This is a genomic window from Salegentibacter sp. BLCTC, assembly GCF_015143665.1.
GTDB lineage: Bacteria > Bacteroidota > Bacteroidia > Flavobacteriales > Flavobacteriaceae > Salegentibacter > Salegentibacter maritimus.
Genome location: NZ_WYEW01000003.1, coordinates 633184 through 690854, shown reverse-complemented (window position 1 = coordinate 690854; position 57671 = coordinate 633184). Strand labels below are relative to the sequence as shown.

The following is a 57671-nucleotide window of genomic DNA, read 5'->3' as shown; positions in this document are numbered from 1 at the left end:
GGGAAATTTTAGAAAGATAGATTAAAATGTATTCTATACTTCTAAAAGTGAATTAATTATAGAGGCTGGCCAAAAATAAATAATGGCCAGCCTTATCTTTTTAATTAAAACTAAAACTAGTTTAAGGCAAAGGAATTGCCAACAACGGAATCCTAAGATCGTCTATAAGGTCTTTCTTCTTATTGGCTGTAAATAATGAGTAAAGCAAGTTCCTCTTTTTATGACCAGCCAAAACCAGGTCTATATTACGCTCTGCAACAATCTTCTTTATAGATTTTACTACCTCCCCCTGAATCAAGAAACCTTCTATATCTATACTATATTTTTCTTTTACCTTTTCAACCCAACTTTCAATCTGTAATTGGGAGTCTTTACGCTCTTTTGCCATTTTCTCGTAAACATATTGCGGCCCCGCTTCCCTAGCTAAAAAATCATCAGGTTCTCCCTCCATTACATGGATAATCCAAATTTTTGCGTCTGTGAGTTTTGCGATTTTTATAGCATGTCCAATTAATTGTTCCGCGTCTTTACGTCGGTCTATAGCCACAAGTAAGTTCTTCATAAGATTGAGGTTTTTATAAAATTACACAAAAGCTAAGCATTTATCAATCAAAGGCTCACTTTTGTTATTCATTAATTTTTAATAAATAAATTTGTATTATTCTATTTAATTTGAAAAATCGAAAATAAAAATTCCTAAACTTAACAGCCTATACTTTTAAAGAATTCTTAGCTTTTTTTCAATTTAAAATAACAATATCATTCTTTTAATCCTCCAGAAACCCCAAAAGGCAATTATTTAAATACAATTTAAAGCTTAAAAGCAAATAAAAACGAGATAGTAAATAAACAAATAAGCGCCTGTTTTATAAGCATAAAAGCAGCTTTAGGCACTAAATGTTTACTTGTGCAATTTGCCATTTTGCAATATCTTTAGACACAATTTTAAAAAAATAAAATCTAACATGAAAAGATCTATTACGTTTGTTTTATTCTTTGTTTTTCAGGGACTATTCGCTCAGCAAAGTGGGCTTAGTCCAGAAGATGTAGCAAACATCAGTCAAATTTCAAATGCAGTAATTTCTGCCGACGGAGAACATATAGCCTACCAACTTTTGGTGCCGGCAAATCCAAAAAAAGAAAATGTACCTGCATCTACCCAACTATACGTTTATAATACGGAAACCAAAACAACTACACCATTTATAACCGAATATAGCGTTTCTAATCTACAATGGAGACCGGGACATAATAGTATTAGTTTTACCACTAAAAAAGAAAACGATAAGGCTACGGCCTTATATGAAATTAGCCTTCAGGGAGGTGAAGCGCAAAAAGTTTATGAATTTGAAGGAAATATTTCTTCTTATAGCTGGCAGGCCAACGGAAATAAGCTTGCTTTCGTATCTGCAGTTAAAAAAGACGAGGACAATATGCTTCCCTATCAACCCGAGATCTACGAAACCAATTTAAAGCAGGCATCTGGATATATTGTAGATCTTACTAATAAGAATGCTAACAAGTTAGAAGTAGAAGGCCATGTAACTTCGGTACAATGGAGCCCGGAAGCTTCTAATCTTATGGTAACCGCTGCACCTTCTTCTTTGGTTGACGATTTTTATACAAGCCAGAAGATTTATTTTGTAGACGCCAATACTTTAAAAGTTACTGCCCAGGTTGAGCATAAAGGTAAACTAGGAGCCATAGATTGGAGTCCCAATGGTAAAAGAATAGCTTTTATTGCCGGTGAAGATAAGCACGATCCTATTGATGGTCGTATTTTTATAGCTGAGACCTCAGGTGGTACTCCGCAGATGCTTCAGGAAGATTTTGCGGGGCAATTTCACTCGCTTAGCTGGAAAGATAATAAAAACCTTACTTTACTTGGAAGTGAAGGAGTTTATAGTAGCTTATTCAACCTGAATATCAATGATAAAATTAGCAAGGTTTTCACATCTCAAAACCTAAATATCACCGGGTTTTCTGCGGCTACAAATAAGCATATAGCTTTTACTGCAAATGCAGCCGAACATCCGAGAGAGCTTTTTGTTTTAAATACCAAAAACTCGTCAATTAATAAAATTACAGACTCTAATCCCTGGTTAAAAGACAGGAAGTTAGGAAAACAAGAAGTGATTACTTACAAGGCTAAAGATGGTCTTGAATTACAGGGAATTTTAATTCATCCTTTAGAAAAATCGGGAAAGACTCCCCTTATTACTGTAGTACACGGAGGTCCTGAAGCTCATTATGACAATGGTTGGCTTACAGCATACAGTATGCCCGGACAGGTGGGTGCGGCAAATGGATATGCAGTTTTCTATCCTAACTACCGAGGAAGTACAGGTAGAGGTGCCGAGTTCGCTAAATCCAGTCAGGGTGATCCTGCCGGAAAAGAGTTTGATGATATTATAGACGGTATAGACTATCTTATTGAAAATTATAATATTGATAAAAATAAAGTAGGAGTCACCGGTGGTTCTTATGGAGGTTATGCCACTGCCTGGATGTCTACCCGACATACAAAAAGATTTGCTGCCGGGGTAATGTCGGTAGGTATTAGCAACAATATTTCAAAATGGGGCACCAGTGATATTCCTGAAGAAATGTTTCTTGTACATAGTCGTCAGCGAATTTGGGAGGATTATAAGTTCTACCTTGAACGTAGCCCTATTTTTTATGCAGATCAGGGTGAAACCCCACTTCTTATACTACACGGTAAAGAAGACACTCGTGTAGATCCCGGACAATCTTTTGAGTTGTACCGCCATCTTAAAACCAGAACAGAAACACCTGTTAGACTGGTACTTTACCCCGGCGAAGGCCACGGAAACAGAAAAGCTACCGCCAGGTACGACTTTATGCTTAGAATGATGCGTTGGTTTGACAGCTACCTTAAAGAAGGTGTAAGTGAAATTCCGGCAACACAACTGGAACTTCAAGAAAAATAATACAAACTATTAGGTAACTAAAAGCCGGTTTACACAAAATGTAAACCGGCTTTTTTATTAGCATTCAATTTATAGAGCTATTCTAGAACTTAAATTAACCTACTGGCTGGACTCCGGCGAAAAACTTTTATAAATTTTTACTGCTATATTTATAAGTAGTAGCACTATAAAACCAACAAACAGGCCGGTTAAAAATTCTACAATAATTCCGGGAAAGGGTATATTTTCAATTAAATCGTGATAAAAATGAATATTATGTACAAAAATACCTCCCGAAACTAAAAGTAAGGCTATAGTCCCAATAATAGATAAGCCTTTAATTACCTTGGGCAATGCACTAACCAAAAAGCGTCCAAATTTATCTGAAAAGCTGTTATCTTCCTCATTCAGGTTTATAAGTTTAGTACCAAATTCATCCATTCTTACAATTAAAGCTACAATTCCATAAACACCTACTGTAGCTACAATGGCTATCACACTAACTACCAACACTTTTGTTAATAAGGGTTCATTTCCCACAGCTCCAAGAGCAATGATAATTATCTCTACCGAAAGTATAAAATCGGTTAAAATAGCCGATTTAATTTTATCTTTTTCCTGGCTTAATGCTTCTTCTTTGCTTAGTTTTTCCAGCTTTGGCTTCTCTTTTTTATGAGCATGTGGAAAGAAATATTCGTAAATTTTCTCGGCACCTTCATAAGCCAGGTAAAGACCTCCAATAACCAGTATAATAGTTATAGCTGAAGGTAGAAATGCACTAAGCAAGAAAGCCAGTGGTAAGATAATAAGTTTATTTAAAAAAGAGCCTTTTGTTATAGCCCACAACACAGGTAGTTCTCTAGAAGACACAAAACCTGAAGCTTTTTCGGCATTAACGGCTAAATCATCCCCCAATAAACCAGCTGTTTTTTTTCCTACCACTTTACTCAGCACCGCAACATCGTCCATTAAAGTTGCAATATCATCTAAAAGGGCAAATATTCCTGAAGCCATAGTTTTTTGTTTAAAGGGCCAAGATAAGTGTAATTAACAAACTGAAATTAAAATAATTTCGTAAAATTTTCAGGAAATTAAGACCTATACCATCTGCAACATTTACAAAACTCTAACGTCATTCTATAAACTACTATCCATATTTCTGCTAAAGAACTATTCTATTAAAGCAAAACAAACTTATGCGAAAACTTACTATTTTCTTAGGCCTAATAATAGTTACCACGCTTTCTTATCTCTTCAATTCTTTTGAATTTATTTTAATAGTAGTCATTTTAGTAATTGCTATTTTTTTAATCCTGCTTAGACTTCTTCAGCTTTTTAAAAAGATAAAACCGTACTATTTTAGAAACTCTTTATTGCTTATGCTGATTTGTATTTCTGGAGTGTGCATTTCGCTTATTAGACCTTATGATAAAGCTGTAATTCACCAGGGAAGCCTAAGTGAGAAATTAAAATTTGCTTACGAAAGCGACCAAAAAGATAGAATGCAACTTAGGTCTTTTCTGAGTTATTTTAGCAAGTTAGAACAAAGAGACTTAAAAAGGTTGAACCAGGTAAAAAATATTAGAAAAATAAATACCATAAAAAAGCCACGAGATAAATTCTATGCAGCCTTCATTTATCATCATGGTAAGGATAGTATAGATTATAAAACAGCTTCAAAACTAGCGACAGAAGCTGCCCTCCACAGCTCTCTAAAAAATGATTATAAAGTACAATGGTTAAGAAAAGCTGCCTGTGATCGTTATTTATTAGCTATAGGAAAGCAGGAAAAGTATAATACCCAAAACAATTTCAGCTTTGATATAGAATAAGCCACTTTGTCCTAAAATGAATAAGAAAAAGCAAACATCTTTAATTATTTTTCCCAATCCAAATTACCGGACATACGCCTTTAAATAAACGATTAGGTTTAGTATATTGATATGTATTTAATACTGGAATAAATTTCAGTACGATGGTCTACTATAGTTTTCGCTTAACCACTATAGTTATTTAATATAGAAATAAAATAACCATAAGTAAAAATTATAGTATTTTTAAAATATTAAACATTAAATCTTTTCAATTATGGAGAAAAATCAATCAAAAAATCCTGATAATCATAAAGTTTGGGACGTAAATGAATCCAGTAAATGCCCATTTATGGGAGGGGCAGTAGAAAAAACCGCGGGCATGGGCACTACTAACAGAGATTGGTGGCCAAATGCTTTAAACCTGAATATACTAAGGCAACATTCCAATCTATCCAGTCCTATGGATAAAGATTTTAATTATGCCGAAGCTTTTAAAAGTCTTGATTTGGCAGCAGTTAAAAAAGATCTAACCAATCTTATGACTGACAGCCAGGAATGGTGGCCAGCAGATTATGGCCATTATGGACCGTTCTTTATTCGTATGGCCTGGCATAGTGCTGGTACCTACCGTATTGGCGATGGCCGTGGTGGAGCAAGCTCTGGTTCGCAAAGATTTGCTCCTTTAAATTCCTGGCCAGATAATGCCAACCTGGACAAAGCCAGACTTTTACTATGGCCAATTAAACAAAAATATGGCAATAAAATTTCCTGGGCCGATTTAATGATCCTTGCCGGTAACGTGGCCCTTGAGTCTATGGGACTTAAAACCTTTGGTTTTGCCGGTGGGCGTGAAGATATTTGGGAACCTGAAGAAGATATCTATTGGGGGTCTGAAGGTGAATGGTTGGGAAACAAAGAGCGATACCAGAATGGGGATGACCTGGAGAATCCATTAGGGGCTTCCCACATGGGGCTAATTTACGTAAACCCGGAGGGACCCAACGGAAAGCCAGATCCTATTGGAGCGGCTAAAGATATTAGAGAGACTTTTGGCCGAATGGCGATGAACGATTATGAAACAGTAGCATTAATTGCCGGCGGGCATACCTTTGGAAAAACCCACGGTGCTGCAGATGCCAATGAATATGTGGCTGCTGAACCTGCAGGAGCCGGTATAGAAGAAATGGGACTTGGTTGGAAAAACAGTTTTGGTACCGGAAATGCAGAGAATACAATAACCAGTGGAATTGAAGGGGCCTGGACGCAAACCCCCACAAAATGGAGCAATAGTTTTTTTGATAATCTTTTTAAATACGATTGGGAATGTCACAAAGGACCAGGCGGTGCTTACCAGTGGAAACCAAAAGATGGTGCAGGTGCCGGAACTATTCCAGACGCGCACGATGCCAATAAAAAACACGCACCTTTTATGCTAACCACCGACCTTTCTTTAAAAGAAGATCCCGCATATTTAAAAATATCTAAACATTTTCATGAAAATCCCGATGAATTTGCCGAAGCTTTTTCAAAAGCCTGGTACAAACTTACACATCGTGATATGGGACCAACCTCGCGCTACCTGGGACCGGAAGTACCTACCGAAGAACTTATTTGGCAAGACCCAATACCTGCTGTAGACCATGATTTAATAAACGATAAAGACGTAGATGAGCTTCATAAAATGATTCTAAACTCAGGCTTATCTGTATCTCAATTAGTATCAACTGCCTGGGCTTCTGCTTCAACGTTTCGAGGCTCGGATAAACGTGGCGGTGCTAATGGCGCACGTATTCGCTTAGAACCACAAAGAAATTGGGAAGTCAATAATCCTCCGCAGCTACAAGAGGTATTAACAAAACTTGAAGGTATTCAACAGGAATTCAATAGTGCTCAATCTGGAAATAAAAAAGTTTCCCTTGCCGATCTTATTGTACTTGGAGGCTGTGTTGCGATTAAAAAAGCCGCTAAGGAAGCGGGTCACAATGTAGATGTGCCTTTTATTCCGGGGAGAACTGATGCTACAGCAGAGCAAACCGATATTGAAGCTTTTGAACCTCTGGAGCCAAATGCTGATGGATTCCGTAACTATTTTAAGAAGAAAGATAAAATCTCTACCTCAGCTGAAGAAATGCTGGTGGATAGAGCTCAATTGCTAACTTTAACTGCTCCCGAAATGACAGTTTTAGTAGGTGGCCTACGTTCCTTGAATGCAAACTTTGATCAATCTAAGCATGGTATTTTCACAGAGAGACCGGGACAGCTTACCAACGATTTCTTTAAGAATATCCTTGATATGAAAACCACCTGGAAAGCAACTTCAGATTCTCAAACCGTTTTTGAAGGCCGCGATCGTGCTACTAATAAGGTTAAGTGGACTGGTACCCGTGCCGACCTTATTTTTGGATCAAATTCGGAGCTTAGAGCTTTGGCTGAAGTATACGCAACTATAGATTCAGAAGAGAAATTCATAAAAGACTTTGTAAAAGCCTGGGATAAAGTAATGAACCTGGACAGGTTTGATTTAGAGTAAACTATTAAACTATATGAAAAGGGAGAGGATGTTTGAAGAATTTTGGAAATTAGTATCTCCATATTGAAACTGAAGCTTCAATAAATTAATAAGTATTGAAATGAACTCTGCTTACTCTATATGATAAAAAATATTTCGTCTTTAGTGAGCTGTGAGATTTTCTAATAACATTTTTTTCAAACAACCTCTTTTTTTATACAATACAAGACCTTACGGGTTTTTTAAAATAAGTTTATTTACTAAAAAATAGACTTACTTTTCTATAAATAATTTGGGAAATTATCATTAAATTTTACAAAAAAGCTTAATCTTGCACATTTTTTTCATATATTAAACCACTATAAAACAGATTTGTACCTATGCGAAACAACTCTTATCTGGTTAATGAGCCCGCTCCCAACTCATATTCATTTAAGGATCTAAATTCGGTTTTAGAAAATAAAAAAGAAGAAGAGCTCAAAAAGCCACACGAAAACAATAACAGTAAAAAATCAAACTTGTTTAGCGTTTTGATTTCTTTCTGGAATCTCCTGGTAGCTACACCCAAAAACTTTCCTCAAGCTGCCCATACAGAGATAACTAGCATTCTAAAAACTGAAAAAAATATTGTAGCTGATAAAAAGATAAAACTCGTACTATCAAAAATATTAGACTTGCCCGTAGACTCAGAAAACCTATTAAAAGCTGTAGCAAACTCTAAGAAAATTTTTCATGAAGATTATCCCTTTGATTTTATATTGGAATATGAAAACAAAAGATTGGGGATGATGCTATTAGATGTATGCTATAACGAAAAGAATCAGGAAGAAATAGACTATAATTTTAATCCCGAATTAAAGAGCTTTAAAGGATTATTTTAATTGGTTAACAAAGTACATATAGTGCCTGCTAAGAAAGAAATTGGTTAATTTAGTCCATTCCATCTCAGGTTAATCCTTCAGCTCAATTACCGAATCTATTTTTGTTTAATTCCAACACAAGGCTTCAGACGTTAATTTCAAATAAATTTTTATTTTCTAGCCTACTTTCTCTCAACATTTTTTCGGCTATTGTCGATACATAATTTTTTTTCTGTGGAAAATACTCACACTAAAGTCAAAAACTCTACACAATAATTATCCCTTTCGGCATTAAACACAAAACTTAGTAAATAAAATTATCCGCGTTATGCTTCTAAATTCAGCGGGTTTATTTCGCAATTATTAAGCTAAAATTTCCTGGCATAATATTGACTATATCTTTACATACCGATGTATAAGTATTCTCTTACATATTTCATAAAAAATTGATTTATAGAGGTTAACATCATTTTTAAATGATTAAATCACTTGTTTTATCGGTTTTAATAATTAGTTTCGCGCAAAATTTTTCGCAAAAAAAATATAGTAAAATGTCCCTATCCCTACAAGTTTATGAAATGCTCAATTACCGTACTTTTTGTACCAATTTCTTATTGTGTAAAAATCAAATAGCACAAATCAAATAATCCAAAAATTAAAAACATACACAGTTATTAACATCATGGATGATAATTTTCAGTGCATAGTAGAAAATGATACCATTGTTCTATTAGCCAATTATTCGTCTATTGATAAAGCAATACCTGTGTAAGATTAGAAACTATTAGTAATATTTAAATTATTTATAATGAAAAAACTTTTTTATGTCTTGTTACTTGCCATAGCTGCCTGTTCACCAGATAATGAAACCTTAGAAGAAACTACTACTGCAGAAGACTCTCTGGAGTCTATAGATTTAGAATCGGAACCACCTTTATATCAAGACTCTGGCAATTTAATTTATATAGAAAATTTTGAAAACCCCGATTTAAACAAGAATCCACAATCGGGTGATTTTTACCTTGAACACGCCGAAGACCATAGTTTTCAGCTAGAGGAAAATATTGTAAGAGAAGGTGCTAATTCAGGTAGATTTGAAATCAAAAAAAGTGATACTCAAATTTGGGGTGGTAACCGAACTGAGATGTCCCAGGCACAAAGTACTACACAAAGTGAAGGTTGGTATGGCTTTTCACAGTTTTTCCCAACTAATTATACTTCTGATGCCTCTGGAGAAGTAATTGGACAATGGCATGTACAGGCAGATAAAGGGGAAGCTACCAACAGAAGCCCTTCCAATGCATTAATCGCTTCAGAAGGTAAATTAAAATGGATGTTAAGATGGGATGCCGATCGTATTATGGAAGATGGTTACTCAGACGGACTAATCTATATAGATCTTGGAGCCATACCTAAAGGCAAATGGATTGATTGGGTTGTACACATTAAATATTCACATACCAATACCGGTATATTGGAAGTATGGAAAGATGGCCAGAAAGTAATTGATAGGCAAAACATGCCAAATACTTATAATGATGAAAAATATCCTTATTTTAAATTTGGTGTCTATAAATGGTCTTGGGGAAATCTTTCAACACAAAGAACCATCTACTACGATGAGGTTAAAATAGGTAATAGATATAGTAGTTACGATGAGGTTGCAACTCGTACAATAGACAATGGAATTAACATGATGGTAAACAGTTATACCGTTAATTGTGTGGGAGAAATGGAAGGCACCTGCTTACTTGTTCAGGAAGGTAATATGATTGGTACCGAAAACTGGGAGAATTTTTACTTTGTTGATGGTATTGAAGGTTTTAACTATGAGCCCGGTTTTGTATATGGTCTTAAAGTGAAAAAAACAGAAATAAAAAACCCTCCGGCAGGTGGTTCTTCTATTAGATACGAGCTAGTGGAAATCGTTTCTAAAGAAGCAAAATAGGTATTTCTAAATAACACATTTGGTAACTAAGAACCGGTACTGTTCACGTGCCGGTTCCTACCAATTTAAATTCCCACATAAGCTTTCTAAATAGCAAACCAACAATAACATAAGTTTAGTTATTTCTTCCCTAAATTTTACTCGCTTCAACGAATCACAAAGCACTGACTATCAGTTAATTCATTTATTTTTTAGTATCTTACTTATAGATTTGAAATTATATAATTGATTATAGACAGCTTTAGCCTCAAAGCTCAAAATTTTCTATAACTGATTAAAAACCGGTAATGTAGATGCAGTCAGAATAGGCTAATACCTATTTCATAGCAGAAAAACTCTATTTATTATACGCTTCTCATTAGAAAAATGTTAGCAAGCCAACGAGCGGTATTAAATGATTTCATTTCGATTTTGAGATAAGTCTGTGTGTATTATCACGATTATCGAGTACTATCTATGTTGTCATGAAATACATTTGCTATTTATTACTTTTTTCGGCCTTTATTTTTTTACAGGGATGTCAGTTTAGCATTGGTAAAAAGCAAACACTTAGCTTTTTCCCTCCCCTACCTATAGATCAAATTTCCTCAAATTTAATTTTAGAGGAAAGTTTTGAAAATATTGCCCTGGAAACAAATCCACAGGCGGGAAATTTTTACCTGGAATATGCCAAAAACCATAGTTTTCAGCTTGAAAAAGATATTGTAAGGAAAGGTGCTACTGCCGGTAGATTTGAAATCAGAAAAAATGATCCTCAAATTTGGGGTGGTCATAGATCAGAAATGTCCCAGGCTCAAAGTACAACAAAGAAAGAGGGCTGGTATGGTTTTTCACAATTTTTCCCAACTAGCTATACTACTGATGCTACCGGGGAAATTATTGCACAATGGCATGTTCAAGCCGATGAAGGAGAAGCTACCAACAGAAGCCCTTCCAATGCATTAATCGCTTCCGAAGGTAAATTAAAATGGATGTTAAGATGGGATACCGATCGTATTATGGAGAATGGACATTCAGACGGACTTATCTATATAGATCTGGGAACTATACCTAAAGATAAATGGGTTGATTGGGTAGTGCATATTAAATACTCCCATACCAATACCGGAGTATTGGAGGTGTGGAAAGATGGTAAAAAAGTAATTGATAGACAAAATATGCCGAATACTTATAACGATGAAAAATACCCTTATTTTAAATTTGGTATTTATAAATGGGAATGGACACCAACCTCTTCCCAAAAGGTAATCTATTATGATGAGGTGCGTATAGGAAATGAAAATAGCAGCTACGATGAAGTAAAGCCAGGTGCCAATTAATTGGCAAGGGTTATGCCCTTGTTCTACTAACTTTCTTATCTAAAAACTTACTTTCTGGCTGTCAAAATGATGAATTGTAGCTACCGTATTTTCAATATTTGTTTTGGAAGATGCTCCAAAAAGAATGGCCTCAATATTAGGTAATTTACAAACATACTCTATGGCTTCTTTGGGTGGGATTGCCCCACCACCTAAGACTTGCATGGCAATGGCCCTAAATTTTCGAGTTTTAAGTGTTTCTTCGTATAAACCTTTTCCTCCACTCATTCTAAAATTAAGCTTATTTATGGAAAAACAAATAATAGGATTTGCTATTCCGGCGGTTTCAAGCATAGTTAACAACCTGGGCATATTCATAGTGATAAATCCGGGCTCTGCATCGTATTTATTTTTTATATAATCGTAAAAACCTTTCAACACCTCAACCATTCCCAACCCTAAGAGTAGATCGGTGATTACGTTTTGCAGAAAAATAACCGGGGTATTAATTCCTTTAAACATTTTCATTTCAGCATCGATAAGCAGTTCCATAATCTTTAGAAAATCTTTTGAGACAAATGCCATTCCTCCTTTAAATAGGGTACCAAAGAAATTTCCGGGAACATATTGCTTAATAGTTCCCTGAATCCCCAATTCGGTTACGGCATTGGCATATTTATGGGCATAAGGCATACAAGGATAAATTTTAAAGTTTTCATATTTCCCGGGATTAGCCCTAATTATATCACAAATATTGGCTATTCTATCATGAGTTGTACACATAAAGGTATTGAGACCCGATGCCCTGGCAGCATCTATCATATTTATAATAGCTTCATCGGTTTTAAATTTTATAGATTGCGCCATAGATTTGGCATCAGAAATATGGTTTACCGCAAAAAACTGATTGTCTCCGTATAATATTCTATCCATCCTATTTTAGTTTTGATTCCTTATTATTGAAATAGCCCTATCGGTAAGCCAGGCACTTTGAAAGTTATTTACATTATTAGGAACCGTTCCCTTTACGGCTTTTATAAAATAATCGACCTGTGCTGAATATTCTTCTCCTCTGAGGTAAAAATTTACCGGCTCGGTTAAATCGGTTACATATTTTACATTCCAACCTTTAGAGTAGCCTGTAGGGCATTGATTTTCTTTAAAATAGACTTTTAGTTCGTTGGCATCAGATATTATTTTTCCTTTATTGCCATTTATGGTAATTGAAGTAGACATTTTTCTGTAAGTTTCGTCGCTCCAGTTTACAGAAAGTACTCCGGTGGTTTTATTGGAAAGCTCCAATATAGCATAGACGGCATCCTCTACTTTTTTGGAGTAAACAGATTTTAGAATACTTCCTTTACAGGCTGTTACAGGCGATAGAATATCGTTAATTAGGTCTATTACGTGAGAGGCATAATCCATTAGGCAGCCTCCGCCTTCGGTTGGGTTAGAACGCCAGGTTCCTTCTTTCTTCTTTGTTACCACCGGCCCATAGGCCTCACCCAGAAAATGGTTAATTTCTCCTATGGCACCATTTTCTACCAATTTCTTGACTTCTTTAAAAGTGCCTATAAATTTATTGTGATAACCTACCTGGTTTACTACATTTTTCTTCGATGCCAGGCTAGCTAGCTCCAGTCCTTGTTCCGAACTTAAGCAGAAAGGTTTTTCAACAAAAACATGAATGTTTCTGGCTAAAAGTTCCTTCACAAAGTCAAAATGAAATTTGGTAGGTGTAGCTACAAAAACTGCATCGGGTTTTTCCTCTTCCAGCATTAGTTGATAGTCTGTATAACAGCTGAAGCTACTATATTTCTCCAGTGCACTAAGCACAAGTTTAGAAGTTTCACATACCCCAACCACCTCTACATCTGGATGAGCACCTAAAATTGATAAATGAGAGATGCCCATTTTTCCCGCACCTATTAAGCCGACTTTTATCATAAGGTTCTAATTATTTAAGGTTATAAATCTTTACAAAGAATCGATATATTCTTCTAAATGATCTATTATATTTTGCTTCGTGGAAACGTAGGTTGTTGGCTCAAAAGCATCTACTTTGGGCAGTATGTCCTCCAAAGCCATATCTTCGGTCCAGGGTAAGATATAATTCTGTTTAGCAAACTCTTGTAGTATCTCTTCCTGATGGTTATCTACCACTTCTTTATATTTTGCCAGTCTGGGAATAGCAATTATCTTTTTTTGCAGCTTCATTCCTTTAATTAAAGATCCTGTACCGGCCTGTGTAATTACAAGTCGGGCTTGTTTATAGAGTCCGGTCAACTCATCGGGGGCAATAAAAGGTCGCATGTCTAAATAGTTCGAATCAAACCGGGTATGCCCGCTTTGTACAATTACCTTTTCGTTTATAATGCCATCTCTACAAAGCCTGTCTATTTCAACAAGTGGCCGTTTAAAAGCAGTTGGAAAAGTGCCCAATAGTACAAGTATCATAGTAAAAATGTTAGTCTGAATAATTAATATATCCCTCCAAGATAGATGGCTTTCTTATAAAATTTCTGTACTCCCGGCCATTGAACTATAAATTTATTGGCTATCGGATAAACTATATCTGCCGAAAAAGCCCTTGAATTTATTCTGGCGTAGCTAAGAATCCAGATAATCTTAGCTCCTACCAATTTCCCTAAAAAACACATGGGAATGGCTGTATGACTTCCGGTTGTAATAATAACTTTAGGATAATGCTGCATTAAAATTTTTAGGGAGAGAAAAGTATTTACAATTAAACTAAAAATAAAAGATAGATTTCTTTTCTGCCCTTTAGACCTACCTTTTAAGTATTTAATATTATACTTTTCTTTTAATGGAATTGTAGCCGGAGACTTTTCTGTAACAATTAGGTAATTGTAATTTAGGAACATATCTCTTAACTCTAAAATTTGAGCAAGGTGCCCCCCATCAGAACAAATAAGTATAATTTTTTTCCTTTTATCTCTCATAAGTTCAAATTTTTAATGGAAAAATCGTTTTAAAAAGCCCTGATTTGCCGCAAGCTGATTTATTGAACCAAAAGGCTTTGGTAGACATCATAAATATTAGAACAAACTTTTTCTTGGTTCAAAGCCAACTGTGTTATCTTTTCACTACCATTAGTAAACCTGTCTTTGGGAGCTAATTTTAGTATTTCACATACTTTTTCTGCCAGTAGGCAAGCATCAAAAGAATCTACTACGGCACAGTTTTTTACTCCATTTAATAAATTTGCTACATCCCCTACCCTGGTGGTAACAATGGGTACACCACAAACCATAGCTTCTTTAACAATTTGGGGAGAGCCTTCACTAAAGGAGGTCATTAAGAGACAGTCTAATCGGCTTAAATTTTGAGCCATTTCTATTCTACTGAAATTGGCAAATTCTAAAGTTTCTATTTGAAATCTTTTTTCAAGCAAAATATTGACCACTGCTTTAAACAAAGGGTAATTTTTCACTTCCCTGTTTCTATCTGAAGGGAATCCAATTACTAGTTTTCTGTTCTTTAAGTTATTACGTGCTACTTTAAATATTTCTGTATTTATCCCGCAGGGAATTTTAACCGATTTATTTTGATATTTCCCGAGTTTAGAGGCCATTTTATCATTTAGAATAATAATCTTATCGGCCCTGGCAGCAACCATGTGGCTAATTTTCTGCATTAATCCCTCCTTTTTTTTAAATGAAATTATATCGCTACCATGAAAGGTTACAATTACAGGTACTTTAATTAAAGGATTTAGTAGTAAGAAAATCCCGGCCAGGCCAAAATGTATATGAATAAGATCGAAATTACCTTTAGAAATAACATTCTTAATTTTAAAAATACTGCTTAAATAATTTAAATATTTGTGCCGGGAACGATCAATAACAAATAGTTTATAGTTGATACCATATACTTTATGACAATACTCAACCTGTTCTTTGATGAACACTCCTTCAAAAGGTGTAGCTTCTGAAGGATACATATTGGTTACATATAGAACATTCATAAACTTCTACAGAATGGTATTTTATAATTATTAATCTTTAAAAAACCGCTGCCATACCCCCATCATTCGGCAAATAGCTTCAGCTTCAGATATTCCTTCATAAATGCAGAATCGCGGTAGTTCATAAATTTTCTGAAGCTTTTCTTTAGTAAGGTATTCAGGCTTTGTAGTATACGCTGAAGAAAAATTCAACTTTTTTAAATAATTGATTTCCCTTTCGGAATAATCTCCATTAGGATAGGCGAAAGAAACAACCTGCCTGTTTAACCATTTTTCAATTTGAAACTTAGAATTCTTAATCTCCCTGAAAGACTCCCCATCTTCACAATTTATAAGAATAGGATGGTGAACCGTGTGGGCACCTATATTTATATACCCGGCTTGTGATGCCTTTTTTAGTTGCGATAAATCTAAAGCCTGCCTTTCTAAACTAATTTTCCTTTTTACTTTGGCTACTAATCTTTCTCGTTCCTTATTTGAAACTTGCTTTAACTTTTTGACGGAAGGAAAATCCATTCCTAAATCCTGGGCTTTTGTAATATATGGCCACCAATAATTCCCATGTTCAATAGCATCTGTAGCTACAAAAATTGTAATGGGCACCTGGTGTTTTTGGGCTATTTCAATAACATTTTTTTCATTGCTTAACCAGCCATCATCTACAGTTATAACCACTGCGCCCTTTGGAAAGGGTTTCTTGTTATTTGCAATTGCCACAATATCTTTTTCAGATAGAAAAATAAATTTGTTTTTTTTTAACCATTTAATGCAAAACTCAAAGAGAGAGGCATCTGGTGCATGAAAGTAAATCGAAATTATAAATTCCCCACGAAGCGCCTTGTTTTTAAGCCTTTTTGAAAGCCCAAAAAGAATAAGCAACCTGGAAATAATTGAGGCGTAAAAATTTTTAATATTATTTCTCAAAAGGGCTATAATTATCTATTACTTCCTTCTAAAGGAGGCTAATTAGCAAGCTTTTTTACCAAAGGAATAAAATGATTTTTCACGGCATTCTCCCAGGTATTGTTGGAATATGCCTTTATAATTCTTTCACTACAAAACTCCTTTTTTTTCTCCTGCAGCTTTATAATTCCTTCACAAAACGAATTAGGGTTATCCTTAACAATAACACCAGACCAGGGTCTAATAATTTTCTTATTTTCAAAAGTCGCGGTTGCGATTACGGGCAAACCGGAAATTAAATATTCAAAAGTTTTGGTAGGGGTTTGATATTCGTAATATGGCAATATGGGCACATAAGACACACCTATATTTGCATTCTCAAAATAAGGTTTTAAATCTTTTTGAGGTATATACCCCAGTATACTTATATAAGGTGAAAGCTTGTAAGATTCTACATAAGCCTTTAGTTCTTCTAATTCGTTATTTGGCCCGTCCCCAATAATTTCAAACTTAATACTATCATTCTTATAACCTGTTATCTCCAGGAATTTGTGGAAACCTTTCACGCAGTCTATCATATTTCTATTATCAAAAGTGCCCACGTATATTAATTTTAGGCTATCAAAAGACTTATGATTTGTATTGAAGACTGCCCCACCCAGCGGGAGTATCTCATACTTGTTTCTATTTAAGCGTTTGCCGAGCCCACTATTAATAACTGCTAGATTTTTAAAGAAAGAGGTTTCAAATTTTAGCATAAAGTCATAGACATATCTTTTGCTGGCATTTGGCATCACGCCAAAAGTATCTACATACATTAAAAAGTTAGCTCCCGGATTTAGAAGTTTCACCAAAGAAATTCCTCTTACATAAGTTGTTAGCACAAGGTTATATCCCAGCGAAATCTCTTTATAAAAAGCCTTTAAAAGTTTAAAATTTCTTTTTAACAGGTTGCCCTTTCTGCTTACATATTTCACTTTAACAAGAGATAATTCTATTTTTGGTAATTTGTAATCCCAACCTACATAGGTTATATCAAAATCATGCCTAGCATATTCACAATATTTATAGGTTGTTGTAGAATAACCAAACTGCGCAGACCCCAGTATAAGTATTTTTTTCTTTTCCTTTTTCAAATTAAAAGTGCCTTAGTATTAGCCGAAATTCACCAACCGTATCTATTTCTAACATGTTTAATTCAATGTTCAGGTATCTATATAATTATACAAAAACCTTAAATAAGGAAATCATATCTTATTATTAATCAGAGAAATAATTTGAGATAGCCCCCTTTTTTTTATAAATTTAAATAGCTTACCAAAGCGCCTACTTAAGTGAAAAGAAGTAATTAAATAATAAAACCTATTGCCTTTAGAGTAATCCCCATGAACATAAGCTACCTAATTCTCGCTCACAAAAATCCATCTCAGTTTCATAGAATGGTAAAAAAACTAGATGCAGAAAATGTTTATTTTTTTGTTCATATAGACAAAACTGCAGATGATGTTCCCTTTAAACAGGCATTTATAAATTATAAAAATGTTTTCTTCATTGAAGAAGAAAAGAGAATGATAACGCCCTGGTCCAGTATTGGGATCTGTAAAGTCACACTTCTTCTTCTTAATAAGGTAATTAAAAAATTCACTTCCAATACTTATTGTGTGCTTCTATCTGGGCAGGATTATCCACTTAATAATAATGGACACATCTATAATTTTTATCAATCAAATTATGGAAATAATTACATTGTAGCGGAAGAGATTAAAGATATTTGGCCGGAATGGGCAAATAGATTTGAAAGATATAATTTCCACCTTCCCAATAAACGTTTAAACAGAGGCATCTTTCCTATTTTCGACTCCAGGTTCTTAACACTTCGCAATTTTAAACACATATTTTATCTACTAAGAAACCTTGGTTTTACAACTACAGTTAATACAGTATTTAAGCCTAAAAGAATTCATCCAAATTACCTGGAACCTAAAGGCGGTGACACCTGGTGGGCCCTCCCCGTGGAAACAGCTATTGAAATAATTAATTATTTAAAGAAAAACCCAGACCTTTTAGAGTACCATGCTTATACTCATGTTCCCGATGAAACTTTATTTGCGAGTATTGTGAATAAACTAAAAGAAAAAGAGCAAATAAAAACTACAAATACCTATACTAACTGGCTTAGAAATGATGTTGAATTACCGGTAACTTTTAAAGAAAATGATTTTGAAGAATTAAAACAAGCCAGTAAAAATTATCTATTTGCAAGAAAATTTGATGTTGCACAAGATAGTGCCATTCTCAACAAACTAGATCATTATATTAATCATCAAAAAACTAATATTTCCTCTTAAATGAAACTTTCCATAAGCTTTTCATGTTAATTTAAATTCAAATTTATCATATTTCAAAACACATCTAAAGGCTAGCTTAGAACAGGCTATTGGTTTTATAGACCAGCGATTTTTTAATGATTTTTTAATGAAGAAGGATAAGGTCTTTAAACCAAAACCAGAAGCTTTTTTAGACAAAAAGAAAAATTGCTCGGCCACAATATCATTAAATATCTGAGTATCATATACCATTTTTTGATGGTTTGCAAGTTGTAAGTTTTCTAACCACAAACAACATTCCTGAAAATGAGAAACCTTAGAGAACATTTTTCTTGAACAAATAGCATGATGTAAACGCAATTCATTTTCGGAAGCACGAATATCCAAATTTGCCAAAGCCTTCTTATAAACTGTTTTTAAAATATGAAAAGTTTGTTCTTCTCTATCTTCAAAGGATTTCATAATACTGGTTTCAGAATCGCGATAATGATATAGAACTTCCTGGATATTAGAAAACTTTAAATATTGAGAGCAATTAAAAATAAAATCGTAATCCTCACTTATTTGAAGCCCCTCATCATATTTTAAATTGTACTTTTTTATTTCCGATAACCTAAGCATTGCGGTTGCATTTGGAACACTGGCCGGTTTAAATAGAAGTGATGCTTTTATCTTTTCAGAACTTTTAAAAGCCTTTGTTACATAATACGTTTTAGAGTCTTTAAACCTGGAAAGCCAGGTACCACAGCCGCCAAAATCTAAGTTATTTTGTAGAAAATTCAGTTGTTTTTCAAATCGGATAGGTTCGTTAAGATCATCACTATCTGTCCAGGCAATAAATTCGCCCCTGGCCTCCTGCAAAGCAAGATTTCTACAGTGGGCTACCCCTCTATTTTCTTCAAGATTAATCAATCTAATACGTGCGTCTTTATATAAAGAAACTACGCTATGGGTATCATCTAAAGAGCCATCATTAATTATTAGCAATTCAAAATCCCTGAATGTTTGATTAAGCACACTTTCTATAGCTTCACCAATATACCTTTCGGCATTATAGGTTGGCATTGCTACTGTTAAAACCGGATTTTTCATTTAGAAATCATCATTTCACGATCTATCTCTTTGGCTGGTTCTGGCTCTTGTGTTTTACCGTTTCCCTGCCCTATATAAACGGCCTGGTACATATATAGCACGTAAACCGTAATTATTAAATAGTGATAGTGGTAAGTAGTATACCAGGTTAAACTGGTTAAAAGCATAAACCACAAATAGTATTTTAAGTATTGAAAATTTCCCGGAAGCGGAATTATAAAACTTTTTATAAAAATAAGTAAGTATGCTATAATGGCGAGTACACCAAACATAACATAGACTGCTATAATACCTACATCAGATAAAAAATATTCCTGTGTTACCCCTAAACTATCTACATACAGGCCAAAATTTGAAACTCCAAAATACGGCACCCCATTTCCCAAAATTTGAGTGCTTAAATTCGGAGAGAAATCGGTTAAAAAAAATTCTCCCGCCAAAACACGAATATAATTTGAACCTAAATTAGCATCATTACGGGTAGAGTCTATTAATCCATCAATAATTGGATGGTTTACATATTGTAGAAAAATTATAATGCTAACCAAAGAAGCAAATACCACTAATTTCTTCCAAATTCTAATACTTCTTATTACGTGATATAGATAAATTAAAAGTATTCCCACTATAAATTGCCGTGTTACCTGCATTACCGGGATAACAATTCCGGCAATTGCTAAAAGTAGCCAAAACCACCTGTTTTTATCCTGGGAAGTTAATTTATTAATCGCAATAAAACTGGTTAAAACAAACACACCGCCTCCCGGAAATATAATTCTTGTAATTCCGCGAGAAACTAAAAATTCATCTCCCCACAGCGGTTTTCCAAAATAAACGGTGCCACTGGTTATAAACTCGAATACGTATAAAAGGATGTACAGTGAACCATAAAATACAATTATTTTTTCTAGAATATTTACAGGAAATTGAATATGCCATAAATAAAAAAAAATAAATACAATTAAATATGGTGCTACTGCTATTAGACTATCCAACAAGCTTTGATCCCAATATAAGCCCGCCATTATTATAGAAATAAACATAGCTATAAGCAATAACTGCACAGGAAAAACAAATCCTTTGTTAGTCGGTAATACATAGGGAACAGAAATAAAAACTGTAACTATAAGGGTTAAAAACAATAAATAATTAAGAAGACTATTATCTAAAAACCGTGCATCAAAAAATTTTAATGAAATAATAATCAGCAGAAAAACAAAAGCTATTTCAAAATGTCTTTTCATTTAACAAATAAAGGCTTATAGATTTTAAAAGAATATGGAAGCAATAAGCTTAAAATAGTAAAGCATATTATTAATTTATAGAATAAAGATATCCCTGAAGCTAGATAGTATGATATTACAAATAAGCTTATAGCGAGTAACCAAATTCTAAGGTCGTACTTAATCTTTATATTTAAAGATTTTTTAAATGTGAGCCATACATAAATTAAACAGGCACCGTAAGAAACTACATAGCCATAAGAAATTCCAAGCGCACCATATTTACTACTAAAAAAGAGCACGGGAGTACATACTAGAAAGTAAACAATACTAAATCTTAAAATAAGCTTTTCTTTATTTGCTGCTCCCAGTACTACGCCTACCATACTATCTACCGATGTAAAAAATAAATACCACACCTGCATTTGGCAGACTTTAATTGCGGGTAAGTATCCATCAGGAAATAATAATATCACTATTTCTTTAGAGAAAAGGGTAAATATGAAGCAAATAAGCATAGAGGCAATCATATACACCCCAAAACCAATAGATAAATACTTATAGAATCTAGACCTGTTATTACTCCACATGGCCGATAAATTTGGAAATATAGCACTTAGAGACATTCCCACTACCAGTGATATAGGGCCTAACAATCTTTCAGATAAATTAAAATATCCAATTTCGTTGTTGGTAGAATTTATATCTAAAAAATTGTTGGCAAGACTGGTTAAAGGCAATAGAATAAGAATCATCGCAAAATACGGCCAACTTTCCTTAATTATTTGCTTAGCAGAAACCCTAAAGTTCTGAACCTTGCCTTTAAATAACTTATAATATTTAATAAAAGCTAAGTAAAGAATAGCCTTTACCAGTGTTATTGAAATATAAAGCAAAAAAATAAAGCTAATACTTATGCCTTCGTCGAGAATAAAAAATACAATTACAAACCAAATAAGGCTATAGGTTAGATTAATAACCGCAGAAGGCAGCATTTTTTGATTTCCGTGAAAGATTAATTCAAATAAATTTGCAAAGCAACCAAACAGCGAGAAAACAAAAATTAAAAACAGGTTATTAAACGATAAACTTCCGAAGTAATAATTATAAATGTAGTAAATAAACGATAGAGCCATTATGGCCAGTACCCTTAGAATTGCCCCATTAACCAATAAATCATTAGTATGTGATGAATCTCTGGCAATGGTTCTTATTACAATATTTCTATTTCCTAAATCCCCAATTCTTAATAACAGCATTCCCTGGGCTATAAGAAAAGTAAACAGGCCATAATCATCAGGATTTAAAATACTGGTAATTTTAAGTACCGTAACCAAACTTATAAGTTGAGCTATAATAGTACCTATGGTTAAATAGGAGAAATTTTTAAATACTATATTACCCAGGATTTTTTTTATCATACGAGAAACCAAAATCAAAATTCTGGCTATTATTCTTTATAGTTCTTGTTAATTAGAAGTATCCATAGAATCGTATTGCTTTCGCTATTGTTTAGCATAAGAAGCCATTCTATGTTTTAAATCATAACCATAGCCATAATCGGTTTCAATCATTCCTCTATTTTTTAGACCATTAAAAACTATAGAAACATTTTTAAGGGCCTGTATGCCTGCAGATTCGTCCAGCCTTTTAAGAGATTCTTTTGAAGTATAGCCGTGCCTTATAACCAATAAGGTTTTTTCGCAAAACTCTGCTATAAGGTTTACTTCGGCCAAAATATTTACAGGAGCAGTATCTATAATAACATATTCGAAATCATTAGACAGTGTATCCATTAAAGAAGCCAGGTTTCCGTTTAGGAGAATTTCAGTATAATCATCTGCTTTGGCTCCGGTACCAATTACAAAAAGGTTGGGGTTAACCTTAGAGGGATGAATAATATTTTTATAAGTTTCTTCACCTTTTAAGTAACCAATAATTCCGCTAGAATTAGATACATCAAATAATTCTGATGTATGATGTTTTCTGAAATCCATATCAACAAGCGCTACCCGCCTTCCGGTTTGGGCCAGGCTAAAAGCCAAATTAGAACTCACAAAACTCTTCCCTTCCCCAGAAATTCCAGAGGTTACCAATATTCTCTTATCATGGATATCCTGACGGTATAAGCCCAGCCGCGCACCCAACTGCCTAAACTGTTCTATTAGCACAAACTCCTTTGGTTTTGTAAATTTCTTCGCCTTTGAATTTTTAGCGTAAAACAGTTCTGCAATCACCGGTATTTTGGTGTGATCCTCAATATCTGATCTATACAAAACTTTGCCGCTAAGAATTTCTTTTCCAACCACATACCCACTACCAGCTCCCACAGCAAGAAACATCGCAATTAAATAGGCGAAAAGTGGCTTAGGGCTTACCGGTTTTATAGAAGCCTCAGCTTTATCAATCATCGCACTATTTTCATTTGTTGGCACATTGGCCAGGGCTGCTTCTTCTCTCTTTTGCAGAAGATAAGAGAACAAATTATTCTTAATTGTTTTTCGTCTGTTTATTTCCAAAAGGGTTCTTTCCTTTCCCGGAATATTCCTCAAAGTAGAGTTAAACCTTATATTGTTAGAATTTAAACTACTTAGCCTTGACTCTAAATTCTGTCTTTGACTTTTTACGTTTTCTAATATACTGGGCCTTATTTTAGATATTTGATTAGAAATAGAAATTAAAATCGGATTATTCTCCCCAGTTGTTTTCTTTAATCTTTCATATTCTACTTCAAGGTCATACAGCTTCTCGATAAGCTGCGATAATATGGGATCGCTAATTCCAAGTGTAGAAGGAACCATTCCCCCGGCGCTACCTTTTGAGATTACATAGTTTTCAACATTATTTAAGACCGCCAGCTGAAGCTCGAGTTCAGAAATTTGCTTATCGTTCTCACCAACATCTTCAAGGTATAACCTACCTTGCTCACTCAAATCTATTACCCCCTGGTTCGATTTATATTCCTGTATTTTATACTCAAGCTCGGCTAAATCTTCTTCTACATTTTCTATTCGTTCATCTATAAAAGTCATTGTATTTAACGCAAGTTCATTCTGGTCCTGAACAATCTTTTGATTATACTGCCAAATTAATTGGTTAAGAATATCTTCGGCTTTTTCTGGTACCTGATCCTTTATGCTTAAATTAACTACCGATGAAAGCTTATTGGAAGTACTTATATCTAATTCATCAATTAAACCTGCAGTAATTATTTTAGGATTCAATAAATAAAAAAACAAAGGGTCTTGTGCTGTTTTATTGACGTTTTCATTCCTGGTAAACATAATGCTATGCCCACCAGAAATATTTAACCACGTATTCAAACTATACTCCTTTCCTAAATAATTAACCTTTTCTTTCTTAAAGTTATATTCAAAAAAATGCTTTTCAGGTTCTTTATCTGCAAAACCTATCTTCCCAGGGTTTTCAACAATCACTTTAATTGGGCTGGAAGTGTAAGCCGATTTCGTTTTAATTCCGGCATCTTCATAAATAGGCGCATAAAGCCCCAGGTTTTTCACTACGCCTTTCATTAAATCCCTGGACTTTAAAACTTCAATTTCATTCTCAACAATCTTTTTGGAATCAAAAGGATTTATACTTTCCATTATTTTAGAATCATCTACCCCCTTCTTTTCGTCCTTAATCATAATGGAGGCAGATGCCTCATAAACCGGAGTGGTATATTTTAAATACCCCCAGGCTGCGGCAACACAAACCACAATAAGCACCAGGAATAAAGGCCAAAAAGGAAAAAATGTTTTTATGATGTACCTGAAAAGATTATCCTCTTTTCCGGTTTTAGAATTGTATTTCATGGCTTTGCTATTTAATTATAGGAACCTGTCAAAAGCAATGACAGCGAGGGAGAGGGTACTAATGATAATAGGTAACCATTGATTGATTCTACTTGTAGAAGCGACCTTAGATTTGTTAGCTTCCACATAAATAATATCATTAGATTTAAGGTGATAATATGGCGATGTAAATATTTCTTCCGAAGTTAAGTCAAGCCGGACTAACTTTTTTACATTTCCTTCTTCCCGTATTAGCAAAATATTGTCGCGTTTTGCATAAACGGTAAGATCTCCGGCAAGTCCCAATGCTTCTAGTAAGGTTACTTTTTCGCTAGGAATAGTAACTACCGAAGGATTCTTTACTTCTCCCAATACTGAAACCCGGTAATTTAGGTACCTAACGTCTACTATTGGTTCTAATAAAAGTTTTCGGTCTATTAATTCTTCTGTTATTTCTTCCCGTAATTGCTGTTTTGTTTTTCCTGCTGCTTTTAGGCTACCCAAAATTGGAAACCTAATAAATCCCTCGTGGTCTACCAGGTAACCTGAAGCCTGAGTAGTAGTTCCTGTAGCTGTTGAAGTTTGCGTTACCGAAACATTAGATGCATTAAAAACTTCGGTAGCTTCAGGGTTTAAACTACTAACCGAGATACTAAGCAAATCGTTTTCCTGAATTACAGGTTCCATATTTTCAAATCTAGACCTGAATTCGGTATCGGGAATATCATTAAAATAGGTGGCTTTCTTAACATTCACGCAAGAGCTTAGTGAAATTATGGAGATAAAGATTAATATCTTCAATTGAAAGCTTTTTTTAGGGACAAGCGCTAAGGGTGGAGTTGAATTTTTCATAGGAGGTGACTAATTTTATAAAAAGGATTGCTAACATTTAATAAGCTTTTTCTTCGCCGTAAAAACAATTATAAATAGTTTGGTAAATAATTTTCAGGTCTAATAATGCCGTCCATTTTTCCAGATAAAAAATATCCATTCGGGTTCTATTAATAATATCTGATTTTCTTATAATTTCGCCCCTATATCCCCTTACCTGGGCTAAGCCGGTTATACCGGGTTTTGCAAAATGCCTTACCAGGTATTTATCTACATTATGCTCGTACTCTATGGTATGAAGCTCCATATGGGGCCTGGGACCAACCACACTCATATCGCCAAGAAACACGTTTATAAATTGTGGTAATTCGTCTATGCTGGTCTTTCTCAGAAATTTTCCAATTTTAGTTACTCTTAAATCATTACGTGTACACATTTTACTATTGGCCTCGGTATTTACGGCCATAGACCTAAACTTATAGCACCAAAAAATCTTTTTGTCTTTCCCGTGACGTAATTGCTTAAAGATAACCGGCCCTTTAGACTCAAAAAGGTTTAGTATAAAAAGCAGTGGTATTAACCATGAAAGAATACATATAATTACAAAAGATGAAAAGACTATATCAAAAATGCGCTTACCATATTTTGCATAGTTTTTTTCAAGTGGGGATTTTCTTAAATTAAGAATGGGCAAGTTTTCAAAAATTTCAAATTCCATAGAACTTGAATAAACCCCTTTATTATCTGGAATTAATTTTAATTTAGCTAAGTGATTGTCTGAAAACGCTCTAATTCTAAGCAATTCTTCTTTAGAAAATCGGCTAACTGAACAATAAATCTCATCTACCTCCTGATTTATTATAAAACGAAAACAATCTTCAAAACGACCAAGATAATTACCTACAGCCCGCTTTTCTTTTTTATTGTGGAAATACCCCAGGTATCTATACCCATAATCCGGATCATTAAAAATATTCTCAAGCCGAGTTAGATTCGAGTCATTTCCTAAAATTATCACTTTCAATGAGTTACCACCACCCTGACGATAGAATTTTCTAATCTCAAAAAAGAACCACCTGTAAAACAACAGGAAAAACAACAACGACAATAAAACTAAAATTTGTTTTTTCGGATCAAAGTCAATCTTTAGGAAAGCTAATACACTAAAGTAAGAAAGCACAAAAACAAAAAAGTGCCGTAAAAACTTGTGAAATTTATGTCTAAATTTCTCTTTTCTATCAATGCTGTAAAAATTTAGCCCAACACCTATTAACAGCCAGGAAATATTGATACTTATAGCCAAGGTTTCGGTATAAGTTTCGGGTGTTAGAAAATACAAACTCAGATTGATAATCATTAAATGAATAACAACTGATAATGGAATAATAAAATAAGACCCCTTCACAATTTTAATATTAGATTAATAGTGTAATTGTTTAGATGAAGAACATTTTGTAAAATGCTCAAAATTCATCTATTGCGGGGGGTGGTAAGAGTATTTTAAATCTTCAAAATTTATCATGACTTCGTCACAGTGAGTCCCATTTATAATGATACCGGGGGTTCACTTTAATTCTGAAATAATAAGTTCAATTTTAGATAAAATAGAAAATGGGGACTTCTATATTTTATACGTTAGCATAGCTTTATTGCTATTCTATTGGGATAGTAAATTTTAATTTTTTAAAATTAAGGGTAGCTGGGGGGAAAATAGGAATAGAAGGTGGAGGCATCTTATTCCTACATAAATTTACATATAATTAGCATCCACTTGATGTTTTTTCGATATAATACCTAAAACATTGTTAATCAGCATTATCATTCAAAATAAAAATAAGCACTCCCTAAAAAAGCATACTTAAAAACGAAACGTTTTATTGATAAAAATCAATCTTTATCCAAAAAAAGAAAGCATTTTAATTAAAGAAAAACAAAAGAAAAAAAATTAAAAAACTTGACAATTTTGAAAATTTTAAAGAAAATTCCTACAATTTACTCTAATAAAAACGCCTAATTTAATTCAAACTTCTGTTTAGGACGGCGAAGCAGTTCTTCTAAACCAAGAAGTCGCAGGATAAAAATGCCAATTAGAATGGTTAAAGCAATTTTAAAATAGTTTAGGAGTGTATGCATACCTGAGTTAGATTTGTAGTGAGCCAAAAGTTCTTCTCCTACCTCTGGCTGAATGCGCGCCATATTATGCAAATCTAAATCCAATATTTTAAAATACTCGTTGGTATTCTTTTTAATAAGATAACGCGCCGTATTATAATCGTTCTCCTGTAGATTTTTGAGTATGGTATTTTCCAGTATTAGATATTCCTGGTAATGTTTATTAAACTCTTCAAAATAAATAGCTTCCCTATCTACTAAATAAGTGTTCCCATATTCTTCTAATAGCTGATTAATCCGGGCATTATAAGCTTCAATTTCCTCTAAGTTTAATTTGGCCACAAAATCACCACCATCTTCAATATTTTCAAAAAACATTCTTTTTTCGTGGAGTATCCTGGAAAGTTCATACATTTGGGAGGCAGGTAAAAGCCTATCTTGATAAAGGGAAGAAAAATCCTGGTCTATACTTTTTAAACTCTGTTTTTCTATAAATTCTGTAATTAATAAAAGAGCAAAGAATATACTTAATATTAAAATAAGGCGTTTCCGCTTTTTTGGCTTTATGGAATACAAATCTTTCATTTTAATAAATTAAGCATGTAAATACACCTATCAATTTAATAATTTTAAGCGTTATATTTATAAAAAACACCAACAAAAAAAGCCTTAATTGAAAAATTAACAATTAAGGCTTTTTTTATTTTAAAACATGTTATTTAAAAATAACAACCTCTTCCTCTCCTTCGGCCTGTATTAGATTCGCTGTCGCCAATCTTAAAACTAAGGCTTAATAGAAATTGGTTTACCCTTAAATCATCATATTCGGTCAAATTAATACCATACTGTCCATTATTAAAGTCAAGGCCTTGTGATTCCTGACTTGCCAAAGACCTATCGTATCTCACGCCCAATTCAAACCTTCCTATGCTAGCTTTAATTCCGGCCTGCACAGCAAGAGGGGTGTTTTGCACAATTATAGTTTGGTTCACCGGCTCGGTACCTTCAATGGTGGCATTCATAATGTTTTGATAAGCAGGCCCCGCATAAACATCTATAGGCCCCCAAACATTATATCCAAATAAGAGGGGAATACTTAACTTTTCTACCGCGTATATTGAATTTTGCGCGGGAAATTCGAATTCCATCTCCATAGAATTGAATATCACCTCAGGACGCACAAAAAACTTCCCAAAATTCAATTCAAAAAATACCCCTGCATGGAAACCAACTTTGGGTTGCCCTTCAACAACTCCATCAAAAAAACCTGCACCTCCCGAGGAACTACCGTCAATTTCGCCGGTCATAGAGTAATTGGCACCTCCTTTTATTCCAAAACTATATTCCTGTGCCTGAGAGACAGAGACACAAAAAATGCTAATAAAAATTAGTACAACATATTTGTTCATAAAAATAGATTTAGTAGGTCTGTTCTTGTGGGTAAATATATCATATTATATAAAATAATTATAGAGTTCCCGGTTTCTTTTTAACGAATAAAAATACAATTGCGTATATCTTTACCCCATAAATCCCTTTTCCGGCTTTGATTAAAGCATTTTTAAATACGTAAAATACCCGCATAAAAAAAACGTCCGCTAAGGGACGTTTTTTTAACTAACTAAATCAACTATTAAAATTACGAAATATCAATCATTCGTTTAGGTTGCACTTTAGCTTCCTCTCGTTTTGGAAGTTCTATCGCCAAAACCCCATCTTCATAAGAAGCTGATATTTTTTCGCTATTCACAGAATCTGGTAAGCCAAATGCTCTTTTAAAAGTACTGTAACTAAACTCCTTTCTGGTGTATCTTCCATTTTTTTCTGAAGTTTCACTTTCTTTTTTCTCTTCAGAAGAAATGGTTAAAACATCATTATCTAATTCAATGTTGAAATCTTCCTTGGTTTTACCAGGTGCGGCAACCTCTACTTTAAAATGGTCGTCGGTTTCCTGAATATTTACAGCAGGAATGCTGGTTCCAATACTGTTCACATTTGTAGTTCCTCCTAACCAATCGGTTTTAAACATATCGTCAAAAACAGATGGCAGCCAGTTGGCCTCATTTCTTTTAATTAAACTCATAGCTTTATAATTTTTGTTAAACTTTATTTTTTTACTTCTTCTGATAATCTAATAGCAAATTAAATTCCAATTCAAATAACATGTCTTTTTGACACTTACACAGTAAAAATAAATGCCATTTTGGCAAAATGAATAAAGAAACCTATCTTCAAGCATATTTAAGTACCTTTCCAAAAAATTCTATGAAGCATTTTTTTAATCGCATTTATATCATCCTTTTTAACCTGCAAAGCAAAATTGCATTTTACCCCAGTGTATTTGCTATTCTAGGTTTTTTATTCGCTTTTATACTCATCTATATCGAAAATAAAGGCATTTCAAAATACCTGATAGAACATATCCCAATGCTGGTAGTAAATAATGGAAATACAGCATTAAGCATATTAACCGCTTGTATTACCGGACTTATTTCTATGATGGTTTTTAGCTTTTCTATGGTAATGGTTTTACTAAACCAGGCCTCCAGTAATTATTCGCCCAGACTACTACCCGGACTTATCTCTGATAAAAATCATCAAATTATACTGGGGATCTACCTGGCTACAATACTCTATTGTATTTTTGTGGCCGTTTCAATTCAACCCGAAGGAGATTCACATCAAATACCAGGTTTTTCAGTATTGGTAGGAATTATTCTTACTGTTATTTGTATAGGATCTTTTATCTATTTTATTCACAATATTTCGCAAAGTATTCAAATTAACAACATCCTGGATCGCATTTTTCGTCAGGCTAAGAGCCGATTAAATTTGTTAGTGAAGAATGAAAAAAAAGAAGTTCAGGATTTTCCGGAAACCAAGAACTGGTACGAGTATCATTCACAGGAAAGCGGATATTTTCAAAATTTATCTTCAAAAAACCTCCTGGATATTTGCAAGGAAAAAGAAACTCAAATTGAAATCTTACCCGTAAAAGGAATTTTTATTTTAAACGGAATCCCCCTTTTTAAATCAAAAAAAGAGTTAGACGAAGAAACAGTAAAAAAAGTACTGTATAATTTTAGCCTTGCACGCGGCGAGTTGGTTAGTACAAACTACGTTTTAGCATTTAAACAAATTACCGAAGTTATAGTAAAAGCTATGTCGCCGGGCATTAACGATCCCGGAACCGCCTTAAATGCCATAGACTATTTAACCGAGCTACTTGCGTTAAGGATGCAAAAGAAAGACTCCGAATTTTTAAAAACTGAAGACCAGGTGCTAATAAAGATGCGAAGTGTGGATTTCAAAGAATTATTATACCAGGTTCTGGCTCCCATAAGAGCGTATTGCAAACATGATATTATTATCGTACAAAAAGTGGGGATGCTCTTTTATTACCTGAAAAATCAAAAAGCTATTCATGAAGACTATTATAAAATAATTGATAATGAGGCTAAAAATTTTCTTACAGACGCCAAATCAACAATAGAAAACAAAGCCGATGTAGCTAAAATTACTGCTATTGAAAACCAATTAAACCTGAAAAACTAAAAACCAAACCCGGGAAAAAACTATTTTTGCACTATGGGATTAACAAACAACGATATTTTTAAAAAATTACGGGTCGCTCACAAATTAAGAGACGACGATATTGTAAAAATTTGTGCTTTGGTAGATTTTAAAGTTACCAAAAGTGAATTGGGTGCTATTTTTAGAGCCGAAGACCACCCAAAATATGTAGAATGTGGCGATCAATTTCTTCGGAATTTCCTTAACGGACTCATAATTCACCTTCGTGGTCCAATGCCTCCAAAGAAGAAAAAGAAACCAGAGAAAGAATAGTATAAAAAAGCCTCACAGATTTAAAAAACTGTGAGGCTTTTATTTATAAATCAAATTAACGTCATTCTGAACTTGTTTCAGGATTAAAGTTATTGTTAATAACCATTTTAAACCTTAAAATAAACTCAGGGTGAAATTGGCTTATCTCACCAATTTCTTATATTTAATACGTTTCGGCATAATATCGCCACCTAAACGTTTTTTCTTATTCTCCTCATAATCAGAGAAACTTCCTTCAAAGAAATAAACCTGAGAGTCTCCTTCAAAGGCTAAAATATGTGTACAAATTCTATCCAGGAACCAACGGTCGTGAGATATAACTACTGCACATCCGGCAAAATTCTCTAAACCTTCTTCCAGTGCCCTAAGGGTATTCACATCTAAATCGTTGGTAGGCTCATCAAGCAGTAACACGTTACCTTCTTCTTTAAGCGTCATCGCTAAATGAAGTCGGTTACGTTCTCCACCAGAAAGCATATTTACTTTCTTATTTTGTTCGCTTCCGCTAAAGTTAAATCGGCTCAAATAAGCTCTTGAGTTTACCTGGCGGCCACCCATCATAACTAATTCCTGCTCGTCGCTAAAGTTTTGCCAAATAGTTTTTTCAGGATCAATGTTAGAATGTGCCTGGTCTACATAAGCGATTTTTGCAGTCTCACCAACTTCAAAACTTCCTTTATCTGGCTGCTCTTCTCCCATAATCATTTTAAAAATTGTGGTTTTACCGGCACCGTTTGGACCGATAACCCCTACAATTCCAGCCTGCGGAAGTTTAAAATTTAAATCTTCATATAGCAATTTATCACCAAAAGCTTTACTCACGCCATTGGCTTCAATCACATTGGTACCCAGTCTTGGACCATTTGGAATATAAATTTCCAGCTGTTCATCCATTTGCTTTTGATCCTGGCTCAATAGCTTATCGTAATTTTTAAGCCTGGCTTTTTGCTTGCTTTGGCGACCTTTAGGGTTCATTTTTGCCCACTCCAATTCACGTTCAAGCGTTTTTTGACGTTTGCTGGCTTGCTTTTGTTCCTGTGCCATTCGTTTAGACTTCTGGTCTAGCCAGGAAGAGTAATTTCCTTTCCACGGAATACCTTCTCCCCTATCTAACTCTAAAATCCAACCGGCAACGTTATCAAGGAAATAACGGTCGTGCGTTACAGCAATCACGGTTCCTTTGTACTGGGCTAAATGATGTTCTAACCAATGTACAGATTCGGCATCAAGGTGGTTTGTAGGCTCATCAAGCAGTAAAATATCCGGTTCCTGCAGCAATAACCTACACAGGGCTACACGTCTTCTTTCTCCCCCAGAAAGCACCGCAATTTTTTTATCGGCCTCGGGTGTGCGAAGTGCATCCATCGCAATTTCCAGCTTAGTATCTAGCTCCCAGGCATTAGAAGAATCAATTTTATCCTGAAGTGCCGCCTGCTTATCCATAAGTTTCTGCATTTTTTCAGCATCCTCATATACTTCAGGCAAACCAAACTGGTCGTTTATTTTATTATATTCATCCAGAATAGCAACCGTTTCGGCCACACCTTCTTTTACTACTTCAAGAACTGTTTTATCTTCATCTAATTTTGGTTCCTGTTCCAGGTAACCAACAGAATATCCGGGAGAAAAAACCACATCGCCCTGGTAATTTTTATCCTCGCCTGCTATAATTCTAAGCAAAGTAGATTTACCGGAACCGTTTAAACCTAAAATTCCAATTTTTGCACCATAGAAAAAACTAAGGTATATATTTTTCAAAACAGGGGTATTCGCATTTTTAAAAGTTTTGGTTACCCCAGACATTGAAAAAATCACTTTTTTATCATCTGCCATATACTATTTTTTTAATCTGTTTAAGTTTGCAAATATCTAAAATAAAACTCACACCACCCCACTATTTATAAAGTCCCAGTAGACGTAAAATAATGAGCATTTGGCCCGTGTGATAGGCCGTATGTTCTATAACCAGAAGCACCTCCCGAAACAAGCTATGCTCTTCAGAATTAATAACCGGATTATTAAGCTCGTTTTTGGGATCTAGCAGGAATTTTTCCAGCAACACCCTATTATCAAAATATTCCTTCTTGAGGTTATCCCAGGCTTCCATGCTTTCAGGCGCCAACCGTTCAGGCCAATAATCATCGGGCCAATTAGGAGCTTTGTACTCACTTGAAATAGCATAATCTACGATGTCTTTTTGGGCAAAAACCACATGGTAAAAAAGTTCATAGAATGAATATGGTAATTGATAGGGACGCTCCCCCAGTTTCTCAAAAGGAATTTTATCTATAAAACTCTCTAAAGAAGCAAAAGCTTCTCCACCTTTTAAATGCTTAAGTAGTTGATCTTTTGCAGCACTCATAGCTTATAATTTCAATTTAAATCCTGCCTTTTAGAGCATTAAAAGCCCAGGAAATTGCAAAAAAACCAATTCCCACCACCGAGAATCCAATAGCATAATCCCTATATTTAAGTACGCCTAATAAAATAATTGCGGCTCCAATTAAAAACAAAGCAAAAGATGCCCAGGCGAAGATGGTATTTTTATTCATTCCCATAATAAAAGGTTTTGTACAAATATCGAACATTTTAGCCTCAAAATCCACTTTAAGAATAAAGCCTATTTTGTATTTTAGCCAAAAGAGAACGAAGTTTTCGCTTTTTACTGAAAAATTGATAAAAATTTTAGCAGTATTCAAGTTTATTTAATAACAATAAAGCTCGAAACTTACAATATATGAATATGAAATTCAATAAGAATGAAGATCATAACAAACTTTTGGTTTCTTCATTAAATCATAAATTTAAACGCGTAAAGCTGGGAGGAGGTGAAAAACGTATTGAAAAACACCACGCCAAGGGGAAAATGACAGCCCGTGAACGTATTGATTTTTTACTGGACGATAAATCGAAGGCTATAGAAATTGGTGCATTTGCCGGTGAAGGTATGTACAAAGAACACGGTGGCTGTCCTTCAGGAGGCGTAGTGGTAAAGATTGGCTATGTATCGGGGAAGCAATGTATTGTAGTCGCTAATGATGCTACTGTAAAAGCAGGTGCCTGGTTCCCTATTACCGGAAAGAAAAACCTGAGAGCCCAGGAAATAGCCATTGAAAATAAACTCCCCATCATTTACCTGGTAGATAGCGCCGGGGTTTACCTTCCCATGCAAGACGAAATTTTCCCTGATAAGGAACACTTCGGAAGGATTTTTAGAAATAATGCAGTAATGAGCAGTATGGGAGTCACTCAAATTGCAGCCGTAATGGGAAGTTGTGTTGCCGGAGGTGCTTACCTTCCTATTATGAGCGATGAAGCCCTTATTGTAGAAAAAACCGGAAGTATTTTCCTTGCCGGAAGTTACCTTGTAAAAGCTGCCATTGGAGAATCTATAGACAATGAAACCCTGGGAGGAGCCACGACACATAGTGAAATTAGCGGCGTTACAGATTATAAAGCTACAGACGATAAGGATGCCCTTACCCGCATAAAAAACATCATGGATAAAATGGGCGATTTTGATAAAGCCGGATTTAACCATAAAAAAGCCGTAGCACCGAAAGAGAAGCAAGAAGACATCTATGGAATTCTACCTAAAAAGCGAAGCGATCAATACGATGTTAGGGAAATTATCTCCCGACTGGTAGACGGTTCTGAATTTGAGGAATATAAAGAAGGATATGGGCAAACTATTATTACCGGTTACGCCCGTATAGATGGTTGGGCCGTTGGTATAGTCGCCAATCAGCGCAAAATTGTAAAGACCAAAAAAGGAGAAATGCAGTTTGGTGGAGTGATTTATTCCGATTCTGCCGATAAGGCCACCCGTTTTATCGCAAACTGCAACCAGAAAAAAATTCCTTTGGTTTTTCTTCAGGATGTAACCGGTTTTATGGTAGGCAGTAAAAGTGAGCACGGCGGCATTATTAAAGATGGGGCCAAAATGGTAAATGCGGTTAGTAATTCGGTAGTACCAAAATTCACTATTATTATGGGCAATTCTTACGGTGCAGGAAATTATGCGATGTGCGGAAAAGCTTACGATCCTAGACTTATCGTAGCCTGGCCCAGTGCCGAGCTTGCTGTAATGGGCGGCACACAGGCAGCAAAGGTTTTAGCACAAATTGAAACCGCTGCCATGGAGAAAAAAGGCGAAAAAGTTGATGAGGAAAAGGAAAAAGAAGTTTTTGATGCGATAAAATCACGTTACGACGAACAAACTTCTCCCTATTATGCGGCCGCAAGACTATGGACAGACGCTGTAATAGATCCTTTAGACACCAGAAAATGGATCTCTATGGGAATTGAAGCCGCCAACCATGCGCCTATTGAAAAGGATTTTAACTTAGGAGTGATACAAACATGAAATTACAAGCCCCCTGCCCTCCCGAAGTGAATTCAGGACAGGCTCCAAAGGGGGAATATATTTCTGGAATGCTTCTGAAAAGTAAGAGATAAAAAACTTCTAATTATTGAAGGGTTAAAGAGGAATTCAAATTTTAATCATTCAAAAATCAGATTTCGAATTTACACAGATTAGTTCCTTTTTTTATTTCAAATCATAATAAACAAATAATGAAACCAAGCCTATTAACTTTTATACTTTTAATACTTACACTCAATTTAAGTGCCCAGGTTTTAAGCAACAAAGACGGTAAATATACCGAAGCCGATTCCTTAAGGGGCTCTTTAAGGCCTGAACGCGCTTTTGATGTTCAGAAATACCATTTAAAGCTTAAAGTAGAACCCGAAAAACAATTTATTTCGGGCTCAAACACCATTAGCTTTATTGCTGAAGAAAATCTTTCTAGCATTCAAATAGATCTTTTTGAGAACATGGACGTAGATTCTATTCTTCAAAACAATAAAGCCTTAGATTTTAAACGTAAACATAATGCGGTTTTTATCGAATTAGATGAATTGGTAGAAGCAGATGAACAGGGCGAAATTCAGTTCTATTATTCCGGAAAGCCTATTGTGGCAAAAAATGCACCCTGGGATGGTGGTTTTGTATGGGACAAAGATAAAAATGGCAATCCCTGGATTGGCGTAGCCGTGCAGGGAACCGGGGCAAGCCTTTGGTATCCAAATAAAGATCATCAAAGTGACGAACCAGAGGAAGTGCAACTGGATATAGCCGTTCCAAACGGACTAATGAATGTTTCTAACGGTCAATTTTTAGGCGAAAAAGATTTGGGTAACGGCTTTACCGAATGGAGCTGGAAAACCGTAAACCCTATTAATAACTACAACGTGATGATTAACATCGCAAATTACGAGCATTTTTCAGATTCCTACGGAGATCTAGATTTAGACTATTATGTGTTACCCTACAACCTGGAAAAAGCTAAAAAGCAATTTAAAGAGGTAAAACCCATGATGGATTGCTTCTACGAAAAATTTGGTGAATATCCTTTTGTGGAAGATGGTTTTAAGCTAATAGAAACCCCTTACCTGGGTATGGAACACCAAAGTGCTGTGGCCTACGGAAATGAATATAAAATGGGCTACAAAGGCAATGATCTTTCGGGGACCGGGATTGGTCTAAAATGGGATTTTATTATTATTCACGAATCGGGTCACGAATGGTATGGCAACAGTATTACCGCTAGAGATATTGCCGATATGTGGATTCATGAAGGCTTCACTTCTTATTCTGAAGCAGTGTATATAGAGTGCCGTTGGGGTAAAAAAGAAGCGCAGGAATACCTTAAAGGCACCCGTAGCGGACTTGGGAATACCTCAAAAATTATTGGCGATTACGGCGTAAATAGCGAAGGCTCCGGAGACATGTATTTTAAAGGAGCTAATTTGTTAAATACCATTCGTAGTATTTATGATAACGATGAATTATGGTGGAAGACCTTAAAGGATTATACTGAAACCTATAAGCATCAAATTATTGATACCCGAACTACCGAAAATTTCTTTAATGAAGCAACTGAAGTAGATTTACAACCAATATTTGACCAATATCTAAGACATGCTGCCCTACCTAATTTGCAGTTCAGAAAAGAGAATGGAAAAACACAGGTTAAATGGGTGACAGATGTTGAAGATTTCAAAATGCCTGTCGATATTTTTATAGATGGAAAAGAAATAAGGATTAATCCTACTAACCAATGGCAAAACTTAAAGCAGAATGTTGCGATAGATAAAATAAAAGTAAACGAACTGGAATTTTATATTCAAACCAGTTTTAAAAAATAGAGAAGCTAGAGCCTTATAATATGGCTGTTTAGGAAGTAATTAAATTCAAAAATTGATACTAATTCCTTCTTAATCAGCCATTTTTTTGTGCCTAAAAATAAAATAATAACAAATAATTATCACAACAAATGATTAATTTTAAGTAACTTAAGTCAATATAACTTTAAAGCTAGAGATATGACAAGCGTAAAATCCCTCAATAAGTGGGCAAATGCGCACACTTATTATTTCATTGATATTTTAAGAATTGCCCTGGGAGTTTTTCTTTTTATAAAAGGAATCAACTTTATTTCTCAAACAGAAACCCTTATAGCCCTTATAAAGCCTCTTGAAGGTTACGGAGGCACTATGTTTACGGTGCATTATGTAGCTTTTGCCCATTTAATTGGCGGTGTACTTATAGCGGTTGGCCTACTTACACGTTGGGCCATTATCGTTCAATTACCTATTATTCTTGGTGCCATTGCCATAAACTTTATAGGTGTTATGCAGCCCGGCAGATTGTTGGAAGCTAGCATCGTACTAATTTTAAGCCTGTTTTTTCTATTTTATGGCTCTGGTAAGCATTCTATGGACTATTCAATGAAAATGCAGCAATAAGAAGATTTTGTTTGGTATTAAATTAAGATACTTAATTCATCTTACTTTTAAACGTATTTTCTCTATGTATTTTCCCGGTGTGAGTTTCTTCAAATTTTTCGATAAGATAAATCTTTTTTGGTCGTTCATATTTCTCCAGGCTTTTTAAAGCTTTAATCTCTTGCTGTAATTGAGCCAAAAGAGCTTCAGAAAATTCGTTTTCAACAAATAACACCAATTTTTCTCCCAAAGAATCATCGGGCATCCCAATTACAAATAAGCGCTGATCTATAATTTTTGAAAGCTTTTTCTCTATTTGCTCAGGGTGCAGTTTTATTCCTCCCGAGTTAATTACATTGTCTAACCTGCCTTGCCATCTAAACTTTTTATAGGTAAGAATATCAACTACATCATTTGTAACAATAATATCATCTGAAAGTTTAGGAGCTTTAATTACCAGGCAACCCCTATCGTCTTTAGAAATATTAATATTAGGTAAAACCTTAAATACGCGTGACTTTTTCTTGTTTTTTGACGGATTTAATCTTTTGGCGGCAATATGGGTAACCGTCTCTGTCATTCCATAAGTTTCGTATACTTTAGTATCTACATCTTTTACCATTTTTTGCAATCTTGGGGAAACTGCCCCACCTCCCACAATTAATTTTTTTATAAGATGTAAACGCCCCACCGAATTATCTAATTGAAACGGGGTCATGGCACAAAAGTCATATCGCTTAAAAACCTGATCTAAGGGGTTGGAGGAAGGCGGTACCATATCTAAATGCCAGCCTAATACCATTGCCCTCACCAGCATCATCTTTCCGGCAATATAGCTAGCGGGTAAACACAATAAAGCAGTTGTTTTTTCGGGTAGGTCGAAGAACCGGGAAGTAGCTATGGCCGAATTAATCATAAACTCCTTTTTAATTCTTATCACTTTTGGAGTTCCGGTAGAACCCGATGTTTTTACTTCTACATACTTAGAAGGCTTGATCCAATCTAACAGGAAACTTCCTACTTTTTCTTCAAAAGCTTCTCCTTCCTTTATAAAACTATAAGCAATAGAATGTAATTCGGCATTGGTAAAATGTCGCTTATTCAGCCTAAAATCTGGATGCGTTTCCGGTAATTTATAATTATCTGCCATATTTAAAACCAAATATGTTACATTCCTCTATACTGAAAGTTAATAAATTGTAATGATAAATTTAAACTTCTTCAACAGGTTTTATTATTTCAGGCTTTTCTACGCGACCAAAAAGTTTATTTTTCCAATCGCTCCAACCGTATTTTTTGGCCATGATATAAAGGAAAAGAGGGTATATTATAAATACCGGCACCAACACGTCAAGACCGGCAGTTGGATCGGAAATATCCTTAAAAATAGATTCGGTTTGGAATGCAGTCCAATCGGCCGTAATTAATAAGGCTGCGGTAAGGTTGTTTCCGGCATGAAAGCCTAAAGCCAATTCCATACCTTCATCCATTAATGTCATAATTCCCAGTAAAAACCCTGTACCTATGTAATAAACCATGATTAAGTTTCCCATTTGGGTTACTTCAGGATTAAAAAAATGTAAGCCTCCAAAGCAAACTGAAGTTACCAGTAAAGGTACCCAACGATTTTTGACCAATACCCCCAGGCCCTGCATAAAATATCCCCGGAATAAATATTCTTCAAAGCTGGTTTGTAACGGAATCATTACAAAAGCAACTGCCACAAGAATAGCAAAAGGAACCGGTTTAAAATTCACCAAAAAGTCTTCAGGGCTTAGCATATACTCTATCAAAGTAACACTAATTGTAAAAGCAGCTACAAGCCCAAAACCAAACCAAACGCGTCCCCAGTCAACTTTTTTACGGCTGGTGGTAAGCGACTTTAAGGTTTGGTTATGCAATAACTTTACTACCAAAACCAGGACTCCCAATCCTGCAGCAAAAGTTAATAGGATTAGAAATAATGTAAAGTTAGAATCTAAAACCCGCATAAGTTCTCCCTCAGTCATCGATGCTATTTCCATTCCCCGCTCCAGAAAAATAGCTACACCTAAAGGTATTTGGCCTATAAGAACTCCACCAACAACCAATATTGTTCCAATGATGTATCGCCAAAATTCGTGGCGATATTTAAAAGCTTCAGCTATATACATGGTTTAAAAATTAAAATCCCAATTTTTTGTTGGGTTATATTGAATACTTCCTTCAGTGACCTCTAACGGACATGCTATATTATTAGTATACAAACTCCCCGTTCCCAGGCCCTGCGGCATTTTATTATTTTTGGTAAAGGTAAATTGAGAAATTGCATTTAACCCCAGATTGCTTTCCAGGGCACTGGTAATCCACCAGCCAATATCTTGCTTTCCGGCAAGATCAATCCACTCTTGAGCACCTTTAAAACCTCCAATTAAGCTAGGTTTTAAAATAATATACTGCGGTTTTATTGTTTGTAACAATTCTTTCTTCTTCGTTACATCAAAAACACCAATTAATTCTTCGTCTAAAGCTATAGGAAGCGGAGTCTCTTCGCATAATTGAGCCATTTCTTCCGCTTGCCCCTGTTTAATGGGCTGTTCTATACTGTGTAACTGGAATTCACTTAAGCGTTTTAGCTTCTCCAAAGCTTCGGTAGGTTTAAAAGCTCCATTAGCATCTACGCGTAACTCTATTTCTTCAGGAGAAAATTCGGTTCTTATATATTTTAAAAGTTCCAATTCGGCCTCAAAATCTATGGCGCCAATCTTCATTTTAATACAATCAAAACCGGCTTCAATTTTTTCCTGAATTTGCGACTTCATAAAGGGCTTTTCGCCCATCCATATCAATCCGTTAATTGGTATTGCCGATTTCCCACGGGTAAATTCAGAAGGGTATATCTCAAAAGGATTGGCTGAATGTAAAGACCTAAAAGCCATTTCTACCCCAATTTGAATGCTGGGAAATTCTTTTAATTCTTCCCAAAGCATAGTTTCGCCTAAATTAATATTGTTACAAACCCATTGTAGTTTCTCTTCATAATCTGGCCTGTCGTCTACGCTAAGGCTTCTAAGAATTCCACATTCTCCATATCCGGTTTTACCGGCATCGGTAATTTTTAGGAACCAGGTTTCTTTAGTAGTAAGAACGCCCCGCGAAGTTCCGCTGGGGCGTTTAAATTTTAAGACATACTTCTTGTATTCTGCCTGCATATATTTTTATTGTTTAGCTAAGTTGTAACTAAAGCTCCAAACTTTCTCCAATTTCCAGCAGCATTAGGTCTTTACCTTCATCAAAAAACTTTCTTTTAGCTTCTTCGTGGTTAATCTCAATGTAGCCAAAAGTATCGTAATGACAACCCAAAACTTTATCACATTCAACAAAATCACTGGCAATAATAGCATCTTCTACTCCCATGGTAAAATTGTCTCCAATAGGAAGAATTGCTAAGTCCAGGGTGGTATGTTGGGGTATTAATTGCATATCCATGGTTAGTGCCGTATCTCCGGCAATATAGATATTTTTATGCTCTCCTTCTATCACAAAACCTCCGGGCTGGCCACCATATTTCCCATCTGGAAAAGAACTGGTATGTACGGCATTTACATACTTCACTTTTCCAAATTCAAATTCCCAATTACCTCCGTGATTCATAGGGTGAACTTCTATACCTTTTTCTTCATAATGATTAGCAATTTCAAAATTACTTACAATTACAGCTCCGGTATTTTTTGCAATTTCCTCTGCATCTAAGGTGTGGTCCTGATGAGCGTGCGTTAATAAGATATAATCGGCCTTTATATTCTTGATATTAATTTTATCCTTTGCCAACTCATTACCGGTTATAAACGGATCTACCAATACATGGATATCCCCAATTTTAATTCCCAAACAACTCTGTCCGTAAAAAGTGATTTTCATAACTTAGTTTTTATGGTTTTTTCTAATTTAAGCATTCAATAAAAATTACTTCAAATCACCAAATATATAATTTTGTTAAACTTGCTACCAAACCTGTCCAAGTCCAAAAAGTATGGAAGTGGCAAAAGTAGAAAGTGCCAAAACTTTTAATTCGGGATCCAGGAGTATTGCATTTTCATTCTCCACCACTCTTTTAAGATGAAGGATTAATGGAACGAGAGCCGGGATATAAAGAAAATCGTTTATACTTTCTAACCTAAGCACGGTAAATAAAATTAGGCAAAAGATAGCAGCCAGGATAAGCGAATAGTGATAAGTCTTGGCTTTTTTAGCTCCTAATTTTACAACTAGTGTAATCTTCCCCGCCTTTTCATCTGATACGCGATCGCGCATATTATTAAGGTTTAAAACCCCCACGCTTAAAAGCCCTATGCTAAAAGCAGGTAACAATACCAACCAGCTCCAATGGTGTGCATATAAAAAATAAGAGCCATACACGGCCACAACTCCAAAGAAAAGAAAAACAAAAACATCGCCCAATCCACGATATCCGTATGCCGATTTACCAACGGTGTACTTAATAGCGGCAGCTATTGCAGCTATTCCCAAAAAGAAAAAAAACAAAGCATAGCCTAAATTTTCCTTTCCAAAAGCGGCATAGATAAGTAGTATAGCAAAAAGCAGGGTAACAATAGTGGTGATAATAATTCCCTGCAACATTTCTTTTTGAGTAATTAAGCCACTTTGTAAAGCACGTTGTGGCCCCACCCTATCCTCATTATCGGTTCCTTTAACACCGTCTCCATAATCGTTTGCAAAATTGGAAAGCACCTGCAAACCCAGTGTTGTTGCCAGTGCAAGACTAAAAACGACAAGGTTAAAAACACCTTCACTAACTGCTATAGTGGTTCCCACAATAATCCCTGATATAGAAAGTGGCAATGTTCTTAACCTGGCAGCACTAATCCACGTATTTATTTTACTCATATTAGTTTAAGATCTTTACCATTAATTCCTTGAGCAAATCTCCGTGAGAAATATTCACCGCTCCCACACCTTTTCCCTTCACATCGCTTTCGTGCAAAAGTCCAATTACCTGGCTTACTTTTTTCATAGGATAATTTTTTGCCGCAGCTATATAATCGCCTACAAAATAAGGGTGTACTTTAAGCTGCCTGGCCACATTCGCTTTAGATTTATCGGGGAGCCCATGATACTGCATAATTTGAGAAAAATAGGAAAATAACAAGGAAATGGTTACCACCATTGGATTGTCTTTAGGATTCTGTGCAAAATAATTTACAATGCGATGTGCCTTTAAAGAATCTCGCATTCCAATAGCTTTTCGCAATTCAAAATTATTAAAGTCTTTGCTTATTCCTATATTCTGCTCTATAAGCTCTGGAGTTATTTGGGTACCTTCAGGGGTAATAAGTTGAAGTTTATTAAGTTCATTATCAATTTTCCCAAGATCAATTCCTAAAAACTCTACCAGCATTTGCGCGGCTTTGGGCGAAATAGTATAATTTCTTGACTTTAAAGTCTTCATAATCCAATCGGCCACCTGGTTTTCGTAAAGACGTTTACTCTCAAATAAAACTGCATTTTTCTTTAAAACCTTAGAAAGCTTTTTACGCTTATCAAGGCTTTTGTATTTATAACAAAAAACCAACGTAGTGGTAGCCTGCGGGTTTTCAGCGTAATCTACCAGTTTTTCTATGCTTCTCGATAGGTCTTGCGCTTCCTTTACAATAATTACCTGTCTTTCGGCCATCATGGGATAGCGCTTGGCATTACTTACAATTTCATCTATGTTGGTATCTCGACCATACATAATAATTTGATTAAAACCCTTTTCTTCCTCCGCCAGTAAATTTTGTGCTATAAAATCTGAGATCTTATCTATATAGTAGGGTTCTTCGCCCATTAAAAAATAAAGCGGAGATACAGTTCCTTTTTGAATATTATTTACAATCTCTTTTGCTTCTTCCATGTAGGTGAAGGATTTTTTAATTTTAAATTATACTGAAGCTTGCGGCGCTGTGGTTTTCTTTTTTACTTTTGGCCTATGTTAGCGCTTAATTTTCCCAAATATTCGTTTCGGTTCAAAAATAGTGAAAATAAAGTAGCCGTTTTTGATGAACTCAGGAAAAAATTTGTGATTCTAACCCCTGAAGAATGGGTGAGACAACACGTGGTAAGATTCCTTATTTTAGAAAAGAAATATCCTAAAAACCATATTAATGTTGAAAAGCAGCTTAAACTGGGAAAGCTAAGCAAACGTTATGATGCCGTAGTTTTTTATCCTAACGGAAAAATAAAAGTAGTGGTAGAGTGCAAAGCTCCACATATAAAAATTACACAGGAAGTTTTTGACCAAATTGCCCGGTACAATTTAAGTTTAAAAGCAGACTATTTAATGCTTACCAACGGCCTGCAACATTATTTTTGCAAACTGGACTACGAAGAAGAAAAGTATCAATTTCTGCCCGAAATCCCAGATTATTTTACAGCTGAAAAAGATAAAAAACAATGACAATAGCGGTAGTGGTTTTAAATTGGAATGGACGCGCTTTGCTAGAACAATTCCTGCCTTCGGTAATTCGCTTTTCAGAAGAAGCCAATACATACGTGGCCGATAATGCTTCTACAGATGACTCTATAGAACTTTTAAAGGAAAAATTTCCTAGGGTAAAAATTATTCAGAACAAAGAAAATGGCGGATTTGCCAAAGGTTATAACGAGGCACTTTCTAAATTAAATGAAGATATTTTTGTATTGCTAAACAGCGATGTAGAAGTTACCGAAAACTGGCTAAAACCTATTATAGAAATTTTTAAAAATCAGCCTAAAACCGCGGCTGTTCAACCTAAAATCCTGGATTTTAAAAGAAAAAATTATTTTGAATATGCCGGGGCTGCGGGAGGATATATAGATAAATACGGCTATCCCTTTTGCAGGGGCAGGATCTTTGACAGTTTGGAAAAAGACCATGGGCAATACAATGACGATGCATCTATTTTTTGGGCCAGTGGTGCCTGCCTGGTAATACGTAAAAATGTTTATTGGGAAGTCGGTGCACTAGATGAGGATTTTTTTGCGCATCAGGAAGAAATTGATTTATGCTGGCGTATTCATAATTTAGGCTATCAAATAAAATCTTGTGGCAATTCTGCCGTTTACCATGTGGGTGGTGCAACCTTAGACAGCATGAATCCAAAAAAAACCTTTTTCAATTTTAGAAATAGCCTGTATATGCTTTTAAAAAACATACCGACACCAAATGTGTATGGTATATTGTTTATTAGAATGGTTCTTGATGGAGTAGCAGGAATCAAATTTATTGCAGAAGGTAAGTTCTCTCATTTTTACGCTATCCTTAAGGCCCATGCAGGATTCTATTCAAACTTTAATAAAATTCGATCAAAACGAAAGAACCTTATAAAAAACAAGCATTATTTCCTTACAAAATCCATTATTTGGTCTTATTTTTGCTTACGTAGAAAAGAATTTTTAAAATTAAAATAAAAGGAATCAAACTTATGCTAAAGCTTCTTTTTCTGCTTTACTTTTTTTGATACTTTTGAAACATCTAACATTAATTACAATTACAAGATTATGAAACGAATTATGCTTTTATCGGCTACTGCCGTTCTTTTGTTCTCCTCTTGCGTATCTAACAAGAAATATGCAGAGCTTGAAGAAAAACAAAAACAAACTCAAGATGAGTTAAACACTGCTACTATTAAGTTAAATGCATGTTTAGAGGACAAACAAGACCTTAACCAACAAATTTCAAGACTTAATAACACCAATGCGGCACTGCTTAATAACGTGGGCGATCTGGCAACTCTTTCTAAGAAAGAAGCAGAAAACCTTGAACGTTCTTTAGAAAGCATTAAAGAAAAAGATTTGGCTATCCAATCTATGCGTGATGCCATTAGCAAAAAAGATTCTGTAACATTAGCTTTAGTAACCAGCTTAAAAGGTGCTTTAGGTAATATGGCCGATGAAGACATTGAAATTAATGTTGAAAAAGGTGTAGTTTATGTTTCTATTTCAGATAAGCTTTTATTTGATAGTGGTAGATACAATGTTACCAGCCGTGCCAAAGAAGTACTTGGTAAAGTTGCTACTGTAGTTAAAAACAAGCCAGACATCGAGTTTATGGTAGAAGGCCATACAGACGATAAATCTATTAAAACTGCAATGTTTGAAGATAACTGGGATCTTAGTGTAAAAAGAGCTACCTCTGTAGTTAGGATTCTTCAGGACGAATTTGGTGTAGAGCCAGCAAGAATGACTGCCGCTGGTAGAAGTTACTATGTTCCTGTTGCTACAAATGAAACTGCTGAAGGTCGTGCTAAAAACAGAAGAACAAGAATTGTAGTTCTTCCTAAATTAGACCAATTCTACGGAATGATCGAAGAAGGAATGAAGTCTGCTAAATAAGACCTAATTTCTAATAAATATAGAAAGGCCCTCTAAAAAATTTAGAGGGCCTTTTTTTTATACTTACTAAAAAATATATTTAAACTATAAGTTTTCGGCACTACCTTTTCCCTCTCTTATCACTTCAGGTTGGGAAGAAGTTAAATCTACCACTGTAGAAGGAATATTATCTCCATAACCACCATCTATAACAAGATCTACTAAATGGTTCCATTTTTCTTTTATCAATTCGGGATCTGTGGTATACTCAAGTACCTCATCTTCGTCGTAGATTGAAGTAGAGACAATAGGATTTCCCAAAGTAGAGACAATACTTTTACAAATAGCATTATCGGGAACTCTAATTCCCACGGTTTTCTTCTTTTTAAAAACATTTGGCAGGTTACTGTTTCCAGGCAGAATAAAGGTAAAAGGACCGGGAAGGTTTCTTTTAAGCACTTTAAAAGTGGCAGAGTCTATTTGCTTCACATAATCTGAAAGGTTGCTAAGATCTTCACATACAAACGAGAAATTAGCTTTTTCCAGCTTTACGCCCTTAATTTGTGCAATTTTTTCCAATGCCGAGGTGTTGGTAATATCGCACCCCAAACCATATACGGTATCTGTAGGGTAAATTATTAGTCCGCCGTTTCTTAAAGTCTCCACAACTTTATTAATATGTTTCTGACTTGGATTTTCATTATAAATTCTAAGTAATTCAGCCATAGTTATAAATTTTAATGCTCGAAAATTTACAAATTTTCGAGCAGATATTTCTAAAATTGGTTTTAATTAATCTTCTTGAGAAACTTCAGTTTCAAGTTTCAGTACTTTACTACCATCTTCCTGTTCAATAAAAAGGGCTTTGTTCCCAGGCTCACCTTTACGTGTAATTTCACTCCCATCTATGGTTTTGGTAGTTTCTTCTGTATAGGTTTTAATCACTTTTCCGCTTGCTTTTCCATTTCCCCATTTCCACTGAACCTTACTACCTTTTCTAATCATAGTTTTATTTTGAAGATAAAAAGAAAGCCGCTTGGAGCGACTTGAAATAACAGAAGTTTAACGAGTATATTAGCTCCCTACCAAACCTTGAGTATAACTAATCGTGAAATCAATTTAGTTAGAACAGTCTGGCAAAAAAAGGATAATATTTACTACGCATGCGCCCGTAGAATTTGTTGAAGCAGCCTTCCTTCAGCTAAAAATTATAAAAGATTTAATCTTTAAAAGAAACCGCTATTCTATTCACGTAAGATATAACAGCACCAAAAGAGGCGATCCCACAAAATATTAGCAAGGAGGCCAAAAGTTTACCACTATTGGTTACAGGATAATAATCTCCATAGCCAACGGTAGTAATGGTTACAAAGCTCCACCAGAGTGCGTCTTCGGCAGTTTTTATATTTCCTACATCCTGCTCTAAATATAAAACCGAAGTTGTAGTAAGCACTAAGGTAGTAAAGGCAGTAAAAACAATAAATCCATATAGGGAGGTTGCTTTATTTCTCCTAATAAAAGCAATAAGCAAGCGGGTAGATTTTATAATTCTAAGCACTCTAAACACCCTAAAAACCCTAATAAACCTAAATTCATTCACTACCGGGATAGAAGAAAGCAAATCTAACCAACCTATGGTATAGAAATATTTCCATTTATTTTCTGCCCTAGAGAGTTGTGTGAAAAAATCTATTAAAAAGATAAAGCACAGAATAAAATCGAAATAACTTATTAATTGATAAATCTCAGATTCGTGGGAAATAAAAAAAGTAAGCGTTAACAAAAAAATGCTAAAAATTGAAAGCAGGCTTATTATAATATTGGAAACACTCATAAGTTAACTAAGCATTTTTAATTTCGCAAACCTTAATAGTAACTTTTTAATCCCCCCATTTTCAAAATCAATTTCGGCTTTTTTATCCTGTCCAACACCACTTATAGCCAGTACTTTTCCTTTTCCAAACCTCATATGTTCCACAACATTACCAACTTCCAGTTTAATTTCATTTCTGGCTTTTTCAGGCTCGGGACTGGCGGGTTTCAACTTTCGAAGTTTTCTTAATTGAGATTCACTGGGCTTATGGGCCGGTGGCGGGGTTCCCTTTTTAGGTTTAGTTTGTCTTAATTTACTTTTATCAACCTCATCGCCAAAAATATCGGTATCAATAAGCGGTTTGTATTTATAATCATCTTGCGGAATCATATAATCTACGTACTGCTCATCTACCTCTTCTATAAACCTACTGGGTTCTGCATCTATTAATTTTCCCCAACGATAGCGTGATTGCGTATAGGTTAAATAGGCCTGTTTTTCGGCGCGGGTAAGTGCCACATAGAACAATCTTCTTTCTTCTTCCAGTTCACTTCGGGTATTCATACTCATCCCTGACGGAAAAAGATCTTCCTCCAGCCCAACAATATAAACATACGGGAACTCCAGGCCTTTTGCCAGGTGAATGGTCATTAAAGCAACCCGATCGTCATCACCGGTATCCTTATCCATATCGGTAGCAAGTGCTACATCTTCCAGAAATTCTGCTAAAGACCCATTGGCATCTGCCAATTCTTTTTGTCCCTCTACAAAATCTTTAATCCCGTTTAATAATTCTTCAATATTTTCAATCCTGGCAATCCCCTCTGGGGTACCATCTTTCTTTAGTTCCTGAACCAAGCCGGTTTTTTTGGTCACGGTATCGGCCACAGTAAAAGCATCGGCATTTTCAGCAAGAATCGTGAAACTCTTAATCATATTCACGAAATTATCAAGCTTGGCACGAGTACTTTTAGTGATCTTTAGATCAAGATGATCTATATTTTCAATGATTTCAAATATCGATTTTCCATATTGATTCCCGGCAATACTTAATTTATCCATGGTGGTTTGTCCAATTCCGCGGGCAGGATAATTTATTACCCGTTTTAGCGCTTCTTCATCTTTAGGATTTATAAGTAAACGTAAATAGGCCAACACATCCTTAATCTCCTTTCGCTGGTAGAATGAAAGCCCGCCATAAATTCTATACGGAATTTCCTTTTTCCGAAGCGCATCTTCTATAGCCCTACTTTGGGCATTGGTTCGATAAAGAATAGCAAAATCGCCATTATTCAATTGATTTTGCATTTTATTTTCAAAGATAGAACCGGCAACAAAACGGCCTTCTTCCCCATCGGTAAGCAACCTGTTCACTACAATTTTAGGTCCTTCATCATTCGCCGTCCAAACTACTTTTTCCAGCTTGGTTTTATTCTTTTCAATAATAGAGTTGGCGGCATTCACAATATTTTTGGTAGACCGGTAATTTTGTTCCAGCCTATACATTTGCACATTATCGTAATCTTTCTGAAAATTCAGGATATTGTTAATGTTTGCTCCGCGGAAGGCATAAATACTTTGAGCATCGTCTCCCACCACACATATATTCTGAAACTTATCGGAAAGGGCCTTTACAATAAGGTATTGTGAGTGGTTGGTATCCTGGTACTCATCTACCAAAATGTATCTAAACCTGTTTTGGTATTTCTGAAGTACTTCGGGAAACCTATTTAAAAGTTCGTTTGTTTTCAGCAATAAATCATCAAAATCCATAGCGCCGGCTTTAAAACAACGCTCTACATATTCCTGGTAGATTTCACCCAAACGTGGCTTTTTAGCCATCGCATCTGCTTCCTTTAGTTCGGGGTTTTGAAAATAAGCCTTTACGGTAATTAAGCTGTTTTTATAGGAAGAAATTCTGCTATAAACCTGCTTATATTTATATACGTCTTTATCTAGGCGCATATCTTTTATAATAGACCTAATTACACTTTGTGAATCCTGGGTATCGTAAATCGTAAAGTTTGAAGGATAACCTAATTTATCGGCTTCAAAACGCAAGATTTTAGCAAAAATGGAGTGAAAAGTTCCCATCCAAAGATTTTTTGCTTCACTGTTTCCAACAATTTTAGCAATACGGGTTTTCATTTCCCGAGCTGCTTTATTGGTAAAGGTTAAAGACAAAATATTAAATGCATCTACACCCTGGCTCATTAGGTAAGCAATACGGTATGTAAGTACCCTAGTTTTTCCAGACCCTGCTCCTGCAATCACAATCATGGCACCATCCTTTTGTAATACAGGTGCGCGTTGTGCATCATTTAATTCGGCTATATAAGATTCCAATCTCTTTAATTTTTTAAATGCGTGAAATTAACCAAAATGAGACAAATTATAAACCCGATTTCTACTTTGTTTTAAACAACAAGATTTAGAAGAGTGATTATCTAAGTTTTTAATATCTTTAAATTCCTGCAATCCCCCTTTGAATACAAACCAAAGCTTATGGAAAAGAAATAGAAGAACAAACAATCGAGTATCTAAAGGGTTTTTATTGTTTTACTAATGAAAAAACTTTAGCTTGGGCCAATTCAATTTAAACTGAAGTGCCTGCTTTCTTCCTAAATAAATATTAGGAAAACCAAGTTGAAGAAGTAGCTCTAAATCGGTATCGGATTATTTAAATAAATTATATGGAAGATATTTTAAGTTCAATTCCCTGGTGGGGATGGGTTTTAATTTTTTTTGCCTTCATAGCGATTAAAGATATATTCTTTAACCGCAAACATACTATTAAACACAACTTCCCAATTATTGGTCACTTTAGGTATATTCTTGAAGGGATTGGACCCGAATTACGGCAATATATCGTAGCAAGTAATCGCGAAGAACTCCCTTTTAATCGTAGCGAACGCGGTTGGATCTATGCTTCGGCAAAAAATGAAAACAACTATGAAGGCTTTGGCACCGACCAGGATATTTTTTCTACCCACTACATATTCATCAACAATGCCATGCTTCCTTTAAAGCTTAAAGAAGATCATCCCAATAACCTGGACCCGGGCTTTATTGCTTGCGCAAAAGTTATGGGCGAATTTAATAATAGGAAAAGACCGTTTAGGCCGGCCTCAATTATTAATGTTTCGGCCATGAGTTTTGGATCGCTATCGGCCAGGGCCATTGCTGCTTTAAATGAAGGCTGTAAAGAAGCCGGCGCCTATCATAACACAGGCGAAGGAGGGCTCTCACCCTATCATCAAAAAGGAGCTGATGTGGTTTTTCATTTTGGAACAGGTTACTTTGGAGTTAGAGATAATGAAGGTAATTTCTCTATGGAGAAACTAGTAAAAATGGTAAATGAAAACAAAGAGATTCGTGCCATTGAAATTAAATTATCCCAGGGAGCCAAACCAGGAAAGGGTGGCGTTTTACCCGCTTCAAAAATTACTAAAGAAATAGCAGCAATAAGAAATATTCCTATTGGTAAGGACGTATTGTCTCCACCAAGTCATTCTGCTTTTAGCAATACCCAGGAGCTGGTAGATTTTATTGAAGAAATAGCAGAGGCAACAGGCCTTCCCGTAGGGATTAAATCGGCTGTTGGAAAATTGGACCAATGGAAAGAGTTAGCTTCTATTATGTCTAAAACAAAAAAAGGTCCAGACTTTATTACCATTGATGGTGGTGAAGGCGGAACCGGAGCTGCACCACCCAGTTTTGCAGATCACGTGTCCCTACCATGGATTTATGCTTTTACCGATGTATATCAAATTTTCCTAAATGAGGGTATAGCTAATAGAATTGTATTTATTGGGAGCGGAAAATTAGGCTTTCCTGCCAATGCCGCCATGGCATTTGCCCTGGGTGTCGATTGTATTAACGTAGCCCGAGAAGCTATGATGAGCATTGGCTGCATACAGGCACAATCCTGCCATACCAATACCTGCCCCACCGGCGTTGCTACACAAAACAAATGGTTGCAGGCGGGTATCAATATAAAAGATAAAGCCCGGCGTGTTAATTTTTATTTTACAAAATTTAGAAAGGAACTGCTGGAAATGACCCATGCTTGTGGTTATGAACATCCCTGCCAATTTACCATGGATGACGTGGAAATAAACCTTAGCGACCAAAACCTGGCAAAAAGCCTTGCAGGTACTTTTTCGTATCATAAAGAAAAAGTACCTTTCGAGGGTGTTCATGTTCACAAGAAAGATCCCAATTTGGGCGCTATTTATAAAAGAAAAGAAGTAATTACTAAAGAGGCCGAAACCAAAGAAACTTCGCCCCATAATAAAAACCAATGAATCAAATAGAACTTTCGCAAATCCTATTAGCCATTCTTCCAGCCCTAATTGTTGGAATAGTAGCCTTTTATTTTTTTAGCTCTTACAATAAAAATGAACAAAACAGAAGGAATTTCTTATTACACCGGGAAACCCAAAAAACGGCACTACCCCTAAAATTACAAGCCTACGAAAGAATGACACTCTTTTTAGAAAGGATTTCGCCCGGCAAAATACTATTTAGAATAAAGCCAAACTCTAATGATAAAGAAGCCTACGAGCGCTTATTAATTCATACTATTGAGCAGGAGTTTGAGCATAACCTAGCACAACAAATCTATCTTTCTACTGAAACCTGGGACTATATAAAAACAGCTAAAAACGCAACTATAGGCATTATTAGAAAAGCCAATCAACAAGAAAGCGTCACCGATGCCGATAAATTAAGGGAAGTAATACTTAAAAACCTGATAGAAAAGCAATCCCCAACCGAAGCTGCACTTGCTTATTTAAAAAATGAAGTAAAACGCTTTATTTAAAATAAACCAAAAAAGCCTTTTCTTTTAGTGGCCAAAAATTGTAAATGTTTTTCTTTGGCGTGATCGTAACCTTGTTGCCACCACTCACCCATCAATTTTTTATTAAAAACAAGGGAGTTTTCCGTTAGTTTTGTAGGGGTATAATAGGTGTTTAGCTTTACTTTTTTATTTAAAGCGGCAAGTTTTCCTTCTACGATATCGTGATATTCTACCTGATCCAGGAGAAAACCAAAAAGATTGATCATTAAAGAAAACGGATTTTTCCCAAGCACTTTATTATACTCCATATTTTCTGCTTCCAGGATTATAGCATCAACTTCTGTTGCCCCGCGTTTAATGGCTTCACGAATGGGCACTACGCATCCCAATCCACCATCGGCATATTCAAATCCGTCTTTTTTCGCCAAACTCATAAAAGGGATATAATTACAACTTATCCAAATCCAATCGCAAAAATCCTCATAAGTAAAATCGTGGATAGATTTATACTCTACGCGATTTTTAGACAAATTAGAGACCGTTACTACTACATCTCCCACCTGGCTTTTAAGCTGGCTAAAGTTTTCTTCAGAAAAATTACGCTTAATATGTTTTCTAAGATTCTGGCTTTCCCCAAAGGTTCTTTTCTTCCTAATAAATTGCCAGAACATATTAAAATAATTAATTGTTACATACTCCCTACCTTCCTTTCGCTTCACCACAAAAGGATTTATGCTAAAAATTTTACGCTGGTTTACATTGGTGTAGATATCGTAAACCTTATCAATGTTCCCCATGGCAAGATGCGGAATTAATAAGCTTCCGGTAGAAGTGCCCAAAAATAAATCGTATTTCTTGCCTTCTTCCTGAATTAAATATTGAGCAACGCCGCCAGCAAAAGCGCCTTTACTTCCCCCACCCGATATGACCAGTGCACGCATTAAGGTTCAATTTGGTTTATTTCCTCGCTTTTTTCCCTGGCATAAGTATAGCCGGTTTTCCACCAGGTTTTCATTTGTTTCTCATCAAAAATAAGGGAATTGGTAGTTAATACCGTAGGGGTAAAGTAAAAATTTATGGTCGCATTTTTATTTGCTGCTGCAAATTTCCCAATTTGAATGTTTTGCTTTTCTATTCTATCTAACATAAACCTAAATAAATTAGTGATGAGACCAAACACATTTTTGGAAGGCATTCTATTATAAAAAGTGGCTTCGGTTTGTAATATAACTGCATCTATATGTGTTGCTCCTCTCTTAATAGCTTCTTCGATAGGCACCATAGTTCCCAGGCCCCCATCGGCATATTCACAACCATCTTTTTGTACCAGGCTCATAAAAGGCGTATAGTTACAGGAAATCCAAATCCATTCACAAAATTCTTCGTATTCAAAATCTTTAATAGATTTATATTCTACCGTATTAAGTGAAATATTAGAAACCGTAACCACAATATCTTTTTTACTAAATTTTAATTTCAAAAACTCGTCTTTGGTCAGGGTTTCAGCTATAAGCTTTCTTAGGTTTTTACTTTCTCCAAATGTTTTTTTGCCTTTAATAAAGTTACGAATTACGCTAAAGTGGTTAATACTAATTTGGTCGTAACCGTAACGTTTTTTTATAAGAAAAGGACGGTTACTAAAAATACTATCCTGGTTTACCGAAGTATAAATTCTTTTAATCTTTTCGCACTTATTTAAAGCCAAATGAGAAATTAATAAGCTCCCGGTAGAAGTTCCCAGGTAAAGATCGTAATCCCGTTTTAATTCTTCTATCAAATATTGGCCAACACCGCCGGCAAAAGCGCCTTTACTCCCTCCACCAGATATCACCAATGCCCGCATTGATTAAAGTTTAGTTTGCAAATAATCCCTCTCTTTTTGAGAAAGAAGTTCATCTAAAGCTAAGAATTTTTGGCGATATTCTTCTTTCTTTAATAAAGCCGTAAGCAATTGCCTGCTATAGTCCCTAAATCTATATGCATGATGCTGGGTTCCTTGCAATAAATCTAATAAGTTCTGGGTGGTAAAACTATTTATTTGATACAAATACCCAAAAGCATTTTCTCTTACTTCCAGGGGGTAATGTACTGCAGTATATCCTGAAAGTTCACGATAATTTTCCTGCTGTTTCCCGGGTTCATAACCCGGACTTATAAGATTTAAAGTTAACCAGAGCATACGTACATTTTTATTACTAAAGCCGTTTACATCCCTAGTTTTATCTAAGTAAGCAGCAATTTCTTTGGGAAAATTCATCCATAACTTTAATAAGGACATCTCTTTGGTTAGGTATGATTCGTCGTCTAACAAAGATTCAAAATCACTTTTTAGTTCTTTCGGAATTCTTTCCATGCTACTGGCAATAGCCTGCCTAACATACACATTATTGGTGGCAAATGCTTTTTTATAAAGCTTGATAGCTGTTGCTGAAGTTTGCCCCTCTAGTTGAAAAACCACTTCCTGCCCGGTATAATCGCTTACCGGAAAATCTAAGGCCCTACTCAGTTTTGCCTCCTTTTTGTCCAGGGGCGTTTCCTGCAATGCCAGAATTTCTAAATGCTTCTTTATAAATTCAGAGTTTTTTAAAGAGTTTAAGGCCACAAAACCCTGAAAAGCAGTCTGATTTAACCATTTTGACATAAAATCAGATAAATCAATATTGGCCGCTGCCTCCACTTCAGCAATAAAATTACTGGTAGTGGCGCTTTTAAATTTATATTTAACAAGGAAATTCTTTACGGCCGTATTAAAAGCTTCCCTGCCCACCTTTTCGCGCAAAATATGCAAAGCCCAGGCACCTTTTTGGTAGTAAGTAAGTGAGCTTGCTTTAGCCTTAGTGATTGCTTCACCCTTACCCTTATCGCTCAACTCCTTTAATTTTTCGGCAGATAGGTAGAGTTTCCAGTAATAATAATCGTCTCCAAAAATTTCCCGCTCTGCCAGCAAAGCATAAAAAGTAGCAAAGCCTTCATGCAACCAATGATCGTTGGCTGTTTGGGCCGTCACTAAATTTCCAAACCACTGGTGGGCCAATTCGTGCGCATTTACACCTACATAATTTTTATCTTTAAAAGCTATAGAATCGGTAATAAAAGCATTATCAAAAATAGTTGCAGTAGTATTTTCCATTCCCGAATAAAGAAAATCCAATACCGGTGCCTGTTTATAATTCTGCCAGGGGTAAGCCACACCAATTTCACTTTCCAGAAAATCAAAAATTTGTTTGGTATAACGGTAAGTCGGCTCTAGCCTTTCCTTTTGGCTAACCGGCATATAAAATTGCAAAGGAACGCCCGAAGCAGATTTTGTTTCTTCTTTTATATAATCGCCTGCTGCAAAAGCCAGTAAATAACTACTCATAGGCCGCTGCATATCAAAGGCCCACTTTTTTAAAGAATCGTTTATAGAAATAGCTACAAGCGTTCCATTGGCCATTACTTCCAGGCTTTCAGGAAACCGGTACGAAATGTCAAACTCTATTTTCTCTCGCTGATCATCAAAGGAAGGCAGCCAATTAGAGGTATATCTCCCCTGCCCCTGCGTCCAGATTTGTTTGGGTGCATTTATTACTTCGGGAATGTCCCAATTTATAAAATAAACGGCCTCCTTTGGCTGCGCCGAGAATTTTAAGGACAAAGTGTTTTTTTCAGAAACTGCTAGATTATTTTTTATCCAAATACGTTTTCCGTTATTTCTTGATGTTGCGGGCTCGTCATTAAGCAATACCTCATCTACAATCATACTCCTGGCATCTATATAAAAGGAATCTAGCGGTTTTAAAATTTCAAAATTATACTTTACTATTCCTGAAATTCTTTTTTCCTTCGGAATAACAAGGATTTCAGCTTCTGCTTTTTGAAAATTTATACTGTTTATTTGGTCTAGCGAATCTGCTATGGGCGACTGGCTATATGTGCACCAAGAAAAACAAAATAGCCAACTAAAAAGGAAGTATTTCATAATAAAAATCTACCCTTGCAAATTACAAAAACTATAGAAAAGTATGGCTTCAGAAAAATTCAGATTTATTTTTAAAAGAAATTCAACCTAAAAAACCTGATTTTAATATCTTCGTTTTCATGAACGCTAATATACTGCAAACACCCATAGATTACTTAAAAGGAGTTGGCCCAAACCGAGCCGATTTACTGCGAAAAGAACTTGGCATTCATACCTATCAGGATTTAATAAATTTCTTCCCAAATCGTTATCTGGACAAAACCCGGTTCTATAAAATAAACGAATTACAACGCAACTCGGCCGAAGTGCAGGTTGTGGGGAAAATCACGCATATAAAATCGGTAGAACAAAAACGTGGCAAACGCCTGGTAGCCGACTTTGTGGATGAAACCGGTAAAATGGAATTGGTTTGGTTTCGGGGACAAAAATGGATTCGGGAGAATTTAAAGATAAATACACCTTATGTTATTTTTGGAAAAACCAATTGGTTTAACG

At 35.3% G+C, this 57671-nt stretch carries 53 protein-coding genes (2 of these 53 only partly in view); 19 read left to right on the top strand and 34 right to left on the bottom strand.

Annotation, left to right across the window (positions count from 1 at the left end; translation table 11 throughout):
- On the top strand, positions 1-25 hold the 3' portion of the coding sequence (locus GUB10_RS06455) for a PepSY-like domain-containing protein (RefSeq protein ID WP_193710602.1). It extends 404 nt beyond the left edge of the window; the window shows 25 of its 429 coding nt (coding positions 405-429); the start codon falls outside the window, past its left edge; its stop codon occupies positions 23-25.
- A 96-nt stretch (positions 26-121) separates the two neighbouring features.
- On the opposite strand, the gene GUB10_RS06450 is transcribed toward GUB10_RS06455, so the two are convergent.
- A complete protein-coding gene (locus tag GUB10_RS06450) occupies positions 122-562 on the bottom strand; it encodes a universal stress protein (RefSeq protein WP_193710601.1) in 441 nt (146 codons plus the stop codon).
- Between the two features lie 403 nt (positions 563-965).
- Between GUB10_RS06450 and GUB10_RS06445 the strand changes: the two genes are divergently transcribed.
- Positions 966-2951, top strand: a complete 1986-nt coding sequence (locus tag GUB10_RS06445; protein ID WP_193710600.1) for a S9 family peptidase — start codon at positions 966-968, stop codon at positions 2949-2951.
- A 99-nt stretch (positions 2952-3050) separates the two neighbouring features.
- Here GUB10_RS06445 and GUB10_RS06440 read toward each other — a convergent pair whose 3' ends face one another.
- A complete protein-coding gene (locus GUB10_RS06440) occupies positions 3051-3944 on the bottom strand; it encodes a DUF808 domain-containing protein (RefSeq protein ID WP_193710599.1) in 894 nt (297 codons plus the stop codon).
- A gap of 182 nt (positions 3945-4126) precedes the next feature.
- Here GUB10_RS06440 and GUB10_RS06435 point away from each other — a divergent pair, with 182 nt between their 5' ends.
- The 5 genes from GUB10_RS06435 to GUB10_RS06415 all read left to right on the top strand — a co-directional run bounded on the left by GUB10_RS06435 (position 4127) and on the right by GUB10_RS06415 (position 11380).
- Complete coding sequence (locus tag GUB10_RS06435) at positions 4127-4762, top strand: hypothetical protein (RefSeq protein WP_193710598.1); 636 nt, start codon at positions 4127-4129, stop codon at positions 4760-4762.
- 256 nt (positions 4763-5018) lie between these two features.
- Positions 5019-7274: a catalase/peroxidase HPI gene (katG, locus tag GUB10_RS06430; protein WP_193710597.1), complete on the top strand. Its 2256-nt coding sequence runs from the start codon at positions 5019-5021 to the stop codon at positions 7272-7274.
- Positions 7275-7633: 359 nt separating this feature from the next.
- On the top strand, positions 7634-8134 hold the full coding sequence (locus tag GUB10_RS06425) for a hypothetical protein (RefSeq protein ID WP_193710596.1): 501 nt from the start codon (positions 7634-7636) through the stop codon (positions 8132-8134).
- A 787-nt stretch (positions 8135-8921) separates the two neighbouring features.
- Positions 8922-10061: a heparin lyase I family protein gene (locus GUB10_RS06420; RefSeq protein ID WP_193710595.1), complete on the top strand. Its 1140-nt coding sequence runs from the start codon at positions 8922-8924 to the stop codon at positions 10059-10061.
- Positions 10062-10525: 464 nt separating this feature from the next.
- Entirely contained in the window at positions 10526-11380 is an 855-nt protein-coding gene (locus GUB10_RS06415) for a polysaccharide lyase (protein ID WP_193710594.1), read from the top strand.
- Between the two features lie 39 nt (positions 11381-11419).
- On the opposite strand, the gene GUB10_RS06410 is transcribed toward GUB10_RS06415, so the two are convergent.
- The 7 genes from GUB10_RS06410 to GUB10_RS06380 are packed head-to-tail and all read right to left on the bottom strand — an operon-like array spanning position 11420 to position 17386.
- On the bottom strand, positions 11420-12292 hold the full coding sequence (locus tag GUB10_RS06410; RefSeq protein WP_193710593.1) for a hypothetical protein: 873 nt from the start codon (positions 12290-12292) through the stop codon (positions 11420-11422).
- 6 nt (positions 12293-12298) lie between these two features.
- On the bottom strand, positions 12299-13306 hold the full coding sequence (locus GUB10_RS06405) for a Gfo/Idh/MocA family protein (RefSeq protein ID WP_193710592.1): 1008 nt from the start codon (positions 13304-13306) through the stop codon (positions 12299-12301).
- 30 nt (positions 13307-13336) lie between these two features.
- Entirely contained in the window at positions 13337-13816 is a 480-nt protein-coding gene (locus GUB10_RS06400) for a glycosyltransferase (RefSeq protein WP_193710591.1), read from the bottom strand.
- 23 nt (positions 13817-13839) lie between these two features.
- On the bottom strand, positions 13840-14322 hold the full coding sequence (gene pssD / locus GUB10_RS06395) for a PssD/Cps14F family polysaccharide biosynthesis glycosyltransferase (protein WP_193710590.1): 483 nt from the start codon (positions 14320-14322) through the stop codon (positions 13840-13842).
- A gap of 59 nt (positions 14323-14381) precedes the next feature.
- A complete protein-coding gene (locus tag GUB10_RS06390; RefSeq protein WP_193710589.1) occupies positions 14382-15347 on the bottom strand; it encodes a glycosyltransferase family 4 protein in 966 nt (321 codons plus the stop codon).
- 30 nt (positions 15348-15377) lie between these two features.
- Positions 15378-16271, bottom strand: coding sequence for a polysaccharide deacetylase family protein (locus GUB10_RS06385; RefSeq protein ID WP_193710588.1), 894 nt, complete (start codon positions 16269-16271; stop codon positions 15378-15380).
- Between the two features lie 38 nt (positions 16272-16309).
- Positions 16310-17386: a glycosyltransferase family 4 protein gene (locus GUB10_RS06380; RefSeq protein ID WP_193710587.1), complete on the bottom strand. Its 1077-nt coding sequence runs from the start codon at positions 17384-17386 to the stop codon at positions 16310-16312.
- A gap of 249 nt (positions 17387-17635) precedes the next feature.
- On the opposite strand from GUB10_RS06380, the gene GUB10_RS06375 reads away from it, so the two are divergent.
- Positions 17636-18598 carry a beta-1,6-N-acetylglucosaminyltransferase gene (locus GUB10_RS06375; protein WP_193710586.1) on the top strand — a complete coding sequence of 321 codons (963 nt, stop codon included), beginning with the start codon at positions 17636-17638 and terminating at the stop codon, positions 18596-18598.
- Between the two features lie 21 nt (positions 18599-18619).
- On the opposite strand, the gene GUB10_RS06370 is transcribed toward GUB10_RS06375, so the two are convergent.
- The 9 genes from GUB10_RS06370 to GUB10_RS06330 all read right to left on the bottom strand — a co-directional run bounded on the left by GUB10_RS06370 (position 18620) and on the right by GUB10_RS06330 (position 29715).
- Positions 18620-19669 carry a glycosyltransferase family 2 protein gene (locus GUB10_RS06370; RefSeq protein ID WP_193710585.1) on the bottom strand — a complete coding sequence of 350 codons (1050 nt, stop codon included), beginning with the start codon at positions 19667-19669 and terminating at the stop codon, positions 18620-18622.
- Positions 19666-20913 carry a hypothetical protein gene (locus tag GUB10_RS06365; protein WP_193710584.1) on the bottom strand — a complete coding sequence of 416 codons (1248 nt, stop codon included), beginning with the start codon at positions 20911-20913 and terminating at the stop codon, positions 19666-19668. Before GUB10_RS06365 ends, GUB10_RS06370 begins: the two co-directional genes overlap by 4 nt.
- On the bottom strand, positions 20910-22313 hold the full coding sequence (locus GUB10_RS06360) for an oligosaccharide flippase family protein (protein ID WP_193710583.1): 1404 nt from the start codon (positions 22311-22313) through the stop codon (positions 20910-20912). The genes GUB10_RS06365 and GUB10_RS06360 overlap by 4 nt, the downstream gene beginning before the upstream one ends.
- Positions 22314-22397: 84 nt before the next feature.
- On the bottom strand, positions 22398-24710 hold the full coding sequence (locus GUB10_RS06355) for a polysaccharide biosynthesis tyrosine autokinase (RefSeq protein WP_193710582.1): 2313 nt from the start codon (positions 24708-24710) through the stop codon (positions 22398-22400).
- A gap of 15 nt (positions 24711-24725) precedes the next feature.
- Positions 24726-25541, bottom strand: a complete 816-nt coding sequence (locus GUB10_RS06350; RefSeq protein WP_193710581.1) for a polysaccharide biosynthesis/export family protein — start codon at positions 25539-25541, stop codon at positions 24726-24728.
- Between the two features lie 37 nt (positions 25542-25578).
- Positions 25579-26925 (bottom strand): exopolysaccharide biosynthesis polyprenyl glycosylphosphotransferase, encoded by a 1347-nt coding sequence (locus GUB10_RS06345; protein ID WP_193710580.1) that lies wholly within the window; start codon positions 26923-26925, stop codon positions 25579-25581.
- Positions 26926-27530: 605 nt separating this feature from the next.
- Entirely contained in the window at positions 27531-28217 is a 687-nt protein-coding gene (locus GUB10_RS06340) for an MCP four helix bundle domain-containing protein (protein ID WP_193710579.1), read from the bottom strand.
- 134 nt (positions 28218-28351) lie between these two features.
- A complete protein-coding gene (locus GUB10_RS06335) occupies positions 28352-29041 on the bottom strand; it encodes an outer membrane beta-barrel protein (protein ID WP_193710578.1) in 690 nt (229 codons plus the stop codon).
- Between the two features lie 230 nt (positions 29042-29271).
- Positions 29272-29715 carry an Hsp20/alpha crystallin family protein gene (locus GUB10_RS06330; protein ID WP_193710577.1) on the bottom strand — a complete coding sequence of 148 codons (444 nt, stop codon included), beginning with the start codon at positions 29713-29715 and terminating at the stop codon, positions 29272-29274.
- Positions 29716-29897: 182 nt separating this feature from the next.
- Between GUB10_RS06330 and GUB10_RS06325 the strand changes: the two genes are divergently transcribed.
- A complete protein-coding gene (locus GUB10_RS06325; RefSeq protein ID WP_193710576.1) occupies positions 29898-31187 on the top strand; it encodes a DUF2254 domain-containing protein in 1290 nt (429 codons plus the stop codon).
- 33 nt (positions 31188-31220) lie between these two features.
- The gene (locus GUB10_RS06320) at positions 31221-31478 is read left to right on the top strand and encodes a DUF1456 family protein (protein WP_193710575.1); all 258 of its coding nucleotides are present in this window, start codon (positions 31221-31223) and stop codon (positions 31476-31478) included.
- A gap of 141 nt (positions 31479-31619) precedes the next feature.
- Here GUB10_RS06320 and ettA read toward each other — a convergent pair whose 3' ends face one another.
- From ettA to GUB10_RS06305, 3 genes are all read right to left on the bottom strand, one after another.
- Positions 31620-33311 carry an energy-dependent translational throttle protein EttA gene (gene ettA / locus GUB10_RS06315; RefSeq protein ID WP_193710574.1) on the bottom strand — a complete coding sequence of 564 codons (1692 nt, stop codon included), beginning with the start codon at positions 33309-33311 and terminating at the stop codon, positions 31620-31622.
- A gap of 61 nt (positions 33312-33372) precedes the next feature.
- On the bottom strand, positions 33373-33840 hold the full coding sequence (locus tag GUB10_RS06310; protein ID WP_193710573.1) for a DinB family protein: 468 nt from the start codon (positions 33838-33840) through the stop codon (positions 33373-33375).
- Positions 33841-33856: 16 nt separating this feature from the next.
- Positions 33857-34036: a CAL67264 family membrane protein gene (locus tag GUB10_RS06305; protein ID WP_193710572.1), complete on the bottom strand. Its 180-nt coding sequence runs from the start codon at positions 34034-34036 to the stop codon at positions 33857-33859.
- Between the two features lie 179 nt (positions 34037-34215).
- On the opposite strand from GUB10_RS06305, the gene GUB10_RS06300 reads away from it, so the two are divergent.
- The 3 genes from GUB10_RS06300 (at position 34216) to GUB10_RS06290 (ending at position 38288) form a co-directional block, all read left to right on the top strand.
- On the top strand, positions 34216-35844 hold the full coding sequence (locus tag GUB10_RS06300) for an acyl-CoA carboxylase subunit beta (protein WP_193710571.1): 1629 nt from the start codon (positions 34216-34218) through the stop codon (positions 35842-35844).
- Positions 35845-36053: 209 nt separating this feature from the next.
- Positions 36054-37688 carry a M1 family metallopeptidase gene (locus GUB10_RS06295; protein ID WP_193710570.1) on the top strand — a complete coding sequence of 545 codons (1635 nt, stop codon included), beginning with the start codon at positions 36054-36056 and terminating at the stop codon, positions 37686-37688.
- Positions 37689-37865: 177 nt separating this feature from the next.
- Positions 37866-38288 carry a DoxX family protein gene (locus GUB10_RS06290; protein ID WP_193710569.1) on the top strand — a complete coding sequence of 141 codons (423 nt, stop codon included), beginning with the start codon at positions 37866-37868 and terminating at the stop codon, positions 38286-38288.
- A 31-nt stretch (positions 38289-38319) separates the two neighbouring features.
- Here GUB10_RS06290 and GUB10_RS06285 read toward each other — a convergent pair whose 3' ends face one another.
- From GUB10_RS06285 to holA, 6 genes are all read right to left on the bottom strand, one after another.
- On the bottom strand, positions 38320-39417 hold the full coding sequence (locus GUB10_RS06285) for an AMP-binding protein (RefSeq protein ID WP_193710568.1): 1098 nt from the start codon (positions 39415-39417) through the stop codon (positions 38320-38322).
- A 61-nt stretch (positions 39418-39478) separates the two neighbouring features.
- The gene (locus GUB10_RS06280; RefSeq protein WP_193710567.1) at positions 39479-40420 is read right to left on the bottom strand and encodes a CPBP family intramembrane glutamic endopeptidase; all 942 of its coding nucleotides are present in this window, start codon (positions 40418-40420) and stop codon (positions 39479-39481) included.
- A gap of 3 nt (positions 40421-40423) precedes the next feature.
- Positions 40424-41458, bottom strand: a complete 1035-nt coding sequence (locus GUB10_RS06275; RefSeq protein WP_193710566.1) for an o-succinylbenzoate synthase — start codon at positions 41456-41458, stop codon at positions 40424-40426.
- 28 nt (positions 41459-41486) lie between these two features.
- A complete protein-coding gene (locus GUB10_RS06270; protein ID WP_193710565.1) occupies positions 41487-42167 on the bottom strand; it encodes a metal-dependent hydrolase in 681 nt (226 codons plus the stop codon).
- Between the two features lie 84 nt (positions 42168-42251).
- The gene (locus tag GUB10_RS06265; protein WP_193710564.1) at positions 42252-43154 is read right to left on the bottom strand and encodes a 1,4-dihydroxy-2-naphthoate polyprenyltransferase; all 903 of its coding nucleotides are present in this window, start codon (positions 43152-43154) and stop codon (positions 42252-42254) included.
- Between the two features lies 1 nt (position 43155).
- A complete protein-coding gene (gene holA, locus GUB10_RS06260; RefSeq protein ID WP_193710563.1) occupies positions 43156-44160 on the bottom strand; it encodes a DNA polymerase III subunit delta in 1005 nt (334 codons plus the stop codon).
- Positions 44161-44235: 75 nt separating this feature from the next.
- On the opposite strand from holA, the gene GUB10_RS06255 reads away from it, so the two are divergent.
- From GUB10_RS06255 to GUB10_RS06245, 3 genes are all read left to right on the top strand, one after another.
- On the top strand, positions 44236-44703 hold the full coding sequence (locus GUB10_RS06255; protein WP_193710562.1) for a type I restriction enzyme HsdR N-terminal domain-containing protein: 468 nt from the start codon (positions 44236-44238) through the stop codon (positions 44701-44703).
- Entirely contained in the window at positions 44700-45695 is a 996-nt protein-coding gene (locus GUB10_RS06250) for a glycosyltransferase family 2 protein (protein ID WP_193710561.1), read from the top strand. Before GUB10_RS06255 ends, GUB10_RS06250 begins: the two co-directional genes overlap by 4 nt.
- Before the next feature lie 90 nt (positions 45696-45785).
- Positions 45786-46619, top strand: a complete 834-nt coding sequence (locus GUB10_RS06245; protein WP_193710560.1) for an OmpA family protein — start codon at positions 45786-45788, stop codon at positions 46617-46619.
- An 84-nt stretch (positions 46620-46703) separates the two neighbouring features.
- On the opposite strand, the gene GUB10_RS06240 is transcribed toward GUB10_RS06245, so the two are convergent.
- From GUB10_RS06240 to GUB10_RS06225, 4 genes are all read right to left on the bottom strand, one after another.
- Positions 46704-47324 (bottom strand): L-threonylcarbamoyladenylate synthase, encoded by a 621-nt coding sequence (locus tag GUB10_RS06240; protein WP_193710559.1) that lies wholly within the window; start codon positions 47322-47324, stop codon positions 46704-46706.
- A gap of 66 nt (positions 47325-47390) precedes the next feature.
- Positions 47391-47603: a DUF2945 domain-containing protein gene (locus GUB10_RS06235; protein ID WP_193710558.1), complete on the bottom strand. Its 213-nt coding sequence runs from the start codon at positions 47601-47603 to the stop codon at positions 47391-47393.
- Positions 47604-47817: 214 nt separating this feature from the next.
- Entirely contained in the window at positions 47818-48432 is a 615-nt protein-coding gene (locus GUB10_RS06230) for a potassium channel family protein (RefSeq protein WP_193710557.1), read from the bottom strand.
- A gap of 3 nt (positions 48433-48435) precedes the next feature.
- The gene (locus tag GUB10_RS06225; protein WP_193710556.1) at positions 48436-50757 is read right to left on the bottom strand and encodes an ATP-dependent helicase; all 2322 of its coding nucleotides are present in this window, start codon (positions 50755-50757) and stop codon (positions 48436-48438) included.
- Between the two features lie 347 nt (positions 50758-51104).
- Between GUB10_RS06225 and GUB10_RS06220 the strand changes: the two genes are divergently transcribed.
- Together GUB10_RS06220 and GUB10_RS06215 are read left to right on the top strand one after the other, a co-directional pair.
- Positions 51105-52718 carry an FMN-binding glutamate synthase family protein gene (locus GUB10_RS06220; RefSeq protein WP_193710555.1) on the top strand — a complete coding sequence of 538 codons (1614 nt, stop codon included), beginning with the start codon at positions 51105-51107 and terminating at the stop codon, positions 52716-52718.
- Positions 52715-53236, top strand: coding sequence for a hypothetical protein (locus GUB10_RS06215; RefSeq protein WP_193710554.1), 522 nt, complete (start codon positions 52715-52717; stop codon positions 53234-53236). The genes GUB10_RS06220 and GUB10_RS06215 overlap by 4 nt, the downstream gene beginning before the upstream one ends.
- On the opposite strand, the gene GUB10_RS06210 is transcribed toward GUB10_RS06215, so the two are convergent.
- The 3 genes from GUB10_RS06210 to GUB10_RS06200 are packed head-to-tail and all read right to left on the bottom strand — an operon-like array spanning position 53233 to position 57176.
- Entirely contained in the window at positions 53233-54156 is a 924-nt protein-coding gene (locus tag GUB10_RS06210) for a patatin family protein (protein WP_193710553.1), read from the bottom strand. The genes GUB10_RS06215 and GUB10_RS06210 overlap by 4 nt on opposite strands.
- On the bottom strand, positions 54156-55058 hold the full coding sequence (locus GUB10_RS06205) for a patatin family protein (protein WP_193710552.1): 903 nt from the start codon (positions 55056-55058) through the stop codon (positions 54156-54158). The genes GUB10_RS06210 and GUB10_RS06205 overlap by 1 nt, the downstream gene beginning before the upstream one ends.
- Positions 55059-55061: 3 nt before the next feature.
- The gene (locus GUB10_RS06200) at positions 55062-57176 is read right to left on the bottom strand and encodes a M1 family metallopeptidase (protein WP_193710551.1); all 2115 of its coding nucleotides are present in this window, start codon (positions 57174-57176) and stop codon (positions 55062-55064) included.
- Positions 57177-57295: 119 nt separating this feature from the next.
- Here GUB10_RS06200 and recG point away from each other — a divergent pair, with 119 nt between their 5' ends.
- Positions 57296-57671: the 5' end (the start) of an ATP-dependent DNA helicase RecG gene (recG, locus tag GUB10_RS06195; protein WP_193710550.1), read on the top strand. 1724 nt of this gene lie beyond the right edge of the window; the window shows 376 of its 2100 coding nt (coding positions 1-376); it begins with the start codon at positions 57296-57298; its stop codon lies off the right edge, out of view.

Coding starts and splice junctions, on each gene's coding strand:
- GUB10_RS06450 (WP_193710601.1), bottom strand. CDS start 562: ATGAAGAACTTACTTGTGGCTATAGACCGACGTAAAGACGCGGAACAA.
- GUB10_RS06445 (WP_193710600.1), top strand. CDS start 966: ATGAAAAGATCTATTACGTTTGTTTTATTCTTTGTTTTTCAGGGACTA.
- GUB10_RS06440 (WP_193710599.1), bottom strand. CDS start 3,944: ATGGCTTCAGGAATATTTGCCCTTTTAGATGATATTGCAACTTTAATG.
- GUB10_RS06435 (WP_193710598.1), top strand. CDS start 4,127: ATGCGAAAACTTACTATTTTCTTAGGCCTAATAATAGTTACCACGCTT.
- katG (WP_193710597.1), top strand. CDS start 5,019: ATGGAGAAAAATCAATCAAAAAATCCTGATAATCATAAAGTTTGGGAC.
- GUB10_RS06425 (WP_193710596.1), top strand. CDS start 7,634: ATGCGAAACAACTCTTATCTGGTTAATGAGCCCGCTCCCAACTCATAT.
- GUB10_RS06420 (WP_193710595.1), top strand. CDS start 8,922: ATGAAAAAACTTTTTTATGTCTTGTTACTTGCCATAGCTGCCTGTTCA.
- GUB10_RS06415 (WP_193710594.1), top strand. CDS start 10,526: ATGAAATACATTTGCTATTTATTACTTTTTTCGGCCTTTATTTTTTTA.
- GUB10_RS06410 (WP_193710593.1), bottom strand. CDS start 12,292: ATGGATAGAATATTATACGGAGACAATCAGTTTTTTGCGGTAAACCAT.
- GUB10_RS06405 (WP_193710592.1), bottom strand. CDS start 13,306: ATGATAAAAGTCGGCTTAATAGGTGCGGGAAAAATGGGCATCTCTCAT.
- GUB10_RS06400 (WP_193710591.1), bottom strand. CDS start 13,816: ATGATACTTGTACTATTGGGCACTTTTCCAACTGCTTTTAAACGGCCA.
- pssD (WP_193710590.1), bottom strand. CDS start 14,322: ATGAGAGATAAAAGGAAAAAAATTATACTTATTTGTTCTGATGGGGGG.
- GUB10_RS06390 (WP_193710589.1), bottom strand. CDS start 15,347: ATGAATGTTCTATATGTAACCAATATGTATCCTTCAGAAGCTACACCT.
- GUB10_RS06375 (WP_193710586.1), top strand. CDS start 17,636: ATGAACATAAGCTACCTAATTCTCGCTCACAAAAATCCATCTCAGTTT.
- GUB10_RS06370 (WP_193710585.1), bottom strand. CDS start 19,669: ATGAAAAATCCGGTTTTAACAGTAGCAATGCCAACCTATAATGCCGAA.
- GUB10_RS06365 (WP_193710584.1), bottom strand. CDS start 20,913: ATGAAAAGACATTTTGAAATAGCTTTTGTTTTTCTGCTGATTATTATT.
- GUB10_RS06360 (WP_193710583.1), bottom strand. CDS start 22,313: ATGATAAAAAAAATCCTGGGTAATATAGTATTTAAAAATTTCTCCTAT.
- GUB10_RS06355 (WP_193710582.1), bottom strand. CDS start 24,710: ATGAAATACAATTCTAAAACCGGAAAAGAGGATAATCTTTTCAGGTAC.
- GUB10_RS06350 (WP_193710581.1), bottom strand. CDS start 25,541: ATGAAAAATTCAACTCCACCCTTAGCGCTTGTCCCTAAAAAAAGCTTT.
- GUB10_RS06340 (WP_193710579.1), bottom strand. CDS start 28,217: ATGAAAGATTTGTATTCCATAAAGCCAAAAAAGCGGAAACGCCTTATT.
- GUB10_RS06335 (WP_193710578.1), bottom strand. CDS start 29,041: ATGAACAAATATGTTGTACTAATTTTTATTAGCATTTTTTGTGTCTCT.
- GUB10_RS06330 (WP_193710577.1), bottom strand. CDS start 29,715: ATGAGTTTAATTAAAAGAAATGAGGCCAACTGGCTGCCATCTGTTTTT.
- GUB10_RS06325 (WP_193710576.1), top strand. CDS start 29,898: ATGAAGCATTTTTTTAATCGCATTTATATCATCCTTTTTAACCTGCAA.
- GUB10_RS06320 (WP_193710575.1), top strand. CDS start 31,221: ATGGGATTAACAAACAACGATATTTTTAAAAAATTACGGGTCGCTCAC.
- ettA (WP_193710574.1), bottom strand. CDS start 33,311: ATGGCAGATGATAAAAAAGTGATTTTTTCAATGTCTGGGGTAACCAAA.
- GUB10_RS06310 (WP_193710573.1), bottom strand. CDS start 33,840: ATGAGTGCTGCAAAAGATCAACTACTTAAGCATTTAAAAGGTGGAGAA.
- GUB10_RS06305 (WP_193710572.1), bottom strand. CDS start 34,036: ATGGGAATGAATAAAAATACCATCTTCGCCTGGGCATCTTTTGCTTTG.
- GUB10_RS06300 (WP_193710571.1), top strand. CDS start 34,216: ATGAATATGAAATTCAATAAGAATGAAGATCATAACAAACTTTTGGTT.
- GUB10_RS06295 (WP_193710570.1), top strand. CDS start 36,054: ATGAAACCAAGCCTATTAACTTTTATACTTTTAATACTTACACTCAAT.
- GUB10_RS06290 (WP_193710569.1), top strand. CDS start 37,866: ATGACAAGCGTAAAATCCCTCAATAAGTGGGCAAATGCGCACACTTAT.
- GUB10_RS06285 (WP_193710568.1), bottom strand. CDS start 39,417: ATGGCAGATAATTATAAATTACCGGAAACGCATCCAGATTTTAGGCTG.
- GUB10_RS06280 (WP_193710567.1), bottom strand. CDS start 40,420: ATGTATATAGCTGAAGCTTTTAAATATCGCCACGAATTTTGGCGATAC.
- GUB10_RS06275 (WP_193710566.1), bottom strand. CDS start 41,458: ATGCAGGCAGAATACAAGAAGTATGTCTTAAAATTTAAACGCCCCAGC.
- GUB10_RS06270 (WP_193710565.1), bottom strand. CDS start 42,167: ATGAAAATCACTTTTTACGGACAGAGTTGTTTGGGAATTAAAATTGGG.
- GUB10_RS06265 (WP_193710564.1), bottom strand. CDS start 43,154: ATGAGTAAAATAAATACGTGGATTAGTGCTGCCAGGTTAAGAACATTG.
- holA (WP_193710563.1), bottom strand. CDS start 44,160: ATGGAAGAAGCAAAAGAGATTGTAAATAATATTCAAAAAGGAACTGTA.
- GUB10_RS06255 (WP_193710562.1), top strand. CDS start 44,236: ATGTTAGCGCTTAATTTTCCCAAATATTCGTTTCGGTTCAAAAATAGT.
- GUB10_RS06250 (WP_193710561.1), top strand. CDS start 44,700: ATGACAATAGCGGTAGTGGTTTTAAATTGGAATGGACGCGCTTTGCTA.
- GUB10_RS06245 (WP_193710560.1), top strand. CDS start 45,786: ATGAAACGAATTATGCTTTTATCGGCTACTGCCGTTCTTTTGTTCTCC.
- GUB10_RS06240 (WP_193710559.1), bottom strand. CDS start 47,324: ATGGCTGAATTACTTAGAATTTATAATGAAAATCCAAGTCAGAAACAT.
- GUB10_RS06235 (WP_193710558.1), bottom strand. CDS start 47,603: ATGATTAGAAAAGGTAGTAAGGTTCAGTGGAAATGGGGAAATGGAAAA.
- GUB10_RS06230 (WP_193710557.1), bottom strand. CDS start 48,432: ATGAGTGTTTCCAATATTATAATAAGCCTGCTTTCAATTTTTAGCATT.
- GUB10_RS06220 (WP_193710555.1), top strand. CDS start 51,105: ATGGAAGATATTTTAAGTTCAATTCCCTGGTGGGGATGGGTTTTAATT.
- GUB10_RS06215 (WP_193710554.1), top strand. CDS start 52,715: ATGAATCAAATAGAACTTTCGCAAATCCTATTAGCCATTCTTCCAGCC.
- GUB10_RS06210 (WP_193710553.1), bottom strand. CDS start 54,156: ATGCGTGCACTGGTCATATCGGGTGGGGGAAGTAAAGGCGCTTTTGCT.
- GUB10_RS06205 (WP_193710552.1), bottom strand. CDS start 55,058: ATGCGGGCATTGGTGATATCTGGTGGAGGGAGTAAAGGCGCTTTTGCC.
- GUB10_RS06200 (WP_193710551.1), bottom strand. CDS start 57,176: ATGAAATACTTCCTTTTTAGTTGGCTATTTTGTTTTTCTTGGTGCACA.